The organism is Pseudomonas entomophila (assembly GCF_029478665.1).
Taxonomy (GTDB): domain Bacteria; phylum Pseudomonadota; class Gammaproteobacteria; order Pseudomonadales; family Pseudomonadaceae; genus Aquipseudomonas; species Aquipseudomonas entomophila_F.
Window position 1 is genome coordinate 57,672 of sequence record NZ_JARPQB010000058.1, and the last position, 57,671, is coordinate 115,342.

40 protein-coding genes (2 of these 40 cut by a window edge) are annotated in these 57,671 nt (G+C 63.9%); 17 read left to right on the plus strand and 23 right to left on the minus strand.

The annotated features are described in order from the left end of the window. The 3 genes from P5705_RS23070 to P5705_RS23080 all read left to right on the plus strand — a co-directional run. Positions 1–8,334, plus strand: the 3' portion of a protein-coding gene (locus tag P5705_RS23070; RefSeq protein ID WP_277463182.1) for a non-ribosomal peptide synthetase. The gene continues 6,177 nt to the left of window position 1, outside the view; 8,334 of the gene's 14,511 nt are visible here — the last part of the coding sequence; its start codon lies off the left edge, out of view; the stop codon is at positions 8,332–8,334. An 86-nt stretch (positions 8,335–8,420) separates the two neighbouring features. Then, on the plus strand, positions 8,421–9,575 hold the full coding sequence (gene macA, locus P5705_RS23075; RefSeq protein ID WP_277463183.1) for a macrolide transporter subunit MacA: 1,155 nt from the start codon (positions 8,421–8,423) through the stop codon (positions 9,573–9,575). A gap of 2 nt (positions 9,576–9,577) precedes the next feature. Then, positions 9,578–11,581: a MacB family efflux pump subunit gene (locus P5705_RS23080; protein WP_277463184.1), complete on the plus strand. Its 2,004-nt coding sequence runs from the start codon at positions 9,578–9,580 to the stop codon at positions 11,579–11,581. A 185-nt stretch (positions 11,582–11,766) separates the two neighbouring features. Here P5705_RS23080 and P5705_RS23085 read toward each other — a convergent pair whose 3' ends face one another. The 4 genes from P5705_RS23085 to P5705_RS23100 are packed head-to-tail and all read right to left on the minus strand — an operon-like array spanning position 11,767 to position 15,654. Beyond that, complete coding sequence (locus P5705_RS23085) at positions 11,767–12,879, minus strand: ABC transporter ATP-binding protein (RefSeq protein WP_277463186.1); 1,113 nt, start codon at positions 12,877–12,879, stop codon at positions 11,767–11,769. Between the two features lie 19 nt (positions 12,880–12,898). Further along, positions 12,899–13,708: an ABC transporter permease gene (locus P5705_RS23090; protein ID WP_277463187.1), complete on the minus strand. Its 810-nt coding sequence runs from the start codon at positions 13,706–13,708 to the stop codon at positions 12,899–12,901. A 6-nt stretch (positions 13,709–13,714) separates the two neighbouring features. Then, the gene (locus tag P5705_RS23095) at positions 13,715–14,632 is read right to left on the minus strand and encodes an ABC transporter permease (RefSeq protein WP_277463188.1); all 918 of its coding nucleotides are present in this window, start codon (positions 14,630–14,632) and stop codon (positions 13,715–13,717) included. Next, positions 14,629–15,654 (minus strand): ABC transporter substrate-binding protein, encoded by a 1,026-nt coding sequence (locus P5705_RS23100; RefSeq protein ID WP_277463190.1) that lies wholly within the window; start codon positions 15,652–15,654, stop codon positions 14,629–14,631. Before P5705_RS23100 ends, P5705_RS23095 begins: the two co-directional genes overlap by 4 nt. Positions 15,655–16,271: 617 nt before the next feature. Between P5705_RS23100 and P5705_RS23105 the strand changes: the two genes are divergently transcribed. Continuing rightward, positions 16,272–17,669 (plus strand): PAAR domain-containing protein, encoded by a 1,398-nt coding sequence (locus P5705_RS23105; protein WP_277463191.1) that lies wholly within the window; start codon positions 16,272–16,274, stop codon positions 17,667–17,669. 1,103 nt (positions 17,670–18,772) lie between these two features. Further along, positions 18,773–19,171, plus strand: coding sequence for a hypothetical protein (locus P5705_RS23110; RefSeq protein WP_277463192.1), 399 nt, complete (start codon positions 18,773–18,775; stop codon positions 19,169–19,171). Positions 19,172–19,465: 294 nt separating this feature from the next. On the opposite strand, the gene ribBA is transcribed toward P5705_RS23110, so the two are convergent. Further along, positions 19,466–20,578, minus strand: coding sequence for a bifunctional 3,4-dihydroxy-2-butanone-4-phosphate synthase/GTP cyclohydrolase II (gene ribBA / locus P5705_RS23115; RefSeq protein WP_277463193.1), 1,113 nt, complete (start codon positions 20,576–20,578; stop codon positions 19,466–19,468). Between the two features lie 78 nt (positions 20,579–20,656). Between ribBA and P5705_RS23120 the strand changes: the two genes are divergently transcribed. Beyond that, a complete protein-coding gene (locus tag P5705_RS23120; protein WP_277463195.1) occupies positions 20,657–20,950 on the plus strand; it encodes a DUF1330 domain-containing protein in 294 nt (97 codons plus the stop codon). Positions 20,951–21,037: 87 nt separating this feature from the next. On the opposite strand, the gene P5705_RS23125 is transcribed toward P5705_RS23120, so the two are convergent. The 3 genes from P5705_RS23125 to P5705_RS23135 form a co-directional block, all read right to left on the minus strand. Then, positions 21,038–22,051, minus strand: a complete 1,014-nt coding sequence (locus tag P5705_RS23125) for a TerC family protein (protein ID WP_277463196.1) — start codon at positions 22,049–22,051, stop codon at positions 21,038–21,040. Between the two features lie 160 nt (positions 22,052–22,211). Then, positions 22,212–22,868 (minus strand): DUF3313 domain-containing protein, encoded by a 657-nt coding sequence (locus P5705_RS23130; protein WP_277463197.1) that lies wholly within the window; start codon positions 22,866–22,868, stop codon positions 22,212–22,214. Beyond that, the gene (locus P5705_RS23135) at positions 22,865–23,203 is read right to left on the minus strand and encodes a hypothetical protein (RefSeq protein WP_277463198.1); all 339 of its coding nucleotides are present in this window, start codon (positions 23,201–23,203) and stop codon (positions 22,865–22,867) included. The genes P5705_RS23130 and P5705_RS23135 overlap by 4 nt, the downstream gene beginning before the upstream one ends. A 155-nt stretch (positions 23,204–23,358) precedes the next feature. Here P5705_RS23135 and P5705_RS23140 point away from each other — a divergent pair, with 155 nt between their 5' ends. Both P5705_RS23140 and P5705_RS23145 read left to right on the plus strand, forming a co-directional pair. Further along, positions 23,359–24,072, plus strand: a complete 714-nt coding sequence (locus P5705_RS23140; RefSeq protein ID WP_277463199.1) for a response regulator — start codon at positions 23,359–23,361, stop codon at positions 24,070–24,072. Further along, positions 24,069–25,403 (plus strand): ATP-binding protein, encoded by a 1,335-nt coding sequence (locus tag P5705_RS23145; RefSeq protein ID WP_277463200.1) that lies wholly within the window; start codon positions 24,069–24,071, stop codon positions 25,401–25,403. Before P5705_RS23140 ends, P5705_RS23145 begins: the two co-directional genes overlap by 4 nt. A 4-nt stretch (positions 25,404–25,407) precedes the next feature. Here P5705_RS23145 and P5705_RS23150 read toward each other — a convergent pair whose 3' ends face one another. Next, on the minus strand, positions 25,408–26,715 hold the full coding sequence (locus P5705_RS23150) for a phosphate ABC transporter substrate-binding/OmpA family protein (RefSeq protein ID WP_277463201.1): 1,308 nt from the start codon (positions 26,713–26,715) through the stop codon (positions 25,408–25,410). A gap of 449 nt (positions 26,716–27,164) precedes the next feature. On the opposite strand from P5705_RS23150, the gene P5705_RS23155 reads away from it, so the two are divergent. Then, positions 27,165–27,521, plus strand: coding sequence for a type 1 fimbrial protein (locus P5705_RS23155; protein ID WP_277463202.1), 357 nt, complete (start codon positions 27,165–27,167; stop codon positions 27,519–27,521). A 709-nt stretch (positions 27,522–28,230) separates the two neighbouring features. On the opposite strand, the gene P5705_RS23160 is transcribed toward P5705_RS23155, so the two are convergent. The 8 genes from P5705_RS23160 to P5705_RS23195 form a co-directional block, all read right to left on the minus strand. Then, on the minus strand, positions 28,231–30,711 hold the full coding sequence (locus tag P5705_RS23160; protein WP_277463231.1) for a fimbria/pilus outer membrane usher protein: 2,481 nt from the start codon (positions 30,709–30,711) through the stop codon (positions 28,231–28,233). 93 nt (positions 30,712–30,804) lie between these two features. Continuing rightward, the gene (locus P5705_RS23165; protein WP_277463203.1) at positions 30,805–31,545 is read right to left on the minus strand and encodes a fimbrial biogenesis chaperone; all 741 of its coding nucleotides are present in this window, start codon (positions 31,543–31,545) and stop codon (positions 30,805–30,807) included. Between the two features lie 73 nt (positions 31,546–31,618). After that, the gene (locus P5705_RS23170; RefSeq protein ID WP_277463204.1) at positions 31,619–32,209 is read right to left on the minus strand and encodes a fimbrial protein; all 591 of its coding nucleotides are present in this window, start codon (positions 32,207–32,209) and stop codon (positions 31,619–31,621) included. Positions 32,210–32,315: 106 nt separating this feature from the next. Beyond that, positions 32,316–32,963, minus strand: coding sequence for a response regulator (locus tag P5705_RS23175; protein WP_277463206.1), 648 nt, complete (start codon positions 32,961–32,963; stop codon positions 32,316–32,318). Positions 32,964–32,984: 21 nt separating this feature from the next. Further along, positions 32,985–36,146 carry a hybrid sensor histidine kinase/response regulator gene (locus P5705_RS23180; protein ID WP_277463207.1) on the minus strand — a complete coding sequence of 1,054 codons (3,162 nt, stop codon included), beginning with the start codon at positions 36,144–36,146 and terminating at the stop codon, positions 32,985–32,987. A gap of 86 nt (positions 36,147–36,232) precedes the next feature. Next, positions 36,233–37,420, minus strand: a complete 1,188-nt coding sequence (locus P5705_RS23185) for an EAL domain-containing response regulator (RefSeq protein WP_277463232.1) — start codon at positions 37,418–37,420, stop codon at positions 36,233–36,235. Continuing rightward, positions 37,407–40,220, minus strand: coding sequence for an ATP-binding protein (locus tag P5705_RS23190; protein ID WP_277463209.1), 2,814 nt, complete (start codon positions 40,218–40,220; stop codon positions 37,407–37,409). The genes P5705_RS23185 and P5705_RS23190 overlap by 14 nt, the downstream gene beginning before the upstream one ends. Positions 40,221–40,275: 55 nt before the next feature. Beyond that, positions 40,276–41,247 (minus strand): fimbrial protein, encoded by a 972-nt coding sequence (locus P5705_RS23195; protein WP_277463211.1) that lies wholly within the window; start codon positions 41,245–41,247, stop codon positions 40,276–40,278. A 358-nt stretch (positions 41,248–41,605) separates the two neighbouring features. Here P5705_RS23195 and P5705_RS23200 point away from each other — a divergent pair, with 358 nt between their 5' ends. Next, complete coding sequence (locus tag P5705_RS23200) at positions 41,606–41,812, plus strand: abortive infection family protein (protein ID WP_277463212.1); 207 nt, start codon at positions 41,606–41,608, stop codon at positions 41,810–41,812. A gap of 63 nt (positions 41,813–41,875) precedes the next feature. Here P5705_RS23200 and chrA read toward each other — a convergent pair whose 3' ends face one another. Next, entirely contained in the window at positions 41,876–43,246 is a 1,371-nt protein-coding gene (gene chrA / locus P5705_RS23205) for a chromate efflux transporter (protein ID WP_277463213.1), read from the minus strand. A 501-nt stretch (positions 43,247–43,747) separates the two neighbouring features. Between chrA and P5705_RS23210 the strand changes: the two genes are divergently transcribed. Together P5705_RS23210 and P5705_RS23215 are read left to right on the plus strand one after the other, a co-directional pair. Beyond that, positions 43,748–46,747 (plus strand): autotransporter serine protease, encoded by a 3,000-nt coding sequence (locus P5705_RS23210; protein ID WP_277463215.1) that lies wholly within the window; start codon positions 43,748–43,750, stop codon positions 46,745–46,747. 190 nt (positions 46,748–46,937) lie between these two features. Beyond that, the gene (locus P5705_RS23215) at positions 46,938–49,922 is read left to right on the plus strand and encodes an autotransporter outer membrane beta-barrel domain-containing protein (protein WP_277463234.1); all 2,985 of its coding nucleotides are present in this window, start codon (positions 46,938–46,940) and stop codon (positions 49,920–49,922) included. 114 nt (positions 49,923–50,036) lie between these two features. Here P5705_RS23215 and P5705_RS23220 read toward each other — a convergent pair whose 3' ends face one another. Further along, positions 50,037–51,434, minus strand: coding sequence for a purine-cytosine permease family protein (locus tag P5705_RS23220; RefSeq protein WP_277463217.1), 1,398 nt, complete (start codon positions 51,432–51,434; stop codon positions 50,037–50,039). Between the two features lie 262 nt (positions 51,435–51,696). Here P5705_RS23220 and P5705_RS23225 point away from each other — a divergent pair, with 262 nt between their 5' ends. The 4 genes from P5705_RS23225 to P5705_RS23240 all read left to right on the plus strand — a co-directional run bounded on the left by P5705_RS23225 (position 51,697) and on the right by P5705_RS23240 (position 53,813). Next, on the plus strand, positions 51,697–52,584 hold the full coding sequence (locus tag P5705_RS23225; protein ID WP_277463218.1) for an EamA family transporter: 888 nt from the start codon (positions 51,697–51,699) through the stop codon (positions 52,582–52,584). Positions 52,585–52,711: 127 nt separating this feature from the next. Then, the gene (locus tag P5705_RS23230; RefSeq protein ID WP_011534182.1) at positions 52,712–53,032 is read left to right on the plus strand and encodes a YbjQ family protein; all 321 of its coding nucleotides are present in this window, start codon (positions 52,712–52,714) and stop codon (positions 53,030–53,032) included. 141 nt (positions 53,033–53,173) lie between these two features. Continuing rightward, positions 53,174–53,362: a hypothetical protein gene (locus tag P5705_RS23235; protein WP_011534181.1), complete on the plus strand. Its 189-nt coding sequence runs from the start codon at positions 53,174–53,176 to the stop codon at positions 53,360–53,362. A 145-nt stretch (positions 53,363–53,507) separates the two neighbouring features. Beyond that, complete coding sequence (locus tag P5705_RS23240) at positions 53,508–53,813, plus strand: hypothetical protein (RefSeq protein ID WP_277463220.1); 306 nt, start codon at positions 53,508–53,510, stop codon at positions 53,811–53,813. Here P5705_RS23240 and P5705_RS23245 read toward each other — a convergent pair. From P5705_RS23245 to ampC, 4 genes are all read right to left on the minus strand, one after another. Then, a complete protein-coding gene (locus P5705_RS23245; protein ID WP_213657103.1) occupies positions 53,804–54,226 on the minus strand; it encodes a group II truncated hemoglobin in 423 nt (140 codons plus the stop codon). The genes P5705_RS23240 and P5705_RS23245 overlap by 10 nt on opposite strands. 99 nt (positions 54,227–54,325) lie before the next feature. After that, positions 54,326–54,658: a hypothetical protein gene (locus tag P5705_RS23250; RefSeq protein ID WP_277463221.1), complete on the minus strand. Its 333-nt coding sequence runs from the start codon at positions 54,656–54,658 to the stop codon at positions 54,326–54,328. Between the two features lie 310 nt (positions 54,659–54,968). Further along, positions 54,969–55,592, minus strand: a complete 624-nt coding sequence (locus P5705_RS23255) for a glutathione S-transferase family protein (protein WP_277463222.1) — start codon at positions 55,590–55,592, stop codon at positions 54,969–54,971. Positions 55,593–55,595: 3 nt separating this feature from the next. Further along, positions 55,596–56,735 carry a class C beta-lactamase gene (gene ampC / locus P5705_RS23260; RefSeq protein ID WP_277463223.1) on the minus strand — a complete coding sequence of 380 codons (1,140 nt, stop codon included), beginning with the start codon at positions 56,733–56,735 and terminating at the stop codon, positions 55,596–55,598. Positions 56,736–56,901: 166 nt separating this feature from the next. Here ampC and P5705_RS23265 point away from each other — a divergent pair, with 166 nt between their 5' ends. Then, positions 56,902–57,671, plus strand: the 5' portion of a protein-coding gene (locus P5705_RS23265; RefSeq protein WP_277463224.1) for a bile acid:sodium symporter family protein. 220 nt of this gene lie beyond the right edge of the window; only the first 770 of its 990 coding nucleotides appear in the window; its start codon is at positions 56,902–56,904; its stop codon lies beyond the right edge, outside the window.

A 57,671-nucleotide genomic window follows, 5' to 3' on the forward strand; every position in this document is an offset into this window, starting at 1 on the left:
GCCAACGGCAAGGTCGACCGCCGCGCGCTGCCGGCGCCCGCGCGCGAGGCGCTGGCCGAGCAGGTCTACCAAGCCGCCGAAGGTGAGCTGGAAATTGCCCTGGCCCAGCTCTGGAGCGAGCTGCTGCAGGTCGAGCGGGTCGGTCGCCAGGACCGCTTCTTCGCGCTGGGCGGCCACTCGCTGCTGGCCATGCGCATGGTCGGCCAGTTGCGCCAGCGCCTGGGCCTGGAACTGGCGTTGGGCACCTTGTTCGCCGACGACCGCCTGCAGGCTGTCGCGGCGGCATTGGCGGGCAACCAGGGCCGGGCCTTGCCACTGCTGGAGGCGGCGGCGCGGAGCCAGTCCCAGCCGTTGTCATTCGCCCAGCAGCGCCTGTGGTTCCTGGCGCAGATGGGCGATGCCAGCGCCGCCTACCATATTCCGCTGGGCCTGGCGTTGCGCGGGCCGCTGGACCGGATGGCGCTGGAGCGCGCCCTGGCGCGCATCGTCGAGCGCCACGAGAGCCTGCGCAGCCAGTTCGCTCAGGACGGTGCCGAAGCGCGGGTGCGGGTGGTGCCCGGGCACGGTGGCTTCGCCCTGGCCTGGCACGACCTGCGCGGGCAGCCGCAGCGGCTGCGAACGCTGGCCCAGGAGGAGGCATCGCTGCCGTTCGACCTGGCGCATCAGTTACCCGTCCGTGGCCGTCTGCTGTGCCTGGCACCCGATCACCACGTGCTGCTGCTCACCCTGCACCATATCGTCGCCGACGGCTGGTCGGTGGGCGTGCTCACCCAGGAACTGGCGGCCTTGTACCCGGCGTTCGCCGCTGGTGGCGAAGACCCGCTGGAACCCCTGGCGATCCAGTACGGCGACTATGCCATCTGGCAGCGCCGCTGGCTGACGGGGGACGAGTTGCAGCGCCAGGGCGATTACTGGCGCCAGGCGCTGGCCGGTGCGCCGGTGTTGCTGGCACTGCCCGGGGATCGGCCGCGCCCGCCGCATCAAGACTACACCGGCGAGCGTGTCGACTTGAGCCTGGACCCACGCCTGAGCACCGAGCTCAAGGCGCTCTGCCAGCGCCACGGGATCACGCCGTTCATGCTGTTCACCGCCGCCTGGGCGGTGCTGCTGGCGCGCCTGTCGGGCCAGGACGATGTGGTGATCGGCACGCCGGTGGCCAACCGCCGGCAAGCTGCGGTCGAGGGGCTTATCGGGTTGTTCGTCAACTCCCTGGCCTTGCGTATCGACACCTCGGGGACTCCGGACCTGGGCACCTTGCTTGCCCGGGTCAAGGCGGTGGTGATCGCCGCCCAGGACCATCAGGATGTGCCGTTCGAGCAAGTGGTGGAACTGCTGCGCCCACCGCGCAGCTTGTCCCACACGCCGCTGTACCAGGCCGCGCTGGATTGGGACGGCACTGTCGGCCAGCCGCCGCTGCACCTTGAGGGGTTGTCGCTGTCGCTGCTGGAGGCCGAGGCCCGTGTGGCGAAGTTCGACCTCAGCCTGAGCATGGGCGAAAGTGCCGACGGTTTCGCCGGCGCGCTGGTCTACGCGACAGCGCTGTTCGACCACGAGACGGTGCAGCGCTATGCCCGTTATTTCGAGCAACTGCTCTGGAGCTTCATCGCTTCGGGTGAAGTGATCCCGTCCGAGTCGGTATTGCTGGGTGCGGCGGAGCGCCGGCAACTGCTGGTGGGTTTCAACGACACACGGGTGGACTACGACCTCGAACAGACCTTGCACGGGATGATCGAGGCTCAAGTACGACGCACCCCTGACGCGGTGGCGGTGAAGGCCGAAGAGGGTGAGCTGACTTACCGCCAGCTCGACGAACAGGCCAACCGCCTGGCCCATCACCTGATCGCCCTGGGTGTGAAGCCCGACGATCGCGTGGCGATCTGCGTGGAACGCGGCCTGGCGATGGTGGTCGGCCTGCTGGCCATCCTCAAGGCCGGTGGCGCCTATGTGCCGGTCGATCCGGAGTACCCGGCCGAGCGGATTCGCCACATGCTGAGTGACAGCGCCCCGGTGGCGGTGCTGGTGCACGCGGCCACGCGCAGCGTGCCCGAGGCCGCCACGGTGCCAGTGATCGACCTCGACCAACCGAGCTGGCTGGAGCAGCCGGCGCAGGCGCCGCAGGTGGCCGGTCTGACCCCACATCACTTGGCCTATGTGATCTACACCTCCGGCTCCACCGGCCTGCCCAAGGGCGTGATGAACGAGCACGCTGGGGTGGTCAACCGCCTGCTGTGGATGCAGGACGTCTATCAGCTGGGCGCGGACGACGTGGTGCTGCAGAAGACCCCGTTCAGCTTCGACGTGTCGGTATGGGAATTCCTCTGGCCGTTGCAGACCGGCGCGCGCCTGGTCATGGCCCGGCCCGGTGGCCACCGCGACCCGGAATACCTGCGCGAAGTGATTCGCGCCGAGCAGGTCAGCACCTTGCACTTCGTGCCGTCGATGCTGGACGTGTTCCTCGCCCATGGCGAAGTCCAGCCCGAACGCCTCAAGCGCGTGCTGTGCAGCGGCGAAGCCTTGCCCGGCGCGCTGGTACGGCGCTTCCAGGGGCAACTGCCGACGGTCGAGCTGCACAACCTGTACGGCCCGACCGAGGCGGCGGTGGACGTCAGTGCCTGGCACTGCGTGACGGCGCCGGACAACACGCCGATCGGCAAGCCGATCGCCAACACCACGCTGTACGTGCTGGACGGCCACGGCCAGCCGGTGCCGCAGGGAGTGGCGGGCGAGCTGTATATCGGTGGCGTGCAGGTGGCCCGGGGTTATCTCAACCGTGCCGAACTGACCGCCGAGCGCTTCCTCGACGACCCGTTCGGCACCCGCCCGGGCGGGCGGCTGTACCGCACCGGCGACCTGGCGCGGCACCTGGCCGATGGCAACCTGGAATACCTGGGGCGCAACGATGACCAGGTGAAACTGCGCGGCCTGCGCATCGAACTGGGCGAGATCCAGGCCTGCCTGACCGGCATCGAGGGGGTCAAGGAGGCGGTGGTGCTGGCCCGCGAGCAGCGCCTGGTGGCGTACTGCACAGGCACCCCGCAACCCACAGAGGTACTGCGCGCGGCGCTGCTGGCGCGGTTGCCGGAGTTCATGGTGCCGGCGCAGTTCATCCACCTGGAGGTTCTGCCGCTGAGCCCCAACGGCAAGCTCGACCGCAAGGCACTGCCGGTGCCGGAGGCGGTGCAGAGCCGGGACTACGAGGCGCCCGAAGGCGCGACCGAGGCGTTGCTGGCCGAGCTCTGGGCCGAGCTGCTGGGCGTGGAGCGGGTAGGGCGGCACGACAACTTCTTCGAACTGGGCGGCCACTCGCTGCTGGCCGTGACCCTGACCTCGCGCCTGCGTGCGCAGGGCATGACGGTGGATATCCGCGTGCTGTTCGACAAACCCACCGTGGCGGCCCTGGCCGCCACCCTCGGCCAGGTGTTCGAGGCAGAGGTGCCGGCCAACCGCATCGCCGCCGACTGCCCCCACATCACCCCGGACCTGCTGCCGCTGGTCGCGCTGGAGCAACAGGCCATCGACCGCATCGTCGCCAGTGTGCCGGGAGGCGTTGCCAATGTGCAGGACATCTACCCCCTGGGCCCCCTGCAGGCGGGTATCCACTTCCACCACCTGGCCAGCGAGGGGGCCGACCCCTATGTCCAGCAGGTGACGTTCCTGCTGGATGATGCTGGACGCCTGGCGAAGTTGCAGCGTGCCTTGGACCAGGTGATCACGCGCCACGACATCCTGCGCACCTCGCTGTACTGGGAGGGCCTGGCGCAACCGGTGCAAGTGGTCTGGCGCCGGGCGCCACTGGAGGTCGTGGCCCTCGGCGACGGCGAAGCACCGGCCCTGCGCCTGGACCTGACCCGCGCGCCCTTGCTGCGCCTGGTTTACCGCCAGGCCCAGGGCGACGGTGCCATCGAGGCGACCTTGCTGTTCCACCACATGGTCATGGACCACGTCGCCCAGGACGTGCTGCGCGCCGAACTGCAGGCCTGCCTGCTCGGCGAAGCCCATCGGCTGCCCGCGCCGGTGCCGTACCGCAACTACATCGCCCAGGTGCTGCAAGGCGCGGACGAGGCCCAGCATGAGGCCTACTTCCGCGATCAGTTGGGCGATATCGACGAGCCGACCTTGGCCTACGGCGCCCATCCATACCCACATCCGGATGCCGAGGCCGAGGTCCGGCAAATGCTCGACGACGCGCTGTCACGCCGGCTGCGCGAGCAGGCCCGCCAGCTTGGCGTGGGCGCCGCCAGCCTGCTGCACCTGGCCTGGGGGCTGGTGCTGGGGCAACTCTCGGGGCGCGACAGCGTGGTCTTCGGCACGGTGTTGCTGGGCCGGCTGCAGGGGGGCGAGGGCGTGGAGCGGGCGTTGGGGATGTTCATCAACACCCTGCCGCTGCGCCTGAACGTCGGCGGCCTGCCGGTGCGCGAGGCGGTGCTCGACACCCATCGTCGCCTGACCGGGCTGTTGCTGCATGAGCATGCCCAGCTCGCCTTGGCCCAGCGTTGCAGTGCACTGCCCCCCGGGGCGCCGCTGTTCAGTACCTTGCTGAACTACCGCCACAGCGCTGCGGCAGTGCGTGCCGATGCGCAGGCCGCGCAGGCCTGGGCGGGTATCCAGCTGCTGCAGGCCCATGAAGGCAGCAACTATCCGCTGGTGCTGAGCATCGACGACCTGGGCGAGGCCTTCTGCCTCTCCGCCCAGTGCGTGCCAGGCATCGACGCCGGTCGTCTGTGCGGCTATCTCGAACACGCCGTGCAAGGGTTGCTGCAAGCCCTGGAGTCGGCACCGGAGCAGGGCCTGGAGCGGCTCGGCATCGTGCCGGACGAGGAGCGCCAGCGCTTGCTGGTCGAGTACAACGCCAGCGACCGCGACTACCCACGCGAAGAGCCGGTGCAGCGCCTGTTCGAACAGCGCGTGGCGCGCCACCCGCTGGCCCCCGCCGCCGTGCACGACGAACGCCAGCTGACCTACGGCGAGCTCAACGAGCAGGCCAACCAGCTGGCCCACTGGCTGATCGGCGAAGGCGTGGCGCCGGGTGATCACGTGGCCGTCCTGCTGCCGCGCTCGCTGCCGTTGCTGGTGGCCCAGCTGGCGGTGCTCAAGTGCGCCGCGGTGTATGTGCCGCTGGACATCAACGCGCCCACCGAGCGCCAGGCGTTCATGGTGCACGATTGCCAGGCGGTGGCGCTGCTGACCCTCGGCGGCATTGCCGGGGACCTCGGTGTGCGGCGCGTCGACCTCGATTGCCTGACGCTCGACGACCAGCCCGGGCACAACCCGGGCCTGGCCGTGGACGCTGCCGACGTGGCCTACGTGATGTACACCTCCGGTTCCACCGGCACGCCGAAAGGGGTGCGTGTCGCGCATCGCGGCATCACCCGCCTGGTGCTGAACAACGGCTACGCCGACTTCAATGCCCAGGACCGTATCGCCTTCGCCGCCAACCCGGCGTTCGACGCCGCCACCATGGATGTCTGGGGCGCGCTGCTCAACGGTGGCCAGGTGCTGGTGATCGATCACCAGACGCTGCTGGAGCCGGCACGCTTCGGCGCCACCTTGCGCGATGGCGGCGCCAGCGTGCTGTTCGTCACCACCGCGTTGTTCAACCAGTACGTGCAACTGATCCCCGAAGCCCTGGCCGGGCTGCGCATCCTGCTGTGCGGCGGCGAGCGTGGCGACCCTGGCGCCTTCCGTGCCTTGCTGGCCCAGGCGCCGAACCTGCGCCTGGTGCATTGCTACGGGCCCACGGAAACCACCACCTTCGCCACCACCCACGAAGTGCGGGCGCTGGCCGCGGACGCCGAGCACGTGCCGATCGGTCGCCCCATCGGCAACACCACGGCCTATGTGCTCGATCACCAGGGCCGGGTGCTGCCCGAAGGGGTGGCCGGGGAGCTGTACATTGGCGGCGACGGGGTGGCCCTGGGTTACCTCGAGCGCCCGCAACTGACCGCCGAGCGCTTCCTCGACGACCCGTTCAGCGCTGTTCCCGGCGCGCGGATGTACCGCACCGGCGACCTGGCGCGTTGGCGCCCGGACGGCCAGCTGGAGTGCCTGGGGCGTAACGACGACCAGGTCAAGATCCGTGGCTTCCGCATCGAGCTGGGCGAGATCGAGCAACACCTGGCCCAATGCCCGGGGCTGGATGAGGGGGTGGTCCAGGCCTTGCGCCTGGAACAGGGACCACTGCGCCTGGTGGCCTGGTTCACTCGTCACGACCCCGCGCTCGACGGCCTGAAGGTGCGGGCGTTCCTGCGCGAGCGGCTGCCGGAGTACATGCTGCCGGCGGCCTTCGTGGCGCTGGAGGCACTGCCGCTGACCAACAATGGCAAGGTCGACCGCAAGGCACTGCCGCTGCCCGGCGCGCAGGACATGCTGGTGGCCGCCTTCGAAGCACCAGCCAGCGCCCTGGAGCAGGCCCTGGCTGTGTTGTGGGCACAGGTGCTGGAGGTCGAACGGGTCGGTCGGCATGACAACTTCTTCGAGCTTGGCGGGCATTCGCTGCTGGCGATCCGCCTGGTCAGCGAGATGGAGCGTACCGGGCTGCGCACCACCCTGGCGGAGTTGTTCCAGCATCCGAGCATCGCCGCCCTGGCCGAGTGCCTGGGTGAGCGTGAGGCGCGCACGGACGACGACAGCCTGGTCACCGTGCGTGCCGAGGGCAGCCTGCCGCCGCTGTTCCTGCTTCACGAGTTCAGCGGCCTGGACCTGTACTTCCCGGTCCTGGGCCGGCATGTGCCGGGTGACTTCCCGATCTACGGGCTGCCCGGTGTCCCCGTCGGCCAGCCGCAGCTGTACACCCTCGAGTGCCTGGCGGCGCGCCTGGTGCGACGGATCCGGGCGGTGCAGCCCCATGGCCCGTACCACCTGGCCGGCTGGTCATTTGGCGGGGTGCTGGCGTACGAGGTGGCCGCCCAGTTGCTGGGGGCGGACGAAGCAGTGGCCTTCGTCGGCCTGATCGACACCTATGTGCCGCGCCTGGTCGACCAGGGCAAGGCGCGCTGGCAAGGCCCGCGCCGGGACGAAGCGCAATTGCTGCAGCACTGCCAGCTGCACTGGCAGGAGCAGGGGGCGGCGGGGGCTGCGCAGTTGGCGCAAGTCGAGGCGCTGCACACCGATGACAGGGCGTTCGATGCGCTGCTCGCCCATTGCCGCGAACGCCAATTGCTGGTGCCGGGCCTGGCCCAGGCCAGTGATGCGCAACTGCGCCACTTCTTCGAGCGCCATGTCGCCCATGGTCATGCCCTGGCCCATTACCAGCTGGCGCCGCTGCCGGTGCCGTTGCACCTGTTCAAGGCCGAGCAGCGCGAGCACAGCGTCCCTTGCGACAGCCCGACCCTGGGCTGGGCCGAGGCGCTACCAGGGCAGGTGTTGCACTGCCTGACGGTACCCGGCGACCACCAGAGCCTGATCCAGGCGCCCAACGCAGCCGTGCTCGGCGAGGCCATCGCCCAGGCCATGGCGACCGCGCAAGGCCACGCGTCGCCGGTCCACCAGCCGCTGCTGGCGATCCAGAGCGGCACCTCCGGGCATGTGCCGGTGTTCTGCGTGCCGGGCGCGGGGGACAGCGTCACCAGCTTCATCGGCCTGGCCGAGGCCCTGGGCCAGGATTGGCCGGTGCATGGGCTGCAGGCCAGGGGCCTGGCCGCAGGCGAAGTGCCGCACAGCAGCGTGGAGGTCGCGGCGGACTGTCATGTGCGGGCCATCGAGGCGTTCTACCCGCAGGGGCCAGTGAACCTGGTCGGGCATTCGTTTGGCGGCTGGGTCGCGCATGCCATGGCGGTGCGCCTGCAGGCCAAGGGCCGTGAGGTGCGATCGCTGACCCTGATTGACAGCGAGGCGCCGGGCGGCGGTGGCGGTTGCGGCAAGCCGCACACCTTCACCGAAGCCCTGCAGCGGCTGGTCGAGTCGTTGCAACTGGCCTCCGGCAAGTCGCTGGGCATTGCCGCCGAAGCCTTCGCCGAGGCGCACGACCAGGCGCAACTGAACCAGTTGCACGGGGCCATGGTGCGGGTCGGGCTGTTGCCGTCGCGCTCCACGCCCCAGGCCCTGGCGGGTGTGGTACGCACCTTCGCCAGTGCGTTGCGCACGGTCTATCGGCCACAGGCGCAGTTCGACGGCCTGGCGCGGCTGGTGCTGGTGACCGACCCGGCCCTGGATGCCGCCGGCAACCAGCGCGAGCACCGGGCCATGGAGCAGGGCTGGCGGCAACTGATGCCCAAACTGGAGGTATGGCAGGGGCCAGGCAACCACTTCAGCATCCTCAAGGTGCCGGATGTGTTCAGCCTGGCGGCGTGGTGGCATGACGGGCAGGCCTTGGCCTTGAAGACGAGGTTGTCGTGAAGCCAGGCGAAAGATTGTCTGTGGGAGCGGCCTTGTGTCGCCAAAGGGCCGCGGCGCGGCCCCTCTCTGATCAGTAGTGGGCACTCATGGAAAAGTCGAAGTTTCGCAAGATCACGCTGGGCGCCGCGGCCGCCCTGGTCGCCGGTATCGTGCTGTACGCGGTGCAGGCACCGGCCAAGCCGCCGCAGTACATCATCGCCACGGTCGAACGTGGCGACATCGAGAACGCGGTATTGGCCACCGGCACCCTGGAGGGTATCCGCCAGGTGGATGTCGGCGCCCAGGTCTCCGGGCAGCTCAAGTCGCTGAAGGTCAAGCTGGGCGACAAGGTCACCGAGGGCCAATGGCTGGCCGAAATCGACCCGCTGGTGCTGCGCAACACCCTGCGCCAGGCTGAGGTCGACGCGGAAAAGCTGCAGGCCGAACGCCGCTCGACCCAGGCCAAGCTCAAGCAGGCCAAGCGGGTCTACGAGCGCTATGAAGTGCTGCAGGAGGACGAGTCGATCTCGCGCCAGGATTTCGAAAACGCCGAGTCCGAGTACGAGGTGCAGCAGGCCAACCTGCTTTCGCTGGACGCGCAGATCAAGAGCGCCCAGGTGCAGGTCGACACGGCCAAGGTCAACCTGGGCTACAGCCGCATCGTCGCACCGATCAACGGCCATGTGGTGGGGGTCGTCACCCAGGAAGGGCAGACGGTGATCGCCAACCAGATGGCGCCGGTGCTGCTCAAGCTCGCCGACCTGGACACCATGACCATCAAGGCGCAGGTGTCCGAGGCCGACGTGATCCATATCAGCCCGGGGCAGCAGGTGTACTTCACCATCCTCGGTGACGACCAGCGTTACTACGCCAAGCTGCGCGGCACCGAGCCTGCGCCGCAGAACTACCTGGAAAGCACCGACAAGAGCAGCGGCGCGTCCCGCAAGGCCAGCGCGGTGTTCTACAACGCGCTGTTCGAGGTGCCCAACCCCGAGCACCGCCTGCGCATCTCGATGACCGCCCAGGTGCGTATCGTCCTCGACACCGCGCAAGGGGTGCTGACCGTGCCGGTGGCGGCGCTCGGCCCGCGCGACAAGGATGGCAGCTTCGCGGTGCGGGTGCTCGACGCCAAGGGCTTCGCCCAGGTGCGCAAGGTGCAGGCGGGGATCAACAACAACGTCAAGGTGCAGGTCAAGGCAGGCCTGGACGAGGGCGACCGGGTGGTGATCGGCGAGCCGGTGGCGGGCGAGGCGGGGGCGTGACCATGAACATGACTGTCGAATTGTCGCCGCAACGAACGCGGGCGGCGCAGCAGGGCCAGCCGCTGTTGCGCCTGACGGGCGTGAGCCGGCGCTTCATGGCCGGTGACCGTGAATTCCTCGCGCTCAAGGACATCGACCTGCAGATCCGTGCCGGCGAGCTGGTGGCGATCATCGGCGCGTCGGGCTCGGGCAAGTCGACCTTGATGAACATCCTCGGTTGCCTGGACCACGCCAGCAGCGGCAGCTACCAGGTCAATGGCCAGGAAACCCGCGACCTGGACGACGACGCCCTGGCCGCGCTGCGGCGTGACCACTTCGGTTTCATCTTCCAGCGCTACCACCTGTTGCCGCACCTGGACGCCCTGCGCAACGTGGAGATCCCTGCGGTCTACGCCGGCGTGCCTCAGGCCGGGCGCCACCAACGAGCCCGCGAACTGCTGACGCGCCTGGGCCTGGCCGGGCACCTGGCGAACCGCCCCAGCCAGTTGTCCGGTGGCCAGCAGCAACGGGTGAGCATCTGCCGTGCGCTGATGAACGGTGGCGAAGTCATCCTCGCCGACGAGCCTACCGGGGCGCTGGACACCGCCAGCGGCAAGGAGGTGATGAACATCCTGCTGGAGCTGCACGCCGCCGGGCACACGGTGATCCTGGTGACCCACGACCCCAAGGTGGCCGCCCACGCCGAACGGGTCATCGAGGTCAGCGACGGGCAGATCGTCGGCGACCGACGCACGGTGCGCGAAGCGGCGAAGCCGGTTGATGAGGTGCAGCCGGCCGCCGAACGGGCGCCACGGCGGCTGGTGGCAAGCCTCGGGTTGTTCCGCGAGGCTTTCAAGATGGCCTGGATCGCCTTGATTTCGCACCGCATGCGCACCTTGCTGACCATGCTCGGGATCATCATCGGCATCACCTCGGTGGTGTCGATCTCGGCGATCGGCGAGGGCGCCAAGGGCTATGTGCTCAAGGATATCCAGGCGATCGGCAGCAACACCATCGACATCTACTCGGGCAAAAGTTTTGGCGACAGCCGCGCCAAGGCCATCGAGACGCTGTCACCGGCCGACGTCACCGCGCTCAACGCGCTGTACTACGTCGACAGCGCCACCCCGGTGATCGGCCAGGGTTCGCTGGTACGCTACCGCAACATCGACGCCGACGTGCAGCTCAACGGGGTCAGCGAGCAGTACTTCCAGGTACGCAACATCCCCCTGGCCGAGGGCATCGTGTTCAGCGCCGATGACGCCCGGCGCCAGGCCCAGGTGGTGGTGATCGACCACAACACCCGCAAGCGCCTGTTCGCGCCCGGGGTCGAGGCACTGGGGCAGGTGATCCTGGTCGGCAGCCTGCCATGCACGGTGATCGGCGTGACCGCCGAGAACAAGAACCTGTTCGTCACCGGCAACTCGCTGAACGTGTGGATGCCCTACGAGACCGCCGCCGGGCGGGTGCTTGGGCAACGTCACCTGGACAGCATCAGCGTGCGGATCAAGGACGGCCTGCCAAGCAAGCGGGTGGAGGAGGAAGTCAACAAACTGATGCTGCAGCGCCATGGCACCAAGGACTTCTTCACCAACAACCTCGACAGCATCATGCAGACGGTGCAGAAGACCAGCCGCTCGCTGACCCTGCTGTTGTCGCTGATCGCGGTGATCTCGTTGGTGGTGGGGGGCATCGGGGTGATGAACATCATGCTGGTGTCGGTCACTGAACGCACCCGCGAGATCGGCATCCGCATGGCGGTGGGGGCGCGGCAGTCGGATATCCGCCAGCAGTTCCTGGTGGAGGCGGTGATGGTCTGCCTGATTGGCGGGGTGATCGGGATCGGGCTGTCGTACGGGATCGGCTACCTGTTCGCGTTGTTCGTCAAGCAGTGGGAGATGGTGTTCTCGCTGGGGTCGATCGTGACGGCGTTCGTCTGTTCGACGCTGATCGGCATCGTGTTCGGGTTCGTGCCGGCGAGGAATGCCGCGCGGCTGGACCCGATCGAGGCCTTGGCGCGGGATTGAGGCCCGGATGGGCCTGCGTAGATCCCTGTAGGAGCGGCCTTGTGCCGCGAAAGGGCCGCATAGCGGCCCCGGCATTTTCTGCACACTGCTGAAATCCCGGGGCTGCTGCGCAACCCTTTCGCGGCACAAGGCCGCTCCTACAGGGAAAGCCGTGAGTCCCAATTGCTCCCCCAGCGTTGTCTCAACTACACCTCGGTGTAGATACAAGCATCCGCCACCGCCCAGCGAACCTTGACCCTGTCGCCCGGTTGCATGGGCATGCCGGCGGCGGACAGCGCCTTGACCGTCAGCTCCGTCCCACCCTGGGTCACTACATGGCACGTCTGGCTTTCCCCCAGGAACAGCACTTCGCCGACACGGGCATCCACCTCGTTCCACCCTCCGGGCAGCGCTTCGCGTGCCGCTTGTTCAAGCGTCAGGGCCACGGCTTTCTCTGGCCGCACCATGACCTGCGCGTCCTCCCCGCTGGCCAGCCCCGGTGTCAGGCGGATCGCCACCGGTTGGCCCTCGAAACTGCCCGCGCCATTGCCGCTGGCCTTGATCCGCAGGAAGTTGGAGTTGCCCAGGAACGAGGCGACGAAGGCATTGGGCGGGTTCTGGTAGAGCTCGTAGCCCGTGCCCAGCCCGACGATCCGCCCATGGCTGAAGATGGCGATGCGCTGCGACAGGCGCATCGCCTCTTCCTGGTCGTGGGTCACGTAGACGATGGTGATCCCCAGGCGCCGATGCAGCTGGCGCAGCTCGTCCTGCAGGTCCTCGCGCAGCTTCTTGTCCAGCGCCCCGAGCGGTTCGTCCATCAGCAGGATGCGCGGCTCGTACACCAGCGCCCGGGCAATCGCCACGCGCTGCTGCTGGCCACCGGAAAGCTGCGCCGGGCGGCGGTGGGCGAACGGCTCCAGCTGCACCAGCTTGAGCATGGCGTCGACGCGCTTGGCGATCTCGCTGGCACTGTGCTTGCGGATGGCCAGGGGGAAGGCGATGTTGTCGCGCACGTTCAGGTGCGGGAACAGCGAGTAGCGCTGGAACACCATGCCGATGCCGCGCTTGTGCGGCGGCACGTTCACCAGCGACTGGCCCTGGACCAGGATCTCGCCGCTGCTCGGGGTCTCGAACCCGGCCAGCATCGACAGGGTGGTGGACTTGCCCGAGCCGCTGGAGCCGAGGAAGGTGAGGAACTCGCCGTCCTGGATGTCCAGGTCGATGTTGTCCACCGCGGCGAAGTCGCCGTAGTGCTTGTTCAGGTTGCGCAGGCTGACCAGGGGTTTGCCGCGCGCATCGTCTTTCATCACTGCACTCATCGTTGTTGTCTCCGGGCGCTCAGGCGCTGACTTCGTTGCGCCGGCGCAGGGCGGCGGCGATGACCATGATCAGTACCGACAGGCCGATCAGCAGCGTCGAGGCGACGGCGATGACCGGGGTCAGGTCCTGGCGCAGGGTGGTCCACATCTTCACGGGCAGGGTTTGCAGTTCGGGGCTGGCCATCATCACGCTGAGCACCACCTCGTCCCAGGACGCCAGGAAGGCGAACAGGCCGCCGGCGATCATTCCCGGGCGGATGGCCGGGAAGGTCACCTTGACGATCGCCTGCAGGCGCGAGGCGCCGCAGATCACCGCGGCGTCCTCGATCGACTGGTCGAACAGCTTGAGCGAGTTGATGATCGAGATGATGGTGAAGGGCAGGGCGACGATCACGTGGCTGACCACGAAGGCGACCAGCGTGCCGGTGTAGCCCAGCTTGAGGAACAGCGCGTACACCGCCACGGCGATGATCACCAGCGGCACGATCATCGGCAGGGTGAACAGCCCGTACAGCAGCTCGCGGCCGGGGAAGCGCCCGCGCACCAGGGCGAAGGCGCTGGGCAGGCCCAGGGCCACGGCGGCGAAGGTGGTCAGCACGGCGACCTTGAGGCTGGCCAGGGCGGCGTCCATCCACTCAGGGTTGGAGAAGAACTGGCCGTACCACTTGAGCGTCCAGCCCGGCGGCGGGAACACCAGCCACTGCGAGGAGCCGAACGACAGCAGGACGATGAACAGGATCGGCAGCAACAGGAACGCCGCGATCAGCCCGGTGGTCAGGTACAGGCCGGTGCGCAGCGGGCGGCCCATGGCGTTGGGGGTCAGGAGCATGGCGGCTTACCTCGCGTTGCCGACCGGGGATTCCGGCTGCAGCTTCAGGTAGAAGTAGAAGAGCACCAGGGTGATCAGCACCAGCAACGCGGCGGCGGCGCTGGCCAGGCCCCAGTTGAGGAACGACTGCACCTGCTGGACGATGAACTCCGGCAGCATCATGTTCTGCGCACCGCCCAGCAGCGCCGGGGTCACGTAGTAACCCAGCGACATGACGAACACCATCAGTGCCCCGGAGAACAACCCCGAGCGGCACAGCGGGATGAACACCTTCCAGAAGTTGCTCCAGGGGCTGGCGCCGCAGATGGCGCCAGCCTGCAGCACCATCGGGTCGATGGCCTGCATGGTCGCCTGCAGCGGCAGGACGATGAACGGCACCATGATGTAGCTCATGCCGATCACCACGCCGGTGAGGTTGTGCACCATCTCCAGTGGTGCATCGACGATGCCCAGCGCCATCAGCGCCTTGTTGATCACCCCCGACGCCTGCAGCAGCACCAGCCAGGAATAGGTGCGCGCCAGCAGGCTGGTCCACATCGACAGCAGCACGATGTTCAGCAGCCAGCGGCCCCAGCCTCGCGGTACCAGGGTGATCGCCCAGGCCAGCGGGAAACCCAGCAGCACACTGATCAGGGTGACCAGGCCAGCCACCGAGAAGGTGTTGAACAGCACCCGGGCATAGGCCGAGTTGGCGAACAGCTGTTCGTAGTTGCCCAGGCCCGGCACGGGCTCCAGCACCCCGCGCAGCAGCAGGCCGATCAGCGGCGCGAAGAAGAACAACCCCAGGAACAGCAGCGCCGGCAGCAGGTTGCGGCTGCCGCGCCAGCGCTGGCCCAGGGGCTGGCGGCGCGGGGCCGCCGTGGGCGCGCCGGTGCCGCTGGGGGCACCTTGCGCGTTGTGCAGGGCGTTGATGGCGACTTTCATTTGACCAGCCACTCATTCCAGCGGGCGGCGATGGCCTGGCCGTTCTTCGCCCAGTAGGCGAAGTCCAGGGTTACCTGGTCCGGGGCATGGGCGGTGGGCAGGTCGGGGGCCAGTTTCGGGTCCAGCTGGCTGACGCTGTCGAGGTTGACCGGGGCGTAGGCGGTAAGGTTGGCGAAGTCGGCCTGGCCCTTGGCGCTGCTGGCGTTGGCCAGGAACTTCATGGCCGCGTCCTTGTTCTTCGCGCCCTTGGGGATGACCAGGAAATCGGCCATGACCAGGTTCTGCTTCCAGCTCACCCCCACCGGCGCGCCGTCCTGTTGCAAGGCATGCACGCGGCCATTCCAGAACTGCCCCAGCGACGCTTCGCCCGAGGCCAGCAACTGTTGCGACTGGGCGCCGCCGCCCCACCAGACGATGTCCTGCTTGATGGTGTCGAGTTTCTTGAAGGCGCGGTCCAGGTCCAGCGGGTAGAGCTTGTCGGCCGGCACGCCGTCGGCCAGCAGGGCCAGCTCGAGCACGCCGGGGCTTGGCCATTTGTACAGGGCGCGCTTGCCGGGGTAGGTCTTGGTGTCGAACAGCGCGGTCCAGTCCACCGGCTTGTTCGTACCGAGCTTGCCTTCGTTGTAACCCAGCACGAAGGAGAAGAAGAACGAGCCGACACCGTGGTCGGAGACGAAACGCGGGTCGATGCGTTCGCGCTGGATGGCGCTGAAGTCGAGGGGTTCGAGCAGACCTTCGCTGGCGGCGCGCAGGGCGAAGTCGGCTTCCACGTCGACCACATCCCATTGCACGTTGCCGCTCTCGACCATGGCCTTGAGCTTGCCGTAGTCGGTGGGGCCATCCTGCACGACCTTGATGTTGCTGACCTTGGCGAAGGGCTCGGCCCATGCCTGCTTCTGCGCGTCCTGGGTGCTGCCGCCCCAGCTGACGAAGTTCAGGCTGTCGGCCGCCTGGGTGGCCTGGCAGGCCAGGGTCAGCAGGCTGGCAGCCAGCACTGCGGTTACTCGTTTGTTCAACAGCATGGTTACGCCCTCGTTGCTTTTGTTATTCGAGGCGGGCTTCTGTCGCCCGCCAAATGTGTTCGGGGAGCAGCTGAAAACAGGTGATGCGTGGCCGTTTCTGAAGTGTAGGTGTGGCCGGCAGCTTCTAAGGTCTACGGGATATCATATTATGGTATTCCAAACTTTTCGCAAGCATCCGACGCGACCGGCCATCAGCGGATTGCCCACGGATAGCGGCGACCCCTTGTAGGAGCTGGCTTGCCGGCGAACGCGCCAGCGGCCACTGGGAGCGAGCGAGGCGCATCGCGGATGAATCCGCTCCTACAGGGCGGTAGCGCCAATCGATGGATCGCGTCACGTTGCAACCGATGTGTAGGAGCGGATTCATCCGCGATGCGCCGCGCGTGCGGCGCTCGATCTCAAGAGCACTGCAAGGCCACCGCCAGGCACGTGGCCGTCGCCACTCGAACAACTGCCTTGCGCCAAAGGGCCTGTCACATCTACTAACCTGCCCCGCAACTCGATCGCAGAAACTTCCTCTCTTGATGTAGGAAGCGTCTCTTCCGCTACCACCCAGCCAACGCACGCAAATTCACCTGCTAGGTTCCCGAGCTTCCCCAGGCAAAAGGAACCTGCACATGAATCGCGCCAATATTGATGGTAAAGGCCAGGCGGTCGATGGCGATGTCACCACGACGGGGGCAGTCTGCATCGCCAGTGGTAGTAGTTACATCTATGAAGGGCGCAAGGTCCTCCGGGTTGGGGACGTGACCACACGATGCCCGCGGTGTGGCAAAGCAGGCGTAGTCGTCGAGGGCGTCCCTTGGTTCACTTCCGACGGCCAGGCAGTGGTGATGGATGGCGCGCAGGTGACCTGTGGCTGTCCCAGTGGTAGCAACAGGGTGGTGGCACCGTTGCACGACAACGCTTTGCACAACCGTACATCTGGTGTTGCAACCCCTGTTGCCCGGCCGGCACCCGCTACCGAAAACGTCCAGGCATTTTCCGCGATGTCCACGCCGGGTGGCGTCTCGCTTTCACAGGCTGCGCTCGAACCCGGCTTCTACATCGTGCCGCGCAGCATGTCCGGTGAACGGGTGCTGCTGAATCTGAGCACGGACCAGTCCACGTTGCCGATCAATCGACTGAGGCGCTTGAACCCGACCTTCGACGAGGGGTTCAAGGCCGGAGAAATGTTCATCATTGGCGACCCCTGGAACACCACCGCCTGCACCCGCGAAGAAGCGGAGCTGATGCGCGCCGCCGAGCGTGCGCGTCAGGCGCTGGCGATGCTCGATGAGGAAGAAGCCAATTTCATGATGGAGCACATCGGTGAAATCGCGGGTGTGCTGAGTGGTGCGAGTACTTCGATGGGGGTGGGCAAAGACATGCTTGAAAAAGGTCTGGGGCAGGTCAAGAACACTCTCAAAGGCATCGAAGCGCTGCATCAACGTCAGTTCGCCTTGCAGGGTCACCTCAGAAGCCCGGAGTTCTTCGCATCGCGCCAGGCGCTGTATCAACAGCTCAGTGCGCAGTTGAGCACTTCGTTCTTGCATAAACGCTTGAACCTGGGCACCTACGACACCCTGCGCCGTGACCTGGGGATATCGCCCAAAAGCTTGGTGCACCACTGGAAAAAGGCCGGTGGAGCGGGACAGATACCGGGGTATGCCACGCATCTGGATGAAGTGGCGAAGACAGCACGGTATTTGAAGTACGGTGGGTATGTGGCGATAGGGTTGGGAGCAGCTGCGTCGTATTTGAAGGTGCAGGAAGCTTGTCGCGCAGGAGAGACGGAGGAGTGCCGGAAAATTCGCTTTACTGAAACGGGGAGCTTCTCTGGGGGGGTAGTGGGCGCTGGAGCGGGAGCTGCTTCAGGGTCGTATGCAGCCAACGCTGTATGTAGGCTTGGCCCTTGGGGTAAAGCAGTCTGCGGTATAGCCTTGGTCGGTGGATCTTCTTTGGTTGCGGCGAAGTCGGGTGAGTATTTCGGGGATAAGTTTGGGGAGTTGCTCTATGAGGTCGTATATGATTGATATAAGCGGCTGGCCTAATATCCTCAAGCTTGTGTTGCTGGGCACTCCATTTCTGCTCATGTTGACAGGCATTTTGATAACGTTCCAAATTGCTGGGTCCCGCCATTTTCAAGTGATGTGTTGCGCTTTTGGGAGAAGTTCAGGGCTGGAGGAAGAAATCAGGGTATGGGGAACACATTCCCTTCGGTCTCGGGCGTTAATAATATCGGCAATGAGCTGGGCATTCACCTGGCCATCAATTGGGATTCGTCGAGGATGGCTGGACCCTAGAGATGTTGAAGAGTTTCCGAGGTACTTGAGATTTCGCATTAAATTAGCAATAAACTGCCTTACTGTTGGGGTGTTGTTGTTGTTATTCATGTATGCTTTTCGGTTTTGAAATGTAGTATTTCATAGCGAGCCCTGCGTGTCGCCAAGGGCCCGATGCATTGCGTCGGGTCAGGCGTTGTATTGGGCCTCTGGGGTAAAACAGTCTGCGGTATAACCATTGTGGGTGGCAGCTGATTATCGCTTGGTAAAGGTGGTGAAATGGCAGGTGAGAGGACAGGAAAGCTGATCTATGAGGCATTGAATGATTGATCTCAGAGAGTGGGCCCTGGCCTACAGGATTGCTTTCTTGGTGGCCCCGTTTCTGATCCTGTTTTCAGGGCTCGTAATTTTATTGCACATTGCAAGTAAACGTCACTTCGAAGTGATGTGTACTTCCTTTCGGCGAAGTAGCGGTCTGTACGAAGAGGTGAAGATATGGGGGGTGTCAACGCTGAAGTCGAGACTCCTTGTTGTGAGTGCCATGTCAGTGGCTGCGCTGTGGCCGAAATTGGCACTGCGACAGGGGTGGCTAGACCCTGAGGATAATCAAAGCTTCCCTGTTTATCTGAGACGACGGATGAAGCTGGCGTTCTCTCTGGAGTTTATAGGTGCAGGTTGGTTGATTGTTGCTTGTGTGTTGATAAAGTTTGGGAGGCTATGAGCATTTATATAGGGTGGTATCGGATGTGCTTCCCATGGTATGCCATTGGCAGAGGTGCAGGATTTGAGGGTGGTCAATCAGGTGGCGAGATTGGAAAAACTACTGGGGAGGTCATATACGAATGGATGCCTCAATGATTCCTAATCCGCGTAATTGGTGGGTGGGTTATCAGATGATCTTTCTTTTAGGGCCTATTGCAAGTTTCCTGGTAGGAATGGCCTTGATTGCCCATCTTGCCTGGGGCCGTGATTTCGATCGGGTCATGACCGCCCTTCGGAGTAGCAGCTGGCTTGAACTTCAGAAAAACATTTGGGGGACTACCACCTTTTGGTCGAGATGGCTTTTGCTGGGGGCGGTCAGTGGGATTCTCGCTTGGTCCAGCATTCACATCAGGCGCGGCGAGCTCGATAGGCTCGAATTGCGAAATTTTCCAGCAGACCTCAGGCGGCGCTTGTTTGCTGGCGAGGTAATGATGCTGGGTGGGCTCTTTCTATCCTGCATCGCAGTAGGTTTTTATCGCGTTCATGGGTAACTGTTGTCCCTGCATCTATCTGGGTCATGGTACTTCGGGGGGATTGTGGGGAGTTGCTCGATGAGGTTGCATATGATTGATGTAAGTGGCTGGCCTAATATTTTCAAGCTTGTGTTGCAGGGCACTCCATGTGGGGCTGAGCGGTTTTTTGTGGTGGTGCGCACATCGAGCGGCGCCGCCCGCGCGGATCCGCGATGCGCCGCCCGCGCGGCGCTGGATCTGATACACGCAGAAGATTTTTGGCTGACCCTCTCGCTGTACTGCGAGGCGGTGTGTCGCCAAGGGCCAGGGGGATCAACTGCCCGCGAACGGAATACTCTGCACCACTTCCAGCTCATACCCAGCCAGGCCCGCGTATTTCAGTGGTGGCCCGAGGTGGCGCAGCTTGCCCACGCCCAGGTCCTGGAGAATCTGCGCGCCGGTGCCGACTTCCGAATACACCTTCGACTGCCCGCGCTGGTAGGGGCGCATCGGCTGCGTGAGCTGCGGCACGCGTTCAAGCAGGGCTTGCGAAGACTCATGGTTGGCCAGGATCACCACCACCCCGGCACCTTCCTCGGCCACTTTCTGCAACGCCGCCCACAGCGTCCAGTTGGCCGGGCCGGCATACTCGGCCCCGACCAGGTCGCGCAGCGGGTCGATCACATGCACGCGCACCAGGGTCGGCTGCTCGCGGCGGATATCGCCCATCACCATGGCCATGTGCACACCGCCTTCGATGCGGTCCTCGTAGGTGACCAGGCGGAAGGTGCCGTGCACCGTGGGCAGTTCGCGTTCGCCGATGCGCTTGACGGTCTGCTCGGTGCTCAGGCGGTAGTGGATCAGGTCGGCGATGGTGCCGATCTTGATGCCATGGCGGGCGGCGAACACTTCCAGGTCCGGGCGCCGGGCCATGCTGCCGTCGTCGTTGAGCACCTCGACGATGACCGACGCCGGGCTGAAACCGGCCAGGCGTGCCAGGTCGCAGCCGGCCTCGGTGTGGCCGGCGCGGGTCAGCACGCCGCCTTCGCGGGCTCGCAGGGGGAAGACATGGCCAGGCTGCACCAGGTCCTCGGGGCGGGCAGCGGGCGCCATGGCGGCGGCCACGGTGCGCGCCCGGTCGGCGGCGGAAATGCCGGTGGTGACGCCGCTGGCGGCCTCGATCGACACCGTGAAGGCGGTGCTGAACATGCTGCCATTGCTTGGCACCATCTGTTCGAGGCCCAGGCGCTGGCAGTGCTCGTCGGTCAGGGTCAGGCAGATCAGGCCCCGCGCCTCGCGGGCCATGAAGTTGATGGCCTGGGCGTCGCAGTGCTCGGCGGCGATCAGCAGGTCGCCTTCGTTTTCCCGGTCCTCGTCATCCACCAGCAGGACCATCCGGCCTTGGCGGTAGTCTTCGAGGAGTTCTTCGATGCGGTTGAAAGGCATGCTGCACGCTCACGGTGGTCGGCTAAAAATTATGGTATACCATAATACATTGTTCACCCTGCAACAGGAGCACGACGAATGAAGGCCTACTGGATCGCCCATGTGGATGTCACCGACCCCGAGCAGTACCAGCAGTACACCCAGCGCGCCCCGGCGGCGTTCGCCGCGTTTGGCGGGCGTTTCCTGGCCCGCGGTGGGCGCAGCGAGGCGATGGAAGGCGGGGCGACGCCCCAGCGTAGCGTGGTGATCGAGTTCGATTCGTATGAGCAGGCCGTGGCGTGTTATCGCTCCGAGCTGTACCAGGCGGCCTGCCGGCACCGCCAGGGGGTTGCCCAGGCGCGGGTGATCATTGTCGAGGGGATTGCGCCCTGAGTTCAGGCATGGGGGCTGTCGGAGTTGGGGCTGCTTTGCAGCCCATCGCGGGTAAACCCGCTCCTACAGGTTCGGCGTCCTGCCGGTTCACGACCGCCTGGCCTCATCGCTGTCCGCCGCATCCGCCTGCTTGTCACGGGTGCGCAGCAGCGACAACAACACCCCACCCAGCAGCAACCCGAACGTCACCCCCAGCGACAAGGCCGCCGGCACCTTGCCCACCAGCCCGTGGTAGAAGATCTTGCAACCGATGAAGACCAGCACCATCGCCAGCGCGTACTTGAGGTAAATGAACCGGTGCATCAAGGCCGCCAGGGCGAAATACAGCGAGCGCAGGCCGAGGATGGCGAAGATGTTCGAGGTGTAGACGATGAACGGGTCCTGGGTGATGGCGAAGATCGCCGGCACGCTGTCGACGGCGAACACCAGGTCGGCCAGCTCGATCAGCACCAGGGCCAGGAACAGCGGCGTCGCGTAGCGGATCGCCCTGGTCGCCCCGGGAGGCGTCAGGCGCACGAAGAAACGCGGGCCATGGATCTGCTCGGTGACCCGCATGTGCCGGCGGACGAAGCGCAGCACCGGGTTGTTGGCCAGGTCCGGGTGGGCATCGTCCTTGGTCAGCGCCATCTTGATACCGGTGAACAGCAGGAAGGCGCCGAAGAGGTACAGCACCCAGGCAAAGTGCTGCACCAGCGCCGCGCCCACGCCGATCATGATCGCCCGCAGCACCACCACGCCGAGGATGCCCCAGAACAGCACGCGGTGCTGGTAGCGGCGGGGGATGGCGAAGAAGCCGAAGATCATCGCCATGACGAACACGTTGTCCATCGACAGTGACTGCTCGACCAGGAAACCGGTGTAGAACTCCAGCGCCGCCTGGGCGCCCAGCTCATGCCAGACCCACACGCCGAACAGCACGCCGACGCTGAAATAGCCGGCATACAGCAGCAGGCTTTCACGCATCTCGATCTCGCGCTCCTGGCGGTGCAGCACGCCCAGGTCGAGCACCAGCAGGCCGATGACGATGACGATGAACACCAGCCACAACCAGGTGCTGGTGCCGAGGAATGAATCGGTGAGGAATGTGTGCAGAGCCGTCATGAGCCCCTCCTTGATTGTCGACGTTGCATGGCAACAGTGATTCCGACATGGCGGCGCTAACCGTCAGAGGGGCCCGGCATCACATGGAGTTGATACTAGATGTGAATGCCGGAGGTGCCTGGACGAGGCTGTTACATTTCTTTGCTTCAGCGCAGATCGGTTATCGGTAGTTCGCCGCGTAGGCCTGGCGCAAACCGACCGCCCAGCCATCGAGCACGGCCTTGACGTTATCGGCGGTCATCGCCTGCGCATCGTTTTCCAGTGGCGTGCCGGTGCCGCTGAGCATGGCTTCGGCGATGACCCGGCCGCTGCTACCCGCCTCGAAGATCAGCTCGGTGGCGATGCCACTGTCGCGGTCACGCACGCCCGTGGCGCTGCTGATCCCCGCTGCCACCAGGGTCACCGGCAACCATTCGTAGAAACGCAGGCCCTGGGTATTGGCGCTGACGCGGGTGATGGCCGGCCTGACCACCAAGGTGTTGGGGCCGGGTTTGTCGACCACGGTCATCACCTTGCCCAGCTCGCTGCGCAGCGTCGCGTCGTAGTAGTGGCTGATGGCGCTGAGCGTGGCCTGGGGAATACGGTCGCTGGGCAAAGGCGCGGGATAGTACTGGCTGGGTTGCAGGTAAACCTCGATATAGCGACCCCGCGGCCATTTTGGGTCTACCCAGCTGAGCACGGTCTCGCCCGACGGAGTCTGTTGCCGGGTGAGCAGGCTGTAGTCGCTGAGAAACCCGGACGGCGCCGGCTTGCTGCTGCACGCCGACAGGCCAAGGGTGCTGGTCAGCACCATCGCCAGCAGATGACGGCGGCTCATGGGCGCGCGCCCTCTTGCGGCGTTGCTTGCCTGGCCTGAAGCGGGGCGCCGTCGCGTGAGTCGTGGATGCTCAGTTGCCCGTGGGCCATCAGCCAGTTGACCAGATCCCGGGTCGGCACGCTGTGACAGTACTCGACCCATTCACCAGACTCTGGACCGTAGTGTTCGAAGTAGCGGCGCAACGTGATCCGGCTCTGATCGTCCGCAAGGTCCAGGCTCACCTGCTGCACGAGCAGCGAGCCCGATTGCCCCCGGCTCGTGGTGCGTGCGCTGAGCACCAGGGGGGCGGTGCCCTCGTGCCGGTCGATGCGGTTGCGAGTGTCGGTGATCGTCATGATGAGCCCTCGAGTAGGTTGAAGGCCCGCAGGGTGTAGGACTATTTTTGCCAGGTGATGTCTGGAACATGTCGGGCGTGATGAAATGTTGCGCGATTGAAATATATGACCTGCGCCGTGCAATGGTTTTAGATACGCCTTTTTCCTGGACCGGTATGACCGTGAGCAGATTGCTGATCGTCGATGACGACGTGGAAATCCTTGCCCTGTTGAAGCAGTTCTTCGTCCAGCAGGGCTACGAGGTGGACCTGGCCACCGAGGGCCAGTCGATGTGGGCGGCGATCGAGCGGCAGTGCCCGGACGCGATCATCCTCGACCTGATGATGCCGGGCGAGGGCGGCCTGAGCCTGTGCCAGAAGCTGCGGGCGCAGGTCGGGGTGCCGATCATCATGCTCACCGCCATGGCGGAATTGAGCGACCGCATCATCGGCCTGGAACTGGGCGCCGATGACTACCTGACCAAGCCCTTCGACCCCCGCGAACTGCTGGCCCGCCTGCGCGCCGTGCAGCGTCGCGCCGGCGAGCCGCTGCCGCGAGGCGAGGTCGCCCGGCCGGTGATCGGTTTCGCCGGGTGGCGCCTGGATATCACCTGCCGCGAACTGCGCTCGCCCGAGAACGTGATGATTCCGCTGTCCGGCGCGGAATTCGACCTGCTGGTGGTGTTTCTCGAGCACCCCCAGCACATCCTCACCCGCGAGCAACTGATCGACCTGACCCGTGGCCACGGCCATGACGCCTTCGACCGCAGCATCGACGTGCAGGTCAGCCGGCTGCGGCGCAAGATCGAGCCGGACAGCAAACGCCCGGACCTGATTCGCACCGTGCGCAACGGCGGCTACCTGTTCACCGCCAAGGTGACCCGCTCGTGATCTGGCGCCTGCTCGGCCGCGACACGCTCAGGCGGCGGATCGCCCTGACCATCTTTATCGCGCTGCTGGCCTCGCTGGCGCTCAACGCCTTGTTCGTCCAAGTGGCCGGCAGCTGGGCGCGGCCGCCCATCGAACGCACCGGCCTGCTCGAGCAGATTGCCGTGACCACCCGGGTGATCGAGACCGCGCCGGCATCGTTGCGCCTGCAACTGGCACAGGCGGCGAGCACACCGGCCTTGCAGGTGCGCTGGAGCACTCAGCGTGGTGAGCTCGGTATGCCTGGCCCCGGTACGCAGCTCCATTCGCGGCAAGTGCCGGCCATGGCGCAGTTGCTGGGGCCTGAGCGCGCCATCGAGGTGTACAACCCGGGTGACTGGCCCGCGGGCAGCGCCGAGGCGCACTACGCGGCGCTGGTGGCGCTGGCCGATGGCAGCTGGCTGTCGTTCGTGCCGCCGGAGCGCAGTTGGGGCCTGAGCGTGACGGCGCGGCTGGCGGTGGTCATCGGCCTGGGGTTGGTGGCGACCCTGCTGGTCGCCTGGTGGGCCACCCGCCAGTTGGCCAACCCGCTGCAGCGCTTCGCCAGCGCTGCGCGGCGTTTCGGTGGCGACCTGCAGGCGCCGCCCATCGCGGTCGAAGGCCCCGAGGAAATTCGCCAGGCGATCATCGCCTTCAACACCATGCAGGCGCAGATCCAGCACTTCCTGTGCGAGCGCACCCACCTGCTCGCGGCCATCTCCCATGACCTGCGCGCACCGTTGACGCGCATGCGCCTGCGCAGCGAATTCATGGAAGACACCGACCATCAACGCAAGCTGGTACGCGATGTCGACGAGATGCAGACGATGATCAACGCGGCCCTGGCGTTTTTCCGCGAAGGCACGCAACTGGAGCAGCGCACCGCCTACGACTTGGCCGAGCTGTTGCAGACCCTCGTCGACGACTACCGCGACCAGCAGGTTGCCGTCGAGTACAGCGGCCCTGCGCACCTGGTGCATGACGGCCGCCCGCTGGCGACCAAGCGGGTGATCGTCAACCTGCTGGAAAATGCCGTGAAATATGCGCGTGACCCGCAGATCGCGCTGAGTCGCGGTGCGCACCTGATCGTCATCGAAGTCAGTGACCGGGGGCCGGGCATTCCCGACGAGGCGCTGGAGCGTGTGTTCGATCCGTTCTACCGGCTGGAGGGGTCGCGCAATCGCGACACCGGTGGCGTTGGCCTCGGCTTGTCGGCCGCCCGGGCCAGCGTGCGTGAACAGGGGGGCGAATTGACCTTGCAAAATCGCAGTGGCGCCGGGCTGGTGGCCCGGGTCGAACTGCCCGATTACCGCTGAGGGGTCAGTACACCCAGACCTCGACACGCCGGTTGCGCAAGCGCCCCTGTTCCAGGTCGTTGCCGGCCACCGGCAGCTCATCGCCCATCCCCGCCACGTCCTTGACCTCCACCCCTGCGCGGGCCAGTTCACGGCGCACCGCCATGGCCCGCAGGCGCGAGAGCAGGGCGGCGCGGCCCGGGGTTTCCTTGGGGTCGCCGAAGCCCACCAGCACGGCCTGCTCATGCAGCTTGCCCGCGTGGCGCAGGTAGTCGCCGACCCGCTGCACATCACGCAGGGCCTTGTTGTCGAGGCTGGCGCTGCCTTCCTGGAAACGGAAGTTCACGGTCAGGCGCCGGGCTTCACTGGCCAGGGCGCGATAGCGCGGCGGCATGCCGGGTTGGACGGGGACGGGCAGCGCCTTGATCTGCTGGGCGACGAAGCCCTGGTCGGCGACGATGGCCTGGCCGGCGGGGCTCTGGGCGAACTCGGCCAGCGCCCGGGCCAGGGGCTTGGCATTGTCGGGCAGGTAGAAAAACAGGCGGCGCGAAACCGGGTAGTCCTCGCTCGCCACCAGGGCGAGGCTGGGGGGCAGGGCAGGCGCATCGCCCTCGGCGACCGCCAGCACCTTGGCGCCATGCACCGTGGCCAGGCCGCTGAAACCGATGGCCTGGCGATCGGCCAGGACCTGCCCGGCCAGCGCCTCGGCCGACTCGAAGCGCCGCGCCTGGGGTGACAGCTCGCCGTGCCGAGGGTCGAGCACCCGTGCCTTGAAGGTCTCGAAGGTGCCGGAGCGGTCGTCACGGGCATATAGGTGGATGGCGCCGCCGGGCACGCCCAGTTGCTCCCAACGCTGGAACTGCCCGGAAAAGACCTGCGTCAGTTGCGTGGTATTGAGCTGTGACAGCGGGTTGTCGGGGTGGACGATCACCGCCACGCCGTCCAGGCCGATGACCTGTTCGCTACGGGCGCCACGCATGTCCCCCAGGGCCTGCAGTTGCTGCGCTTCGGCATTGCTGATCGGCCGCGAGGCGGTCGCCAGGTCGGCCTCGCCGCTGGCCAGGGCGGCAAAGCCGGTGCTGGTGCCATGGGCGGCGATGGCGATGCGCACCGGTTGGTTGTCGCGGTCCCGGGCGCTGACCAGCGTCTCGTTGGGCACAGGCCCGGGCGTCACCTCGATCGCGCTGGCGCCCTGGGCCTCCAGCAGGCCGCCGACCAGTGCCGGGGCTAGCGCGATGCCGATGGTGTTGGAGCCCTGGATGCGCAGTTGCGGGGGGGCGGCCATGGCCAGCACCGGGAGCAGGCACAGCAGCAGTGGAATCAGGCGGGGCATGCCGGGGACCTTTGGCACGGAGTTGCGCCGCAGATTACGACAGTTGAGTGACGGTCAGATGACAGGCTTGCTGTGGATTCTGAGAATTAAAACTGTCGCACCGCTTCCCTCATACGTCAGACGTAACCTTCATCTCAATTGGCGTGCCGGCAACATGGGCAGCGCGCCGTAAATTGAGACTTCCGGACGGAAACTTGGTACGTGATCAGGAACAGGGTCGGGAGTGGGATCGGGAGTCGTTTCGGTACACGAACGCAGGAAGCAGGTTTACCGGTTGGACACTAGGGGTTGGGATGGCGCTGAAAATCAGCAGGCTGGACAAACACTATTGTCGGATCTTGTATGGAGGGTACGCGCTCCCTCAACCCGCAGACTTCCCGGCATCGAAGAGCGCTCAAGTTCTGCCCGTCCATGACGACGTAGTGCTTACCATTCGAGGAGTGTCCGCCATGAAGATTCTGCCAGCCGTTATCAGCCTGAGCTTCGTCCTGAGCAGTGCCTGCTGGGCGGCAACCCCGGTCACGCAAGGCGTCATCCGGTTCGAGGGGCGCATCGTCGAACAGTCCTGCGCTACCGGTACGGACGAGGCTGTCGGTATCTGGTTGAACGACTGCCCAGCCTCTATGCGTGCCACGGTGCTTGAAGCACGTAACGTCGACTCATCAAGCGCGGCGCCCAGCATCAAGGTCGCGCTGCTCTGGGACAGCGGCCATGGCCGTTACTACGATCAGCAATATCAACTGGTCGACGTCGCAGGCTCGCCGGTCAAGGCCGGGAACTACCTGATCACGATGAGTCTGCCTTGAGCCTCATGACCTGACTGTGTGACTACACCTGCGTGCGCTCGGCACTCGCTCGGCGAACGCGGTTGCAGCCAGTTCAACAGCTCGTCGCCCGCCATCGGCCGGGCAAACCAGTTGCCCTGCCCGAGCGTGCAACCCAGGCTCAACAACTGCTGGCGTTGCGCTTCGGTCTCGCCGCCTTCGATCATGACTGACATGTCGAGGGCTTACCCCAGGGCCAGGATGCTGTCGATAACGATGAATGATCCGTTAGACAACTGTACTGATAAGAGAACCCTCGTGTACCGTTCGAGAGGTCAGTTTTCCGGAAAGTTTGCGAAGTATTTCAGCTTCACTCTGCAGTAAATTGATGATCCCTATGACGCTACTAGCTTCAGCGACGGTAAGCTTGCGCAAGATACTTAACAGGTCTGCGGCGCAGCTTTCGTTCACCGACGCCGATTCGATCAGTCTCAACTGAAAGTTCTGAATGTCGCGCAGAGAACTCATAAATTTGCCCTTCTTTGAGGCGTGTTGATAGGCGCTGGTCATCAAAGCAGCGACGGCTGTATCTGATTGCCATCATCAGGAGCGGCTTCAGCGTCATGTGTAAACGCACGTATCAGTGCAATTCGGATTGAGTTCCAAGGCTGTGCCGCCGTCCACTGTACGCTTGGGTATACGAACCTAAATCCGCGCGAGCCACGGACGATAAGCGACTGCTCTTAGTCCGTCATGAACTGCATACTAGCGAAACACGCTCATAGTTCAGTGCCTTATTGCGCTCCGGCAACGCATAAGGCGCCTCACAACGCTGCCCCTGCCAGTTGATGATGAGCGTGCCGGCATCAGATTCCACCAGCGCCAGTGCCTTGCCACCAGGGTCAGAGATCGCTAACTGCTTGCCGTTGCCGTCCTCGAGCGACGCGCCAAACGGAATCGGCCGATGCTGGCTGTCGAACAACGCAAACTGCACGCGCCGTCCGGTCTTGCTGGCGTAGCGTGCCACGACCACCGCACCCCGTCGGGGGACCACTTGCTGGGTCGCATTCTCGATCTCGATATCGCCGCCCAGGTCACGGGTGTCCAGATTGATCCAGTTAACCCGGTAAGGCTGCGCATTGGGTACCACGGCGAAACCGTTACTGGCGGTTTTGGTCCCGGAGTAGCTGCCGATCTTGACCCCTGCCACGCCTTCGACCTGTGCCAGTGCGAACGTTTCGCCCACGGTTTGTCCCAGGTTTATCCCGCCGGCATGGCCCACGACCGAACCTGCCAGGTTAAGACTCTGCGAGTTGTATCCGCGTCCCTGGCTGTAGCCGGCACTGATGTCCATCACCGAGGTGCGAGTGCTGACGTTCACCGAACCGCTGCCGCCGCCGGTGCTGCTGTTGCCGCCTTGCACCGAGTAGTACGTGTCGCTGTCTTCCGACAGGTAGCCATTGATGCCCACCTGGGTGCTGTTGCTGGCTTTCTGCGTGCTGGCGGACACAAAGGCCCGCGGTGCACGGGGTTTGGAACCCAGCGGGAATGACACGGACAGGTTCAGCAGGGTGTCATTGTTCGACGGCCCATAGTTGCCGACATCCTTGGAGTACGTGGCCCCGATGTTGTAACTCACCGCACCCCAATAGTTGCTATAACCCGCCGACAGGCTTTGCGAACCACCGCGCCCCCAGTAACGCTGGTCGCTGGCGTTGATGTAGACGCTGCCAAATTCCTGATTGCGGCCCAGACTCTGGTTGACGGTCAGGTCGGTGCGGGTTTTCGAGTTGCCGGTACGTTTCCGATCGTCGCGGCTCAGTTCCTCTACATGCTCGGTGAGGGTGCGATAGCCCTCGGTCGAGTAACGGTAGGCGGCGAGGGTGAAGTTGGTGTCTGTGCCGGTGAACGTCTTGGCGTACAGCGCGCGCAAGCTGTTACCGGTAACCGCCTGATCGAACGTGCGGCTGCTGGAGTGAGTCCAGTCCAGTGAGACCGCGCCGATGGCGGTGTTGCGACCTGCGCCGACGGATAACGCCTTGAAGTTTTCTGTCGCCTGCACGCCGACGATCCCCGACAGGTTGCTACTGATGCCATACGCCAGCGTGCTGCTGAGAAACTGCGGTGACTGCTGATCATCGCTGTTGCTGTTGTAGCGGCCGGCCGAGACGCTGTATTTCAATTGGCCCTGACGCACCATGATTGGCAGGCTGGAAAACGCCTGCACGCTTACCCGGCGCCGGCCGTCGGCTTCGATGATAGTCACTTCCAGGTCGCCGTTGGAACCGCTGGGGTAGATGTCGCTGATCTCGAACGGCCCCGGCGGCACGTTGGCGGTGTAGAGGATGTAGTTGTTCTGGCGAATTTCCACGGTGGCACTGGACTGAGCAATGCCGCGAATCACCGGTGCATAACCGCGCTCGCTGTCGGCGCGCATGCCTTCATCGGACGCCAGTTTCAGGCCTCGATAGCGCACGCTGTCGAACAGGTCAGCGTCGGAGAAAATATCCCCGGCACTGAACTGGCCTTTCATGGCGATCACGTCATGTTGCAGGTAGCTGCGGTTGCTTTTGAAGGTACTGGGGCTGCCGGTGCTGCTGTTGAAGTTCGACTCGTTGCGCAAGCGCCAGGCACCCAGGTTGATGCCATTGCGCAAGCCAATGTTATTGCTCAGCGTGTTATTACCTTGAGCGCTGTTACGGCTGCTGCTCACTTGATAGTTGATGAACGCGGCGGACACGCCTGCGTCCCACAGGGCCGGGTCGACATAACCGCGTCGACCGCGTTCCATGGCACTTTGCGGCACGCTGACCATCAGGCGCAGGCGTGGTACGTCGTAACGCACACTCGCGTGATCGATCAAGGCGGGCAGGTCGAGACAGGTGTTCGAGTCATCGCCGGTCAGTTTGCCGGTGGCTTGCAGTTTGCCGGTGTCGACCCCCAATTGCTGCACCATCTCCAAGGTCAGGCAGGCCTCGACTTTGCCGGTGCCGGGGTGGTGACGGAAGTCGATATCGCGACGGCCGACCAAGGTTTCGTTGCCGTAGAGATCCACCCGATAAATACCGGGCAGCACGCGACTGGAGGCGAGTAGTGATTGCAGGTCCACAGAGGACGGAGCGCCTTGCAGAAACGAGGTATTGAACTGTTCATCACCATCTGCCAGGCAGAGGTTGCTGAAAACCAGAGCAATCGAAAAAGGCGCCCATCCGTTGCGCTTGAGTAAAAACATGCAGGAACCCAATATCACCTCCGATACTAACTAACGGAGCGAAGAGAAATACAGTGGCGGTGCGGCTGTGATAGCGGCAGGAAGTTATGGAGCTTATTTATTCAAGCTGGCGCGAGTATCGGCATGGGTGGAAAGTTGCGCGGCATAACGGTCTTGGGCGCCATAGTCATTAATGCTGCTGAATAACAGGCGTGCTGTATTAGTGTTGTGAAGTTGTTTGATGGTGAATGCTTTCTGTTCACCGGGAGCGATCATCATCGAATCAAAAGGGTGTTCGCTGATTGCGCCGGATTGCAAGGTGATATCGGCAATCGACACATGATACTGGCCCGGGTTATTCACCAGCAGAATGCGCTTGCCGGCGCGTTCGGCCAAGCGCCAGGTCAATTCGCTCGGTGCCAGATAGGCATCGCTTTTTAGTCCGGCTGGGCGGAAGAACACCTTGATGCGCTGGCGCACGGCGAGCTGCAAGGTGTTTTTGGTTTTGGAGGCTTGGGGGATTTCCTGCACGTTGAGCCACACCACCGACTCACGGTCGGTGGGCATGCCCGTGCCTTCGTAAATCACCCGCAAGATCTGCTGCTCATCACCGCTGACGCGCACCAGTGGCGGTGTGACGGCAAACGGTACCGCGGCGGTTTCGCTGGCATCGGTGTCGATCCACGACTGGATCAGCACATCTTCACCGCTGTTACGCACGGTGATCCCAGCTTCCTTGTGCTGGCCGTCGAAAACCAGACGGGTGCTGCTCAAGGAAATGCCAGCCATGGCCTGATTGGCCACGAGCAGGCCGAAAAGGCCCACGCAGAAGAATAGAGAAGGACGTAGAAACATGAGGATTACCGCGCAAGGTGAATAAAAGTGCAGGGCGGATCGGCCCTGCACAGTGCTCGATGGCTCGTGCGGCTTACTCGTATTGCAGGGTGAACGGCAGGGTTGCGTCGCCGCGACCGGCAACGGCCAGTTTTGGGTCGACGGTGGTGACATAAGCCGCGGAGAATTTCAATGTGGTGTTGCTGTCTTGAAGGCTGTTTTCGATTCTCGCCGTGCTCGGCGAGCTCAGATCAATGACCGCGCCATTGGCGTCAAGCAAGGCAATACCGATGCCTTTTGCAGCCCCCAAGCCGTCGATCAGGCGCAACACTTTGGTGCCGGGCTCAATGCCCGATCCATTACTCTTGGTTGGTTCAAGGATCATCGCGACTTTGGTGCCAGCGTTGCAATTGATCTTCATGTCGAAGTTCTCGACGCTCAGCGTACCGTTGCCTTTAGGTGCTGTGGCTGTGCCCATGTCCTTGATCGACACTTCGCCCATGTTGACGGAAATAGTTTTGTTCTTCCCTGCACCCTCAACCGAGCAGGCATCGTTGTTGATGGTGCCCGTGAAGTTGATGGTGCCGCTGCCGGCCTTGGTTGGCGTCCCCGGCTCGGCTGCCAGGGCGTTACCGGCAGCAGCCATGATTGAAAGGGCGAGAAGTGCGCGAGACAGTTTTTTCATTTTTTTTACCATGTTGGCGGGTTAAAACAACACGATAAAGTGCGAGCTTCCAATGGGGTATCAGACGATTCTTAAAAGCAATAATGGTTCTTATTGAAGTTTCAATTTAGTTGAACAGGTTGCGCTCTATACAATAAGCCAATAAGTCCTGGTCGCTGTTGACTTCAAGTTTCCGCATGGCCGATATTTTCTGCGTGCTGATGGTTTTCGTACTTCTGTTCAAGCCCCGTGCGATCTCACTGACAGGCAATCCCGAGACAAACAAGCGTAATATCTCGTGTTCTTTGGGCGACAGTCGGGTAAAGCGTTCGTCCAAATCTGCGCTGTCGATCACTACCGTGGTCGGCGGTGGTTCGTAGCCGCGTACCGGGTTGCCCCGGGCAATGGCCCTGAGCGCCGTTTCGATGTCGTTATGCAGCTGGTTTTTCTGGATGATGCCCAGCACCCCGAGTTCGTGCAGGCGCGTCAGGATCAAGGGATTGGAAATCATGGTCAGCACCAGCAACCGGACAGTGGGGTGAATCCGTGTCAGGTACTCCACCAGTTTCAATCCATCACCATAGATTGAGTCGCCGGGCATGTTGAAGTCGGTGATGACCAGGTCTACCTGCCGGGTTTCGAGCAGATTGATCAGCTCGCTGGAACAAACGGCTTCGCCCACCACGCGAAAGCGTTTGTCTCGCTCAACCAGCTCACGTACCCCCACCAATACGATGGGATGGTCATCGGCAATGACAACGTTGAAGGTTTCCATGGTTGAAGTTCCAGATTGAAATTATTCAAGGGTATCCAGCAAGTCTCGCAATTGAGACAGATTCTGGCGGACTTCGCGGTCCAGGGCGCTCGTCACTACCATGCCGTTCAAACGGCATTCCAGATCGACAAATGTTGTGGCCATGGCCTCGACCTGCACCGCACCCAGCGCGCCGGCCATGCTGTGCAGTTGTTGTGCAACGCGAATGGCATCGGCGTTCTCCAGCGCCGTCAATGTGGTGTGTATATCTTGGCGTAGGGTCGTGACAAACAATTCGCGCATTTTCGGTGATAGCTGTATCGGCGCGATGGCCGCGGGTAGGGCGACTTTGCAATGTTTTTCAAGGTGCTCGCGCAGGGTGGCGAGGTTGAGCGGCTTGACCATCCAGGCATTCATGCCGACGGCGGCGCAGCGTTCGCCTTCTTCGCGCAGGGCGTTGGCGGTGACACCGATAATCGGCATGGACGGATCCTGCTGGCGCAATGCTGCCGCCAGTTTGTAACCGTCCATGATCGGCATGTTGACGTCGGTCAGAACCAGGTCAAAACGTCCGGGAGACCACTGCGCCAAGGCCTGTTCGCCATTGGGCGCAATAGTCACCGAGCAGCCCAGCACCTCCAGTTGCTCCTTGATGATGGCCGAGTTGATCACGTTGTCTTCCGCCACCAGCACCTGCAGATTCAAGCGACGGGTCTTTTCCGGCAACGGATGATTGTCGGTACTGGTGCCATGTCGGGCCATGTAGATAGCCCAGGCGATCGCGCGGACATCGTCGGCGGTGACCTCTCGGTCGGTACCATGTAGCTGCGAGGGCTTGGGCCCGTCCGGTGTGGCAATGATGCTTGGGCCGGGCCAGGGCGGCGTGTGTGGGAGGGGGGAAATCTCCACCAACAGCGCCGATGGCTCTGATGTTTCGCCCGTCACCAGGCGGCACTCGAGGCCAAAGCGGGTGAGCCAGCCTATGAGGTGTTGTGCCTGCTCGGCGACTTGCGCGCGCACATAAATGGAGGGAGTGCCGGGGCTGAAGACGGGGCAGTCGGCCAACTCGCCGGGCACGTGTTCCAGTCCGAGTTGCAGGGTGAAGCTGCTGCCCAGTCCGGGTTCACTGACCACGTTCAACTGGCCCGCCATCAATTCGCACAGCCACTTGCAAATTGCCAGACCGAGACCGGCACCGGCCCGTTCGGTGGCGTTGTTGACCTGATAGAAAGGGGCGAACAGCTGCTGTTGCTGCGCCTGGGAAATCCCCATCCCCGAATCGCTGACCTGCCACTGCACGTCGACTCGGCCGTCGATGCTGTCCAGCACCCGTACCCTGAGTACGATGCGGCCGTTGTCGGTGAACTTGATCGCGTTGCTCAGCAGGTTGTTGAGGATCTGGCGAATCCGCAGCGGGTCACCGCGCACCCGATCCGGCAGTGACGATTCAATGCAGGCATAAAGTTGCAGGCCCTTGCACCGGGCGAAGGCGCTGTAGGCGCGCACGGTGTCTTCGGTCAGTTCCAGCGGGCAGAAATCCTGAAGTTCCAGGGTCATTTGCCCGGCTTCGATTTTCGACACATCCAACACATCGCTGATCAGTTGGAACAACGTGGCGGAGGAGCGTTGGATGGTGTGCAGGTAATCCTGCTGGCGCGGGGTGAGCGGCGTCAGGTCAAGCAGCTCCAAGGTGCCCAGCACGCCGTACAGGGGGGTACGGATCTCATGGCTCATGGTGGCGAGGAACCGGCTCTTGGCCTGATTCGCCGAGTCGGCGGCCTGGCGCGCCTCTTCCAGCGCCTTCGCGTCCTCGACATGCCGGGTCACGTCGTGCAATGCACACAGCCAGGCGTTCTGGCCTTGGTAGCGGGTGGGCACGAAGGCAACATGCAGGTGGCGCCCGCCAATTTCGACATCGGCGTGGCCAGACTCGGTACGCGACGTGAGCAAACTCATCAACTGGCTGTTGTCGTGCCATTGCTGGGCGCGCTGGTTTTCCAGCAGCACGTGGTGGTCGCTACGACGGATCACGCACAGGCCGGTCGGCGCCGTATCGATCACAGCACGGCTGAAGGCCTCGCTTTCGGCGATGCTGGCGTGTGCGCTTTGTGCCGGCAGAATGACCCGGGTTCGGTACCAGCGATTGATGGCTCGACTGCAGCCGAGTATCGCCAGTACCAGCGCGGTCAGGCACAGCAATGGCCACAGTGCGTAATCGAGAAAACTCTGCACGCTGATGACGTAGATTGCCGTCCAGTGCGCCTCACCGGGACTGGTCAGTTTGAACACCAGGCCGTCACGGTTGAAATTCACCCCTTTGTGCAGCGTCTGGCCAGGGTTCAAGGCGCCCGTCAGGATTACTCCGCCAGGCGTGATCAAGGTGAAGTTGTCGTAGATTGACCACTGCATCAGTCGCTCGATGTTATTGACCTGTGACAGATTCAGCAGCGAGGCCAGTATCACCCAGGTATCAGCGCCCTCGACGGTCAACGCGTTCCTGGGCAAGTTGATACTCACATAGGCCATAAGCGTCGGAGTGATCTTGTTGTTTTGGGTGGATGAGTAGGGCTCCCAGTGCACTTGAAGATCGCGCGGTGGCGAGTTGTGCTCGCGCATGCGCTTGTTCATTTTGGTCATTGTCTGCATCAACTCGCCGATCTGCATCGGGTTCGCACCGCGCAAACGCCCGGCGGCGGGCACGGCCATATCAAAGTTGTCGGGACCGTTGATCAAGATGACTTGGGGGGACTGATAATGTGACGCTGACCAGAACGCGCTGTAGAAAGCGGCTAGGTAAGAGCCGAGAGCAAAGATTCTAGGGTATTGATCGGCGGCGATTTTGTCCGGGTTGATCTTCACGCTGTACGGAAGCGAAAACGGCAGGCCACGACCTTCATAAATGTTCGGTCCTTCCTCGGGCAGAGCTTTTTGTAAGGAAAGGGTCAGCGTACTTGTGGGCAGTGGCTCGTCGTTGGCGCTTTCACGGGCGATATCGCGCAGGAACGCCTCCTGTTCGCGGACATTCTCCATGAGTGCGGCGAAATGAAACTGCAAGGTGCCGTGCTGTTCTTCGATCATGCGCATCACCCCCACGTAGCTGATGCCGAGCAACAGCAATACAAGGGCGGTCAGCACCAGCAGGCCCTTGTTCAGGCGCGATGAACTGCTGGCGAGTTTTTCCAGGACGGTGTCGGGATGCGACATCAGCGTGCCTGGACCGCAGTGACGGAAAAGTATTTGGACACGGTGACCTCGATAGCAAGTGACGTTCGTCAACACCGGCCTGCGGGTCAATAAACGCTCGCCGGCCCGTCATGGGTCAGCAATTGCTGGAACTGATCCGAAGTCACGGCGTGAGAGATCAGGAAACCCTGAACCTGAGTGCAGTCGATTTTACGCAACAGAGCAAGTTCTTGCGCGGTTTCCACCCCTTCCGCCACCACGGTCAGACCCAACTGCCGCCCCAGGCTGACAATGCTGGTCAAAGCCTGAGCCAGTTCCTCGTTGGCATTGCAACCCTGCACCAGGGTGCGGTCGATCTTCAATTCGGTGAAGGGCGCCGACACCAGGTTCATGTAGGAGCTGTAGCCTTTGCCGAAATCATCCTGGGACAGGTTGAACCCCTTGATCCGCAAGCGGCAGGCACCGGCGTAGAAGTTGCTGATGTCATCGGGCAGCGAGCATTCCATTAACTCGAAGCAGATGCGTGCCGGTAAACCTTGATGGGCCAGCACGAACGCGAGGATGCGGTCGGGCAGGTCGTGGCAGTTGAGCAAGTGCGTGGGCAGGTTGATCGAGACCGGAATGTCATAACCCTGCTGGCGCCAGATGATTTGAGCGGCAATCGCTTGTTCCAGCACCCGCCACAGCAATTGTTCTTCGAGGCCGCAGGCGATCAGCTCCGGCAGGAATGCGCCGGGCAGCAGTGTGCCGTACTCGGGATGAACCCACCGCACCAGTGCTTCGGCGGCCACGATCCGGCCATTATTCAAGGCTTTTTTTGGTTGGAACCAGGCTTGCAGTTCGCCGTTGTCCAGAGCTTGCAGAATATTCTGGCGGTTGATGCCTTCGCGGGGCTCGGTAGGTTTCGTCTGGCGCAGCGCCTGCAATTGATCGATCAGGCAGCGCAGGGCGGACGCGCTCACCGGTTTGGAGATCAGCCCGATCACCTTCACTTGCAGGTTGCTCGCCACCAGGCTGGCGCCCATCAACATACGGCGTGAGGCCGCACTCATGATTGCCAGCGCGGGGCGCGAACGTTGTGCGGCAAGACCCTGAATGAACTGCACGCCGTCCATGCCCGGCATTAGCAGGTCGGTGAGTACCAGGTCGAAGTCGCGTTTCTTCAGGCAGGCCAGTGCGGCTTCGCCGTCCTTGGCGCACACGACATCGAACTGGCCTAGTTCGTTGAACAGGTTCTGCAAGTACAGGTGCTGGAAGGGGTGGTCTTCGACAATCAAAATGCTACAGGGCTTCATGAGCAACTCGTGCGTAGGGAGCCAGGACCGTGAACAAGGCTCGTAGCGTAAAGGGTTTGACCAGGCAGTGATTCATGCCGGCGGCCAGGCACAGGGCGTCTTCACCGCGCATCGCGTTGGCAGTGGCGCCGATGATCGGGGTGGTGCAGCCCTGACGTCGCAGGGCCTTGGCCAGTCCGTAGCCATTGAGTCGGGGCATGTTGACGTCGGTCAGAACGATGTCGAACGCGTGCTCGGGCCAGAGCGACAACGCTTCCTCGCCATCGCCGGATAGCGTCACTGTGCAGCCCAGCTCTTCAAGCTGATCGCGCAGGATCAGTTGGTTGATGACGTTGTCTTCCGCCACCAGAACATGCAGGCGCAATGGCCGCACAGCGTGCAGTTCGCGTTGTTCCGGGTGGTGGGCAACCGGGCCGCCCTGAGCCAGGCGAACCGCCCGCTGGATCGCGGCGAGATCGTTCAGGTTGACCTTCCAGCCATCACCGCAGAATTGTGGCTCGTGGGCGCCGTCGCCACTGGCCAGAACGCGTGGCCCTTGCCATGCCGGTTTCGAACGTTGTTCGAAGCGCGTGGGATAGAGTTCCAGTAGCACAGCCGTCGTGTCAGGTTCCAGGGCGTCGGGTGCGCCGATCTGCGGTCGGGCACCCCAGCGGCGCAGCCAGCCGCTGATGCTATCGGCCAGTTCGCGGATGGGCGAGACCACATAAACGATATCTGGCGCCAAGGCCGGCAAGGCTGGAACTGATGCATTGCAGGGGCGCTGCTCCAGCGGCACGCTCAGCGAAAAACTGCTGCCCAGCCCCGGCTCGCTGACCATGCGCAGGGTGCCGTTCATCAAGTGCGTCAGCCGCTGGCAAATGGGCAAGCCCAGGCCGGTGCCAGCCACCACGTTGGTGTTGCCTTCGGTCTGGTAGAACGGTTCGAAAATCAAGGCCTGATCGCCATGAGCGATGCCTTTTCCGGTGTCCGAGACTTGCCATTGCAGGCACACGCGTTCGCCTTCGCGACCAAGCAATTTGACCCTCAGCACCACATGTCCGGAGTCGGTGAACTTGACCGCGTTGTTCAGCAGATTGTTAAGGATCTGCCGCACGCGGCTGGCATCCCCTCTCAAGCAATCCGGCAGTTGCGGGTCGAGACAGGCATACAGTTGCAAGCCCTTGCTCTGCGCCGCTGCCGCGTAACCTTGCACGACCTCTTGGACCAGTGTCATGGGGCAGAACTCGCTCAACTCCAGGGCCAGTTGTCCGGCCTCGATCTTCGACACATCCAGCACGTCGCAGATCAGTTGCAGCAGCGTGGCGGACGATCCCTCGATGGCTTGCAGGTAACTCTTCTGTCGGCTATCCAGTTGCGTGCGAGCAAGCAATTCCAGCGTACCGAGCACCCCGTAGAGAGGTGTGCGGATTTCGTGGCTCATGGTCGCGAGGAACAAGGTCTTGGCTTCATTGGCGGCGTCTGCCGATCGGCGGGCCTGTTCCAGTGCTTCTTCGATTTGTCGTCGCGCACTGATATCGCTGAACGCACACAGCAACACGTCCTCGCCTTTGTAGCGGGTGGGCGCACAACTTAGGTAAAGGTGGCGACCATCAGTGGTCTCAAAGTTATCCGTCAAAAACGGCTCTGTAGCGTCGAAGGCCTCGCTGATCCATCCGGCGCCCAGTTGCGCGCGGCATTCGCCCAGCCATTGGCGGGCAAGGGTGTTTTCCAGCATAACCTGGCCATCGGTACGCCGGAGTACGCAGAGTGCCACCGGGGCGGTCTGGATTATGTCGCGACTGAACAATTCGCTCTCCACCAGTGCCTGGATCCGGTGAATCGCCGGGTTGATGAAGCGGTGTTCCAGACGCCGGGTCAGTACGCATACCAGGCCGCTACTCAGCAGGCAGAACAACAGTGCCCCGAGCATTTGTGGCCACAGCGCTGACAGCACCGCCAGCAAGTCGATGGAGTAGGCGAGCTGCCAGTCCGATGACTTCAGTTGCTTGCGCAACACCAGTTGCTCGGGCCACCAGCCACTTCCGACAAAACCGAAAAAGTCCTGTTGCCGCAGGAGCGGCAGATCCTGCCCGGGTGGCGGTTTCAGACTATTGCTGAAAAGTGGCATGCCCTGGGCATTGAACATGGTGAACTCGCCTGCGCTGTGGTCGCTCAAGGCACTGGAGACTTCGCGGTCGTCCATTTCCAGGCCGAGCCAGCCGGAGTCGATGTCGCGCTCGTCCAGGCGAATGAAAATGTACAACTGCGAGTGCCCCTCAACGGCATGGGTCAGCCAGAGTTCTTGCAGTGCGCCGGTGTTTTGATATTTGAGGGCTTGCAGTTGATCCAGCATGCCTTGGGAAACGTCACCGATCACCGGCGTTGCGTTGTACAGGCGTAACACTTGGGCGTGAGAGTCGCTGCTGACGTAAATCAGGTTCAATTGCTTGGCTGTGAGGAGGTCGCGCATGCGTCGGGTCAGCCAGATACTCCATTGCGGGCCCGGCGTTTGCCCCAGCAACAGGTGTATTTCTTCATCGGAGGCCGGAGCCTCCATTTCGACCTTGCGCGTGGCCGACAGGCTCAGGCTTTCGAGCAGAGCTTCGCGGGTGGTGAAAAAGGTGTGCGCTTCGGCGATGGCGCTGCTCATGTAGCTGCGGCGTTGGGAGATTTCGTTATTGAAGGTGAACAGCAGGAAGCTGTAGACGCCGCCGAGAATCCCCACCAGCAGCACCAGCGCAAAGATGCGCAGCAGGCGACGCGCGGCATGGGGCGTGGACAGGAACGGGCTGATCTGGTGCAGGTAGTTCTTCAATCTCATCCCGGCACATTAGGGGTGGCCGGGCACCGCGAACATCAGACGATCCTTAAAGGCTTCACAGGTAGTTGACGATGAATGTCACTTCGGTGTTGGCGCTGCCAGCCTGGAGTTCCTCCTTCCCGAGGCGGTAGTACGCCGCCGTCAAGGGGATTTTGAAGCTTGTGCCGGTGGTGGTGAAGGCATTGAACGGGTAAGTGGTATTCAAGGCCATGGGCTGCCCGACGTCATTCATTAATTGCAAGCCGATGCCCTTGGCGGTGGAACTGTTGTTGAGTGCGACGATGCCTTTCGCCGCGTCGATGACCGGGGTGTTGGCCTTGAGCGAGTAGGTCACTTTCTTGATGCCGGTCTGGCACTGGTTCAGGTCAATGTTGAAACGCACCGTGCGAGCGTGTGCGCCAGCTTCGCGAAACTCATTGAGTTGGTAGTCATCGCCCATGGCAACGGGCACGGAAGGGGTCTGACAGGAAGCTGTATTCACCACCAGGGATTTGGCGAGGTTGAATCGATTCAGAATCAGCTCGCCTGATTGCAGGGTCCCCAGGCTACCGGCAGCAACCGTGACATTCGCTGCCAATGGGCCTGACTTGATGATTTCCAGGCGCACCGAACCCGAGGCGATGCCGTAGCTTTTCGGGCTTATCGCAAAGAGCGATGGCTCATAGCGATCCAGCATATCCATCCAGATCCGAAACGAGAGCCCTGTCTTGCCCAGGGGAAAGGTCGTGACGTAACTGGCCGGGGTGCCAAAGGCGGGATTGACCGCCACGCCATATTGTGAAGTCGCAGTGCACCTCCAGTAGTGCCACGACGATTGTTGTGCGGTGTCCTGGTAGACCACCGTGCCATCAGGCGTATCGGCAGGGATAGAGAGGCCGCCATTGGCCAGGCTTGCGCCGAAGGAAAGTGTTTGCGTGGAGGGATTGCCGTCGAATGTGCAGTTCGCCGCCAGGGCGTCCGCCGCGCAGGTCAGCAACGTCGCCGTGACCAAGGTGAGCAGGGGGCGTTGCAGTTTTAGACGCTTCATGAAGGGCTGTTCGTGTCGGCCAAAGAGCGCCGTACGTTAGATACGCCGCCTGTCGATGGACATCAGGCGATTCCTAAAAGCTTTCTTCCTATAGTGCGATATGGCTTGTTGAACCCTATCGTGACGGAAATTTTCGTATGGCTTCTTTCGGCCAAACGATACGGCGCTTAGGGTTTGCACGAAAAGTCGTCGAGCGGCGATCAGGCAAGGCGAAAACAGGCGAGGAACGGTCGGAGTCGCGCACGACTTGACTGGTTGTCAATGAGCATTCCGAGCCTGTTTTCAACGCAGCATGATCGTCGCGCAGACACTTTTCGTACAAAGCCTAGGAGTGGGGTGCTGTTAATCAGGCATAGTTATGTCGGTCAGTGGCACGATCACTTTTCAGCTTTCTGTTGTTCACACATCATCGTTGAGAAATCGCCTCAGCGATGCGCACGGAAAGGGTAAAAATGCTGCGAAGGCATCACCCCGGCACGCCGAACTGGCCGTAAACCCAGCGGGTTCCATGGCAATGTTTCTGCTTACGACGTGGGAGTCCCAGTGCGGCCAAGAGCTGGGTTAAAAATTGCTCAAAGCCTTGTCAGTGCTGGTTGCGACAGTTTTAATTCTCAATTACCAGCTGGTATCAAGCTCGCAACAGGTGTACGGCCAGCCCGGCGAGGGCGCAGGCAAGCAACACTTGAATCACGCCTCGCTTGAAGCGGAACAAGGCCACTGCCGCTGCAACTGCGATCACCGCCGAAGGCCAGTCGAATGCCCCACTGAAACCTTCCGGCCAAAGCACGTGGTAGCCGAAGAACAGGGCCAGGTTGAGGATCACCCCCACAACCGCCGCCGTGATACCGGTCAACGGTGCGGTGAACTTCATCTCGTTGTGCGTCGACTCCACCAACGGGCCACCGGCGAGGATGAAGAGGAACGACGGCAGGAAGGTGAACCAGGTGACCAGGCTCGCTGCGACCGCGCCGGCAAGGAACGGGTGGCCAGTGCCAAACATCGGCTGCACATACCCCCCCACGAAGCCGACGAAGGCGACCACCATGATCAGGGGGCCTGGCGTGGTTTCCCCCAAGGCAAGGCCATCGATCATCTGGGTTGGCGTCAGCCAGCCGTAATGCCCGACCGCGCCCTGGTAGACATAGGGCAATACCGCGTAGGCACCCCCAAAGGTCAGGAGGGCGGCCTTGGTGAAGAACCAGCCCATTTGCGTCAGGGTTGCGTCCCAGCCGAATGTCAGCGTCAGCAGCCCCATGGGCAGGACCCAGAGTGCGGCACCGACCAGCAGCAGACGCAGCAGGCGCCCCCAGCTGAAACGGGCATGCGGCGGCGGTGGGGTGTCGTCATCGATCAGGGCCCGGTCAACGCTGTCCTTGATAGCCCCATGGCCGCCACCAATCGCGAACTTGCCTGGGGCAAAGCGGCCTCCTGCATAGCCAACGATGGCGGCAGCCAACACGATCAACGGGAACGGCACGTCGAGGGCGAAGATGGCAACGAACGAGGCTGCGGCCATGGCCCATAGCACGCCGTTCTTCAGTGCTCGCGAGCCGATCCGGTGGGCCGCGTGAACGACGATCGCCGTGACTGCCGGCTTGAGGCCGTAGAAGATCCCGGCTACCACGGGCACCTCGCCGAAAGCGACGTAGACCCAGGACAAACCGATCAGGATGAACAGTGAAGGCAGCACGAACAATGCACCGGCAATCACACCGCCCCAGGAGCGGTGCATGAGCCAGCCGATGTAAGTGGCGAGCTGCTGGGCCTCAGGGCCAGGCAGCAACATGCAGTAGTTCAGCGCATGCAGAAAGCGTTTCTCGCTGATCCACCGCCTGCGCTCGACCAGTTCCTGGTGCATGATCGCGATCTGGCCGGCGGGCCCGCCAAAGCTGATGAACCCCAACTTGAGCCAGAACAGGAAGGCTTCGAACAAGCCGATCGGCTGCCGGGCCGCGTGCGAGGGTGGCTGTTCACTCACGGTGGAGGGGGTATCAACCATCTTGGGGTTCCTCGCTTGCTCGGGATCGCGGTGCTGCACATTAGGCTTTGTACGAAAAGTGTCTGCGCGACGATCATGCTGCGTTGAAAACAGGCTCGGAATGCTCATTGACAACCAGTCAAGTCGTGCGCGACTCCGACCGTTCCTCGCCTGTTTTCGCCTTGCCTGATCGCCGCTCGACGACTTTTCGTACAAACCCTAGCATTTCGATGCCCACTCCATTTCAATCGGCCGTACTCGACCATGCTCCAGCGCATTGGCCTGATAGTGCGCTGATTCTGCCGACGGCGTATCAAGACCGATTGACTTATTGTGACCAATTTCAGAAGCTCGCATTTTTGTAACCGAAGGCTACCTACTTGGCCTGAGGCCGAAGTAACCTGACCGGGGCGCAAGAGCGCCCTTGGCTCTGGTGCCGCAGGTTTGCGGCCGGGCAATGCAGTGCACACAGGTCGACCAGGAACGGGCGACCCGACAACAAAAACAAGAGAAGTCATCGACATGGATGTGAGATGTGATCAGCTCAAGACGCTGACGGGCGCCCTGTGCCTGGCGTTCGCCACCGGGCTGCCGCTATCGGCAGCAGCTACCTATCAAGAAACCGGCCGCCTGGGTGACCCCGCCAGCTGGCGTTCGGCCGAGTACCAGCAGGACTGGGGCCTGGAACGCATGCAGGCGAGCCAGGCCTACGCCGCCGGAATCACCGGCGCCGGGGTCCGTATCGGTGCCCTGGACTCGGGGTTCGATGCCGCCCATCCCGAGGCCAGCCCCGGACGTTTTCACGCGGTGACCGCCACCGGCCAATACCTGGACGGTACCCCGTTCAGTGTGTCCGGGGTGCTCAATGGCGCCAACGACAACCATGGCACCCATGTCACCGGCACTATGGGCGCGGCCCGTGATGGCCTTGGCATGCATGGCGTGGCCTTCAATGCCCAGGTCTACGTGGGCAACACCAACAAGAACGACAGTTTCCTGTTCGGCCCTGGCCCCGACCCGAAGTATTTCAAGGCGGTCTACGATGCCCTGGTGGATGCCGGGGCGCGGGCGATCAACAACAGTTGGGGCAGCCAGCCCAAGGATGTCAACTACAACACCTTGGGCGGCCTGCGCGCGGCCTATGCCCAGCATTTCCAGCAGGACACCTGGCTCGACGCTGCCGGCGACGTGGCGCGCCGTGGCGTGATCAACGTGTTCAGCGCCGGCAACAGCGGTTATGCCAATGCCAGCGTGCGCTCGGCGCTGCCGTACTTCCAGCCGGAGCTGGAAGGCCACTGGCTGGCAGTGTCGGGCCTGGACAAGAACAACCAGCAGAAATACAACCAGTGCGGCATCGCCAAGTACTGGTGCCTGGCGACCCCGGGTGCGGCGATCACCAGTACCATTTCCGGTGGCGGCTACGCCACCTACAACGGCACCTCGATGGCCGCGCCCCATGCCACCGGGGCCTTGGCCCTGGTCATGGAACGCTACCCCTACCTGAACAACCAGCAGGCCCTGCAAGTGCTGCTGACCACCTCGCGCCAGCTCGATGGCTCGCCAACCCAAGGACCCAGCGACCGGGTGGGTTGGGGCGTCCCGGACCTGGGCCGGGCGTTGCACGGCCCCGGGCAGTTGCTGGGTGAGTTCGATGTCAACCTGGGGCGCGGGCAGGGCGATAGCTGGAGCAACGGCATTTCCGACCAGGCCCTGGTGCAGCGTCAGGCCGAGGACGCCGCGGAACGCCAAGCCTGGCAGCAGACCCTCAAGGATCGTGGCTGGGAGCATGGCCTGGCGGCAGGCGCCAGCCAGCAGGATCGCAGCGACTATGCCGTGGGCATGGCCCGCGACGCGGCTGCCGCGCAGCGGGTCTACCAGGGTAGCCTGGTCAAGTCCGGGGCCGGCTGGCTCGAGCTCACGGGGGACAGCAGCTACCGCGGCCCGACCCGGGTCGATGGCGGGTTGCTGGTGGTCAACGGCAGCCTGCAATCGGCGGTGACGGTCAACGCTGGCGCTACCCTGGGCGGCAACGGACGCATCGGTGCCCTGACCGCCAGCGCCGGGGGCGTGGTGGCCCCGGGTAACTCCATCGGTACCTTGAATGTCGCCGGCAACCTGGACTTGCAGCCGGGCTCGACCTATCGGGTGGAGCTGTCGCCTACGGCCAGCGACCGGCTCGTCGTGGGCGGCCAGGCCAGTGTCGGCGGCGCCAACCTTAGCCTGGAGCCCCAGGCTCGGCCGAACCTGCTGGCCGGTGGCCCGGTAGCCAGCCTGGTAGGGCGCCAGTTCGACATCCTCCAGGCAGCGGGTGGCGTCAACGGGCGCTTCGCCCAGGTCCAACCCGCTTACCTGTTCCTGGGGACCGTACTCGATTATTCGGCCAACGCCGTCCAGCTGGACATAACGCGCAGTGGCACGACATTCGACGATGTCGGTGTCACGGCCAACCAGCGCGCCAGCGGCGGCGCCGTGGAGCGGCTGGGGCCGGGCAATCCCGTGTATGAGAGCCTGCTGCTCTCGACCTCGGTGGACCAGGCCCGAGACGGCTTGCGGCAACTGGCCGGGGAAATCTACCCGGCGCTGGATTCGATGCTGCTCAGCCAGGGTTCGGTCTTGCGCGATGCCTTGGGCGAACGTGTGCAAGGTTCTGAACTGAATGCCAATGCGTCCGCAACAACCGCAAGCGCGCCTGGTTCGACCCAGCTCTGGCTCAAGGGCCTGGGCAGTTGGGGGCGCATCGAGGGCGTGCAGGGCACCGAGTCCTATACCAGCTCCCTGGGCGGCATGCTGCTGGGCCTGGATCGTGATTTCGACGAGCAGACCCGGGCCGGCCTGGCCGCGGGCTACAGCGACAGCTCCCTGGGCATGGGCGGCAGCCACTCCCGGGCCACGGTCGACAGCTACCACCTGGGCGCCTATGCCCGTCACGACCTGGACCAGCTGCGCTTGAGCCTGGGCGCCAGCTACAGCTGGCACCGTGCCGAGGTCCGGCGCGACCTGGCGTATGGCGAAGTGTCCGGCCGCCAGCGTGCGCGGGTCGATGCCCGCAGTCAGCAGCTGTTCGCCGAGGCAGCCTATCGCCTGCCGTTGTCGGCGGTGCAGTTGGAGCCCTTCGCCAACCTGACCTACCAGCATCTGGATCGCGACGGCTTCCATGAGAAGGGTGACGCCGCGGCGCTGCATGCCGGTGACGAGCAGCGTGATGCCTGGCTCAGCACCTTGGGCCTGCGTGGGCGCCAGCAATGGCAAATGGGCCCGCAGCAGGACCTGCAACTGGCGGCAAGCCTGGGCTGGCAGCACCGCCTGAGCGGCACCCAGGACCGCGAGCACCTGGCCTTTGCCGGCAGCGACCAAGCGTTCCGGGCGGAGACTGCGCCAGCCTTGCGCGATGCCGCGCTGGTGGGGCTCCAGGCCCGGGTGGGGCTGACCCGCGACCTGGACCTGAGCCTGGACTACCAAGGGCGCCTGGCCAGTCGCGAGCAACAGCATGGCGCGGGGCTCAACCTGCAATGGCGTTTCTGAAGCGCCATGGCACAGGTGGGCCTGAGGCTCGCCGGCCAGGCGTTGCATCACGGAGTTTTACCAACGCGGTTTTTCATCAATGCAACTAAGGAAGGTCGTAGTGAAGCAAGTCAGAAAGGATGACAGCGCGTTCGCGCAGGGCTGGGCCCTGGCCCCGCTGGGGCGGGCATTGGTGGGCTGGGTGGCGCTGATGGGCACGGCCCACGCCGCACCCTACGTGGAGACTGGTCGCCTCGGCGACGCCGGCAGCTGGCGCAGCGACGAATTCAAGGCCGACTGGGGGCTGGGGGCGATTCACGCCGACAGCGCCTACGCCGCCGGCTACAGCGGCAAGGGGGTGAAACTGGGGATCTTCGACCAGCCGGTCTACGCCCCGCACCCTGAGTTCGCCGGCAAGGACAAGATCGTGACCCTGGTCACCAGCGGTATCCGCCAGTACACCGACCCCTACATCCCGGTGAAGGCCGGCGATGCTTTCCGCTACGACGGCAGCCCGTCGGTGGGCTCGGATGGCAAGCTCGGCTCCCATGGCACCCACGTCGGCGGGATTGCCGCCGGTAACCGTGACGGCGTATCGATGCACGGCGTGGCCTACGCCGCGCAGATCATCAGCGCCGACAACGGCGACCCCGGCCCCGAGGACGGTATCGTCCTGGGCAACGATGGCGCAGTGTACAAGGCCGGCTGGGACAGCCTGGTGACCAGCGGCGCGCGGATCATCAACAACAGCTGGGGCATCGGCATCACCGATCGCTTCGCCAAGGGTGGCCGCAACCCGGATTTCCCGCATTTCACCGTGGACGATGCCCGCGCGCAGTTCGCGCAGATCCAGCCACTGCTGGGCACCCTGCCCGGTGGCGCCTATGACGGGGCCATCGCCGCCGCTCGCAGTGGGGTCCTGACGATCTTCGCCGCCGGTAACGACTACAACCTGAACAACCCCGACGCGATTGCTGGCCTGGGCTATTTCGTCCCGGACATCGCCCCGAACTGGATGACCGTGGCGGCGTTGCAGCAGAACCCCGACACCAGCAGCGCCAACCCGTACCTGGCCAGCACGTTCTCTTCCCGTTGCGGCTATACCGCAAGCTTCTGCGTATCGGCCCCCGGCACCCGGATCTACAGCGCGGTGATTGGGGGTGCCAGCCTGGCCGACCTGACCCAGGGCTACGCCAACAAGAACGGTACCTCCATGGCCGCGCCCCACGCCGCCGGCGCGGCGGCGGTGCTGATGGAGCGCTTCCCCTACATGAGCGGCGCACAGATCGCCAGCGTGCTGCGCACCACCGCCACCGACATGGGCGCGCCCGGCATCGATGCCTTGTACGGCTGGGGCATGATCAACCTGGACAAAGGGATCCGTGGCCCGGGCATGCTGGTCACCGAACAGGACATTCCCGAGGAGTTCCGCATCGCCGGTGGCTACGGTCCGAGTCAGTTCGTGGTCGACCTGCCGGGCATCGGTGCCGTGGTGGATGCCGGCAAACCGACCCAGCGGCTCTGCAACGGCCTGGGTTGCGGGCTGGACCTGTGGAGCAACGACATCTCTGGCCATGGCGGCCTGACCAAGCAGGGCATCGGTACCCTGGTGCTCAGCGGCAACAACACCTACTCCGGCCCGACCCTGGTCAACCAGGGACGCCTGGCGGTCAATGGTTCGCTGCAGTCGACGGTGGCGGTCAATGCCGGCGGCGTACTGGGCGGCAATGGCCGGATCGGCGCGCTGGTGGTCAACCCCGGCGGCGTGGTGGCGCCAGGCAACTCCATCGGCACCTTGCAGGTGAGTTCCGACGTGACCTTCCAGCCAGGCTCGACCTATGCCGTGGAGGTCGATACCACGGGCAGCGACCGCCTGGTCAGCGCTGGCAAGGTGTCCCTGGGCGGGGCGAACCTGGCCCTGGACCTGCAGAACCCCGGGGTTTCGCTGCAGTCCCAGCAGGCGCCGAGCCTGGTGGGGCGTCAGTTCGACATCCTGGATGCCGCGGGCGGCGTGCAGGGCAGTTTCGCCAATGTGCAGTCCAACTTGCTGTTCCTCGGTGGCGGCTTGGCCTATGGCGGCAACGGGGTGCAGTTGGCGGTGCAACGCAGCGCCAGCTTCGCCAGTGTCGGCTTGACCGCCAACCAGCGTGCGGTGGCCGCGGCCGCCGATCGACTCGGCGCGGGCAACCCGGTCTACGAGAGCCTGCTGTTGTCGACCGATGCCGCCAGCGCGCGGCAGGCGTTCGATCAATTGTCCGGGGAAATCCACCCGGCGGTGGGCAACCTGCTGCTCAACGACAGCCGCCAGCTGCGCGACGCCATGGGTGAGCGTACCCGTCTCGCCGCGCCGACCGTGGATGGCCAGGGCAACGGCCTGTGGGTCAAGGCCCTGGGGGCCTGGGGCAAGGCCGACGGTGATTCCGGTCGGGCGCGCTACAGCACCTCCATTGGCGGCCTGCTGCTGGGGGCCGACGGGCAGGTGAGCGAGGACACCCGCATCGGCGTCTTCACCGGCTACAGCGATAGCTCGCTGAGCATGGGCGATGGTCGTCATTCCTCGGCCAGTGTCGATAGCTACCACCTGGGGGCCTATGCCGGCAAGGAACTGGAGCAGGTGCGCCTGAGCCTGGGCGGCAGCCACAGCTGGCACCGCATCGACACCAAGCGCGAGCTGCAGTACAACGAGGTCAGCGATCGCCTGAAGAGCAAGCGCGATGCCCAGAGCACCCAGGTGTTCGGCGAAGCCGCCTGGAAGGTCGCCGTGCCGGGCATGGCGCTGGAACCGTTCGCCAACCTGGCCTATGTGCATATCGACAGCGACAGCTTCAAGGAACATGGCGGCGCTGCCGCGCTCAAGGGCGGGCAGGATAACCGCGATGCCTGGCTGTCGACCCTGGGCATGCGTGCCGGCAAGCAACTGCAACTGTCCGGCGGCCAGGCGGTGGAGCTTTCCGCCACCCTGGGCTGGCAGCACAACCTGAGCTCCACGGGGTCTGACCAGCACCTGGCCTTCGCAGGCCAAGGCGATACCTACAAGGTGCAGGCGCTGTCCCTGGATCGTGATGCGGCGGTGGTCGGCTTGCGGGCGGGGGTCGCCCTGGGCCATCAGGCCCGGGTCAACCTGGACTACAACGGGCTGCTGGGTAGCCGCGACAACAGCCACGGGGTCGGCCTGACCTTGGATTGGGCGTTCTAAGGCCCCGGCAACGTTGCACCTGCCCGCGGGCCTGACAACGGGTTCGTGGGCGCGGTCAAGTCGATGGGGTGCGATCAGCTCAATGAGAGAGCACCCCATCGGTTCTACAGGCGCTCAGCGTGCCTCAGGCACGATGATGTGCGACGGCGCCTCGCCGGCGCGACGCCGGGCCACGCAGTAGTAGAGCACGCTCGGCACCACCAGCCCGATCAGCCACGACACATCCACGCCACCCAGGTGCGCGACCATGGGCCCGGTGTACAGCTTGGTGTCGATAAAGGGCATCTGCACCAGCACGCCAAAGGTGTAAACACTGATACCCGGCCAGTTCCAGCGCCCGTAGCGGCCGTTGGGGTCGGCCAGCGCCGGAATGTCGTAGCGCTCTTTGGTGATGAAGTAGTAATCCACCAGGTTGACCGCGCTCCAGGGCACGAAGAAGGTCAGCAGGAACAGGATGAACGACTTGAACGCACTGAGGAACGAATGCTGGCCGAGCAGGGCGACCAGGGTGGCCGCGCCGACGATCGCCAGCACGAACACCAGGCGCTGCAGGCGGCTGATCTGCAGGTGGCCACGGAAACCGCTGATGATCGTGGCGATGCACATGAAGCTGCCGTAGCTGTTGAGGGTGGAGATGGTCACCTTGCCGAAGGCAATGCAGAAATACAGCAGCGCCGCGGTGGTGCCGGCACCGCCCAGGCCGACGATATAGGCCACTTCGCGCCCTGAGAACTGGCCGCCGGCAATGGCGGCGGCGAACACCCCGAGGATCATCGAGGCCTGGGCGCCGATCACCGAGCCCAGGCCGGCGGCGAGGAAGGTCTTCACCGGCGACGTGCCGCTGGGCAGGTACCGCGAGTAGTCGGCCACGTAGGGGCCGAAGGCGATCTGCCAGGACGCCGCCAGCGACACCGCGAGCAGGAAGCTGCCCCAGCTGAAATGGCGGTTGTCGAGCAACTGGCCGATGTCGGCGAGCATCAGGATGCGGCTGAACAGGTAGATGAAGGCGATGATCCCCAGCACGCTGGCCAGGCGCCCGATCCAGTGGATCACCCGGTAGCCGGCCAACGTGGCCAGCACGATCACCCCGGCGAAGATCAGGATGCCGGTGCTGTCGCTGACACTGAGCAACTGGCCGATGGCCTGGCCGGAAAGCACCGTGCCGGTGGCGGTGAAGCCCAGGTACATCAGGCACACCAGGGCCATGGGAATGGCCGCGCCATAAACACCGAACTGCACCCGGCTGGAAATCATCTGCGGCAGCCCCAGGCGCGGCCCCTGGGCGGCGTGCAGGGCCATCACCGTGCCGCCGGCCAGTTGCCCGATCAGCAGGCCGATCAGCGACCAGAACACATCGCCGCCCAATACCACGGCCAGGGCGCCGGTGACGATCGCGGTGATCTGCAGGTTGGCTCCCAGCCACAAGGTGAATTGGCTGTACACCCGTCCATGGCGTTCAGACTCGGGGATGTAGTCGATCGAGCGCCGCTCGATTACAGGTTTGCTGGACATCGGGGGAGGGCTCCGCTTCGTTGTTTTTGTGAGGGGCGGCGGCCATCGGCGCAACGCGGGGCGGATGACCGAGGCTTGATATGAGCATGTATATACAAGTCTGGTCAAGTGAAGGATCACGCGATTTTCAGCCCCATTGTCGGGGCCATCACAGCCCACTGTTGCGCAAGGCTGAAGGCCAACTGTGCTGGTCCGTGGCAGGCGAATGACCTTATGCTGTAACGAAATATTTCTATAACAGCCGGAAGAAGGAATGCGTGCAATGCCACTCAAGGACCTGCTGATCGCCCTGGTGGTGATCCTCGCCTGGGGCGTCAACTTCGTGGTCATCAAGGTTGGCCTCGATGGCCTGCCGCCCATGCTGCTGGGGGCATTGCGCTTTCTGTTGGTGGCCTTCCCGGCGGTCTTGCTGGTCAAGCGGCCGAACCTGCCCTGGCGCTGGTTGATCGCTTATGGCGCGACTATTTCCCTGGGCCAGTTCGCCTTCCTTTTCCAGGCGATGTACAGCGGCATGCCACCGGGGCTGGCCTCGCTGGTGCTGCAATCCCAGGCGTTCTTCACCCTCGGTTTCGCCGCGCTGTTCCTCGGTGAACGGCTGCGCCTGGCCAGTGTGCTGGGGTTGCTGGTGGCGGCCAGCGGGCTGGCGGTGATCGGTAGCGAGAACAGCAGCCACGTGCCCTTGATCGCCTTGCTGCTGACCCTGTGTGGCGGCGCCATGTGGGGCATGGGCAACATCATCACCCGGCGTTTCGGCAAGGTCGATCTGGTGGCCCTGGTGATCTGGGGAGGGCTGATTCCGCCCTTGCCATTCCTCGCACTGTCCTGGTGGCTGGAGGGGCCGGAGCGGATTGGCCATGCCTTGGTGAATATCAGCTGGAGCTCGGTGCTGGCGCTTCTCTACCTGGCCTTCGTCGCCACCATGGTTGGCTATAGCCTGTGGAGCACGCTGCTGTCGCGCCACCCCGCGGGCAAGGTGGCGCCGTTCTCGTTGCTGGTGCCGGTGGTCGGCCTGAGTTCTGCCGCCGTGCTGCTGGGGGAACGCCTGAGCACGGCGCAGTGCTGGGGGGCGTTGCTGGTGATGCTGGGGTTGCTGATCAACGTGTTCGGGCCACGCCTGGGGCAGCGACTGCGCGCCGCCACCGCCCACTAAAAGCCACCACAATTCCCGTAGGAGCCAGCCTTGCTGGTGAACCCAGTCGCCGCGGTTCGCCAGCAAGGCTGGCTCCTACGGGCGTTTAATTTGTTAGCATCGCCTTCTTTTGGTAAGGAGCAACCCCATGATCATCAGCACCACCAGCCAGCTTGAAGGCCGCCCCGTCGCCGAGTACCTCGGCGTGGTCAGCGCCGAATCGGTGCAGGGGATCAACTTCGTGCGCGATTTCTTCGCACGTTTTCGCGACTTCTTCGGCGGCCGTTCGCAGACCCTGGAGAGCGCACTGAAGGAGGCCCGCGAGCAGGCCACCGAGGAACTCAAGGCGCGGGCACGGCAGTTGCAAGCCGACGCCGTGGTGGGTGTGGACTTCGAGATCAGCATGCCGTCGGTGCAGGGTGGCATGGTCGTGGTCTTCGCCACCGGCACGGCGGTGCGCTTGAAGTGATGTAAGTTTGCCATCGGTCGGGGAATGCCGGATTGTCCGACAGGTCTGCAAATGACCAACTAGTCTCACTTCATCGGACCGCTGTTTATCTAGGCAAACGAGCTGTTTGCCGGCACGGTCACCGCTTGAGGGAGTCTGGGCATGAGCGAATCCTATTTCGAAGACCTGAACGATGCTTTCCCGATCAACAACCAGGTGCGCTGCGGGCAGTCGTTCTTGCGCCTGGGCTTCGCCAACATGACCCTGGACGAGACCGAGCAGTTGCCACCGGCGCACCTGCAGCGCGCCAAGAAAGGCCGCTTCACCCCTCGCTTCCCCGCCAGGAAGTAAGCCGACGCACGCAGCGCCCCGCCCAACGGCGGGGTTTTTTTTGCATTCCTTGATCCTGCTCATGGTATCGGTGTGTCGCCCTCGCCGCAGGCTGGCGACTGTGCTTTTCTTGCGCGGCATTTGACCAAACGGAGTATTGATTTCAATGCGAATCAGGGAAGAGACCTACTGGCAGTGGGCCGATGCGCAATTGCACAGCCGCGGCCACGACGAAGAACTGAGCGACGGCACCAGCCTCGATGTGCAGGTGCGCTTGTCGCGTCTTGGCGCCACGCAGTTGTTTCTCGGGCTGTATGCCCGTAACGGCAAGGCCTTGCTGGAAGAGTACTACCCCGCGCGCCCCGGCGAGACCATGACCCGCGCGCTGGTCTGGGGTGTGGATCGCGCCCGTGCGCTGGCCACCGGCGCCTTGCCGCTGCCGGAACTGGTGCCGCGCCGGCTTCAGGCCTGAGCGTGGCGGTTGCGGCTGGCCTGGACGATGCGCTCGGCAGGCACCCGCAGCTGGCGCAGCAGGTACTCGGCGAACTCGCCTGACCAGGGTTGCAGGGCAATGGCCTGGGCCATGCAGTCGAGCCAGATGGCGCTGTGGGCTTCGCTGATCGGCCATTGGGCGTGGAACGAAGGGATGGCGATCGAACCGTAGCGTTCGCTGTACAGGCGCGGCCCGCCCAACCAGCCGCTGAGAAAGCACGCCAGCTTGTCACGCGAGCCGGACAGGTCGTCCGGATGCATGCGGCGCACGCTGGCGGCCGACGGGCTTTGCTCCATCAGCCGGTAGAAGTCATCGACCAGCCGGCGCAGGCCATCGATGCCGCCAGCGGCCTGGTAGGAAGCGTCATCGGTGCCGAAGGCAGGGGTGTTCATCGGGCGCTCCTTGATGAAAAGAGCAGCATTCTAGCGCATGAAAAAGCCCGGCGGTTCAGGCCGGGCTCAAGAAGCGGCGTACTACTGGTTGAACCTGTTTCAGTTCAGCGAGTCGATCACCTTGATTGCCTGCCGCTCACGGGCCGCAGGCCATTCTTGTTGCAGGGTCTCGAGCACGCGGCCGACGAAGGTGGTGTCGGCGGCGGCCTTCTTGCCGACGTAGCCCTGGCCACGGCGGTAGACCTTGAAGCGGGCGCGCATGCTGGGCATGTGCGATTCGAATTCGGCTTCGACCGTGTTGGGCGGCAGGCGGTCCAGGCGGACTTCGCCGGACTGGCTGACCCACAGCAGGTGGTCGTCGAGGCTGTCCTTGCGCGCGGCGAACAGCTGGGCCAGTTGGTGGATGGTCGGATTGTTGTTCAGGTTCATCATATCAAAGCCCCCATTACTCTATTCGTCGGTGAATTTCGCAGGTGAAGTTCACATTCGGCGCTACACCATGTAGCGCACTAACCAAGGCTGCTACAGCAGCATCGCAACAGGGGCTTTCTCACGCTGCCTTCTGGGCAGTTTCCCTCTCCACGGACGGCCTGCGTTACCGCGCAGGCCGTCTGGAACACCCTTGCCACCGCTCCCGATCGGGGAGACGGCCTCATCATGCACAAGGGCCGGGAAGGGCGTCAACAGTTTTGTAGTGAATATTTTTTAGCACTACATCTTGTCGGACAATCCTGCTTTTAGTTCATGGAGTTCCATTGTCGCCGTGCTCGAGGAAGCCCGCGCGCTGACGCAGGCGCGCGTGATACGCCTCCAGCGCCGGCAGTGGCGGGTGCTCCAGCGGCGTACGGCGCCAGCGGTTGAGCGACAGGCCGATGGCCACGTCGGCCAAGCTGAAGTCGCTGCCGGCGACGTACGCGTTGGTGGCTTGCAGGCGCTGTTCGAGCAGGCGCATCCGCGCGGTCCACTGGGCACTCGCAGCGGCCAGCAACGCCGGGTCCTGGTGCGCGGGAGACTGGCGCACCAAGGACATGAAGGGGTAGCGCCAGGCGTCGTTGAGGTCGGTGGCCTGCCAGTCCAGCCATTGGTCGACGGCCGCGCGGGCGCGCGGCGCGGCAGGATAGAGGTGGGCGCCGCCATGCGCGTTGACCAGGTAGCGCAGGATACTGTTCGACTCCCACAGCACGAAGTCGTCATCGACGATCACCGGCACCATGGCGTTGGGGTTCAGGGCCAGGAACTCTGGCGCGTCGGTGGCCTGGAAGCCGCTGCCCCAGTCTTCGCGTTGATAGGGCAGACCCAGCTCGGTGCAGGTCCACAGCACCTTGCGCACATTGATCGATGACGCCTTGCCGAGGATTCTCAACATGTTTCAGCGCTCCAGGCTGGCGAGGATGCGCTGGGCGGCGCGCACGCGTTCCTCGTTGGGGTAGTTGCGGTTGGCGAGCAGGACAATGCCCATCTGCTTCGAGGGCACGAAGGCGATATAGGCGCCGAAACCGTTGGTGGCGCCGGTCTTGTTGTACCAGGCGGCGGGCTCGGCAGGGAGGCTGGGAACCAGGACCTTGGTGGCTTGGGGCTCGCGGATCATGTTGGCGCCATTGCCCGCCAGCAAGGTGTCCAGGGCCACCGGATACGGGTAGCGCTCCCAGCCCAGGCCCTGGGTCATGGCGCCCACCTGGAAGTAGCCGGCCTGGGTGATGGTGATGGCTTTGCGCAGCGCCGGGTCGAGTTCGTTTGGCCGCACTTGCAGCTGGACGTAGCGCAGCATGTCGCTGGCGCTGGTCTTGATGCCATAGGCTTCGTCGGCGAAGGGGCCGGGGCCGACCCGCACCGGCTTGTCGGCGGCGTCGTAACCCTGGGCATACAGCCCGCGAGCATTGGCCGGCACCTCCAGGTAGGTGTGGTGCAGGCCCAGTCGTGGCAGCACATCCTGGGTCATCACTTCGGCGAACGGGCGTTGCTGCGAACGCGCCGCCAGGTTGCCGAACAGGCCCAGGCTGGGGTTCGAGTAGCAGCGCATGGTGCCGTGTTCGAACCGGCGCTGCCAGTGCTGGTAGAAGGCCAGGACTTGTTGCTCGGTCTGCACTTCGTCCGGGAATTGCAGTGGCAGGCAGTCGCCGCTGTAGGCCCCCAGTTCCAGCACGCTGGCGCTGCCGATGGCCGTGCCGGCCAGGGCCGGTTGGTAGCGGCTGGCGGGCGCGGCGAGGTCGAGCTTGCCTTCGGCGCTGGCCAGGGCGGCGAGGGTGGCGGTGTAGGTCTTGCTCACCGAACCGACTTCGAACAGGGTGTCGCGGGTCACGGCCTGTTTTTCCTGCTTGTTCGCGTAGCCGTAGTTGAAGTAGTGCGACTCGCCATTGACGTAAAGGGCCACGGCCATGCCGGCGATGCCTTGCTCGCGCATCAGTGGCTGGATGATGCCATCGACCGTCGACTGCAGGCTGTCGGCCAGGGTGGGCAGGCTGACCAGCGCCAGGGTGGCGGTGAGGCAGAGGTGGCTGGTGTGTTTCATGGAAAGCAGTCCTTGTCGAATTGCGCTGCGGGAAAATGCCGAACATCGGCGGCCAATGACCTGCACAGGTGTCCGTTGGGCGACATTGCCAGGGGTTCCGGCGTTAGCGCGGGAAAAGCGCAGACCTTATCGTCCGGGCTTGCACAATGACAAGACGGAATACGTGATGAAGTATTTGCGCATGCTGTTCGACAACTTCACCCTGGCGTTGCTCGGGGTGGTGTTCATGGCCACCGTACTGCCCTGTTCCGGCGAAGGGGCGGTGCTGTTCGGCTGGCTGACCAACCTGGCCATCGGCCTGCTGTTCTTCCTGCACGGCGCCAAGCTGTCGCGCGAGGCGATCATTGCAGGCGCCGGCCACTGGCGCCTGCACCTGCTGGTGTTCGCCTGCACCTTCGTGCTGTTCCCGGTGCTGGGAATGGCGTTCAAGCCGCTGTTCGTGCCGCTGGTGGGCAACGAGTTGTACCTGGGGGTGCTCTACCTGTGCGCGCTGCCGGCCACGGTACAGTCGGCGATCGCCTTCACCTCGCTGGCGCGCGGCAATGTGCCTGCGGCTATTTGTAGCGCCGCGGCATCGAGCCTGCTGGGGATCTTCCTCACGCCGCTGCTGGTGATGATGCTGCTTGGTGCCTCCGGCGATACCGGCTCGGGGCTGGATGCCGTGCTCAAGATCACCCTCCAGCTACTGGTGCCTTTCGTCGCCGGGCAGATCGCCCGGCGCTGGATTGGCGATTGGGTCCGGCGCAATGCCCGCTGGTTGAAAATGGTCGACCAGGGTTCGATCCTGCTGGTGGTCTACACCGCTTTCAGCGAAGCGGTGGTCACCGGGCTGTGGCACAGCGTCTCGGCGCAGCACCTGGCGGGGCTGTTCGCCGTGTGCGGCATCCTGCTGGCGGTGGTGCTGCTGGGCACGCGCCTGCTCGGGCGTGTGTTCGG

Bases quoted from the DNA above. Each gene is read 5' to 3' on its own strand.
- P5705_RS23250 (WP_277463221.1), bottom strand. From the start codon at position 54,658: ATGATGAACCTGAACAACAATCCGACCATCCACCAACTGGCCCAGCTG.
- P5705_RS23125 (WP_277463196.1), bottom strand. From the start codon at position 22,051: ATGACGGCTCTGCACACATTCCTCACCGATTCATTCCTCGGCACCAGC.
- P5705_RS23195 (WP_277463211.1), bottom strand. From the start codon at position 41,247: ATGAAGCGTCTAAAACTGCAACGCCCCCTGCTCACCTTGGTCACGGCG.
- P5705_RS23225 (WP_277463218.1), top strand. From the start codon at position 51,697: ATGCCACTCAAGGACCTGCTGATCGCCCTGGTGGTGATCCTCGCCTGG.
- P5705_RS23165 (WP_277463203.1), bottom strand. From the start codon at position 31,545: ATGTTTCTACGTCCTTCTCTATTCTTCTGCGTGGGCCTTTTCGGCCTG.
- macA (WP_277463183.1), top strand. From the start codon at position 8,421: ATGGAAAAGTCGAAGTTTCGCAAGATCACGCTGGGCGCCGCGGCCGCC.
- P5705_RS23230 (WP_011534182.1), top strand. From the start codon at position 52,712: ATGATCATCAGCACCACCAGCCAGCTTGAAGGCCGCCCCGTCGCCGAG.
- P5705_RS23175 (WP_277463206.1), bottom strand. From the start codon at position 32,963: ATGGAAACCTTCAACGTTGTCATTGCCGATGACCATCCCATCGTATTG.
- P5705_RS23190 (WP_277463209.1), bottom strand. From the start codon at position 40,220: ATGAGATTGAAGAACTACCTGCACCAGATCAGCCCGTTCCTGTCCACG.
- P5705_RS23200 (WP_277463212.1), top strand. From the start codon at position 41,606: ATGTCGGTCAGTGGCACGATCACTTTTCAGCTTTCTGTTGTTCACACA.
- P5705_RS23180 (WP_277463207.1), bottom strand. From the start codon at position 36,146: ATGTCGCATCCCGACACCGTCCTGGAAAAACTCGCCAGCAGTTCATCG.
- P5705_RS23215 (WP_277463234.1), top strand. From the start codon at position 46,938: ATGGGCACGGCCCACGCCGCACCCTACGTGGAGACTGGTCGCCTCGGC.
- P5705_RS23185 (WP_277463232.1), bottom strand. From the start codon at position 37,420: ATGAAGCCCTGTAGCATTTTGATTGTCGAAGACCACCCCTTCCAGCAC.
- P5705_RS23130 (WP_277463197.1), bottom strand. From the start codon at position 22,868: ATGAGCCGCCGTCATCTGCTGGCGATGGTGCTGACCAGCACCCTTGGC.
- P5705_RS23090 (WP_277463187.1), bottom strand. From the start codon at position 13,708: ATGCTCCTGACCCCCAACGCCATGGGCCGCCCGCTGCGCACCGGCCTG.
- P5705_RS23160 (WP_277463231.1), bottom strand. From the start codon at position 30,711: ATGTTTTTACTCAAGCGCAACGGATGGGCGCCTTTTTCGATTGCTCTG.
- P5705_RS23135 (WP_277463198.1), bottom strand. From the start codon at position 23,203: ATGACGATCACCGACACTCGCAACCGCATCGACCGGCACGAGGGCACC.
- ampC (WP_277463223.1), bottom strand. From the start codon at position 56,735: ATGAAACACACCAGCCACCTCTGCCTCACCGCCACCCTGGCGCTGGTC.
- P5705_RS23110 (WP_277463192.1), top strand. From the start codon at position 18,773: ATGATTCCTAATCCGCGTAATTGGTGGGTGGGTTATCAGATGATCTTT.
- P5705_RS23080 (WP_277463184.1), top strand. From the start codon at position 9,578: ATGAACATGACTGTCGAATTGTCGCCGCAACGAACGCGGGCGGCGCAG.
- P5705_RS23255 (WP_277463222.1), bottom strand. From the start codon at position 55,592: ATGTTGAGAATCCTCGGCAAGGCGTCATCGATCAATGTGCGCAAGGTG.
- P5705_RS23210 (WP_277463215.1), top strand. From the start codon at position 43,748: ATGGATGTGAGATGTGATCAGCTCAAGACGCTGACGGGCGCCCTGTGC.
- P5705_RS23105 (WP_277463191.1), top strand. From the start codon at position 16,272: ATGAATCGCGCCAATATTGATGGTAAAGGCCAGGCGGTCGATGGCGAT.
- P5705_RS23170 (WP_277463204.1), bottom strand. From the start codon at position 32,209: ATGAAAAAACTGTCTCGCGCACTTCTCGCCCTTTCAATCATGGCTGCT.
- P5705_RS23155 (WP_277463202.1), top strand. From the start codon at position 27,165: ATGAAGATTCTGCCAGCCGTTATCAGCCTGAGCTTCGTCCTGAGCAGT.
- chrA (WP_277463213.1), bottom strand. From the start codon at position 43,246: ATGGTTGATACCCCCTCCACCGTGAGTGAACAGCCACCCTCGCACGCG.
- P5705_RS23220 (WP_277463217.1), bottom strand. From the start codon at position 51,434: ATGTCCAGCAAACCTGTAATCGAGCGGCGCTCGATCGACTACATCCCC.
- ribBA (WP_277463193.1), bottom strand. From the start codon at position 20,578: ATGCCTTTCAACCGCATCGAAGAACTCCTCGAAGACTACCGCCAAGGC.
- P5705_RS23140 (WP_277463199.1), top strand. From the start codon at position 23,359: ATGACCGTGAGCAGATTGCTGATCGTCGATGACGACGTGGAAATCCTT.
- P5705_RS23120 (WP_277463195.1), top strand. From the start codon at position 20,657: ATGAAGGCCTACTGGATCGCCCATGTGGATGTCACCGACCCCGAGCAG.
- P5705_RS23100 (WP_277463190.1), bottom strand. From the start codon at position 15,654: ATGCTGTTGAACAAACGAGTAACCGCAGTGCTGGCTGCCAGCCTGCTG.
- P5705_RS23240 (WP_277463220.1), top strand. From the start codon at position 53,508: ATGCGAATCAGGGAAGAGACCTACTGGCAGTGGGCCGATGCGCAATTG.
- P5705_RS23085 (WP_277463186.1), bottom strand. From the start codon at position 12,879: ATGAGTGCAGTGATGAAAGACGATGCGCGCGGCAAACCCCTGGTCAGC.
- P5705_RS23235 (WP_011534181.1), top strand. From the start codon at position 53,174: ATGAGCGAATCCTATTTCGAAGACCTGAACGATGCTTTCCCGATCAAC.
- P5705_RS23150 (WP_277463201.1), bottom strand. From the start codon at position 26,715: ATGCCCCGCCTGATTCCACTGCTGCTGTGCCTGCTCCCGGTGCTGGCC.
- P5705_RS23095 (WP_277463188.1), bottom strand. From the start codon at position 14,632: ATGAAAGTCGCCATCAACGCCCTGCACAACGCGCAAGGTGCCCCCAGC.
- P5705_RS23245 (WP_213657103.1), bottom strand. From the start codon at position 54,226: ATGAACACCCCTGCCTTCGGCACCGATGACGCTTCCTACCAGGCCGCT.